The sequence below is a fragment of the Amycolatopsis sp. NPDC114503 genome, from assembly GCF_055633655.1.
On the sequence record NZ_JBVKDT010000004.1, the window covers coordinates 184770 to 241331 of the forward strand.

At 69.1% G+C, this 56562-nt stretch carries 52 protein-coding genes and 1 pseudogene (1 of these 53 cut by a window edge); 22 read left to right on the top strand and 31 right to left on the bottom strand.

The window, feature by feature from the left end; genetic code table 11:
• Nucleotides 1-423 carry the 3' portion of a hypothetical protein gene (locus ACZ7OI_RS18050; protein WP_470265342.1) on the top strand. 2355 nt of this gene lie to the left of the window's left edge, so the window shows 423 of its 2778 coding nt (coding positions 2356-2778); its start codon lies beyond the left edge, outside the window; it ends in the stop codon at nt 421-423.
• 309 nt (nt 424-732) lie between these two features.
• Here ACZ7OI_RS18050 and ACZ7OI_RS18055 read toward each other — a convergent pair whose 3' ends face one another.
• Both ACZ7OI_RS18055 and ACZ7OI_RS18060 read right to left on the bottom strand, forming a co-directional pair.
• A complete protein-coding gene (locus tag ACZ7OI_RS18055; RefSeq protein ID WP_470265343.1) occupies nt 733-1812 on the bottom strand; it encodes a YeiH family protein in 1080 nt (359 codons plus the stop codon).
• A complete protein-coding gene (locus ACZ7OI_RS18060; protein WP_470265344.1) occupies nt 1809-1940 on the bottom strand; it encodes a hypothetical protein in 132 nt (43 codons plus the stop codon). Before ACZ7OI_RS18060 ends, ACZ7OI_RS18055 begins: the two co-directional genes overlap by 4 nt.
• A 179-nt stretch (nt 1941-2119) precedes the next feature.
• On the opposite strand from ACZ7OI_RS18060, the gene ACZ7OI_RS18065 reads away from it, so the two are divergent.
• From ACZ7OI_RS18065 to ACZ7OI_RS18080, 4 genes are all read left to right on the top strand, one after another.
• The gene (locus ACZ7OI_RS18065) at nt 2120-3079 is read left to right on the top strand and encodes an LLM class flavin-dependent oxidoreductase (RefSeq protein WP_470265345.1); all 960 of its coding nucleotides are present in this window, start codon (nt 2120-2122) and stop codon (nt 3077-3079) included.
• The gene (locus ACZ7OI_RS18070; RefSeq protein ID WP_470265346.1) at nt 3076-4341 is read left to right on the top strand and encodes an LLM class flavin-dependent oxidoreductase; all 1266 of its coding nucleotides are present in this window, start codon (nt 3076-3078) and stop codon (nt 4339-4341) included. The genes ACZ7OI_RS18065 and ACZ7OI_RS18070 overlap by 4 nt, the downstream gene beginning before the upstream one ends.
• Complete coding sequence (locus ACZ7OI_RS18075; RefSeq protein ID WP_470265347.1) at nt 4338-5396, top strand: LLM class flavin-dependent oxidoreductase; 1059 nt, start codon at nt 4338-4340, stop codon at nt 5394-5396. The genes ACZ7OI_RS18070 and ACZ7OI_RS18075 overlap by 4 nt, the downstream gene beginning before the upstream one ends.
• 271 nt (nt 5397-5667) lie before the next feature.
• Nucleotides 5668-6165: a GNAT family N-acetyltransferase gene (locus tag ACZ7OI_RS18080; protein WP_470265348.1), complete on the top strand. Its 498-nt coding sequence runs from the start codon at nt 5668-5670 to the stop codon at nt 6163-6165.
• Between the two features lie 156 nt (nt 6166-6321).
• Here ACZ7OI_RS18080 and ACZ7OI_RS18085 read toward each other — a convergent pair whose 3' ends face one another.
• Entirely contained in the window at nt 6322-7494 is a 1173-nt protein-coding gene (locus tag ACZ7OI_RS18085) for an MFS transporter (RefSeq protein ID WP_470265349.1), read from the bottom strand.
• A gap of 365 nt (nt 7495-7859) precedes the next feature.
• Here ACZ7OI_RS18085 and ACZ7OI_RS18090 point away from each other — a divergent pair, with 365 nt between their 5' ends.
• A complete protein-coding gene (locus ACZ7OI_RS18090) occupies nt 7860-10856 on the top strand; it encodes an AfsR/SARP family transcriptional regulator (RefSeq protein WP_470265350.1) in 2997 nt (998 codons plus the stop codon).
• Nucleotides 10853-11419 (top strand): GNAT family N-acetyltransferase, encoded by a 567-nt coding sequence (locus ACZ7OI_RS18095; protein WP_470265351.1) that lies wholly within the window; start codon nt 10853-10855, stop codon nt 11417-11419. Before ACZ7OI_RS18090 ends, ACZ7OI_RS18095 begins: the two co-directional genes overlap by 4 nt.
• Before the next feature lie 47 nt (nt 11420-11466).
• Here ACZ7OI_RS18095 and ACZ7OI_RS18100 read toward each other — a convergent pair whose 3' ends face one another.
• The 5 genes from ACZ7OI_RS18100 to ACZ7OI_RS18120 all read right to left on the bottom strand — a co-directional run bounded on the left by ACZ7OI_RS18100 (nt 11467) and on the right by ACZ7OI_RS18120 (nt 18393).
• Nucleotides 11467-12441 carry an NADPH:quinone oxidoreductase family protein gene (locus ACZ7OI_RS18100; protein ID WP_470265352.1) on the bottom strand — a complete coding sequence of 325 codons (975 nt, stop codon included), beginning with the start codon at nt 12439-12441 and terminating at the stop codon, nt 11467-11469.
• A gap of 14 nt (nt 12442-12455) precedes the next feature.
• Nucleotides 12456-13874: a Re/Si-specific NAD(P)(+) transhydrogenase subunit beta gene (pntB, locus tag ACZ7OI_RS18105; protein ID WP_470265353.1), complete on the bottom strand. Its 1419-nt coding sequence runs from the start codon at nt 13872-13874 to the stop codon at nt 12456-12458.
• A gap of 19 nt (nt 13875-13893) precedes the next feature.
• Entirely contained in the window at nt 13894-15420 is a 1527-nt protein-coding gene (locus tag ACZ7OI_RS18110) for a Re/Si-specific NAD(P)(+) transhydrogenase subunit alpha (RefSeq protein ID WP_470265354.1), read from the bottom strand.
• Between the two features lie 427 nt (nt 15421-15847).
• The gene (locus tag ACZ7OI_RS18115; protein ID WP_470265355.1) at nt 15848-16486 is read right to left on the bottom strand and encodes a TetR/AcrR family transcriptional regulator; all 639 of its coding nucleotides are present in this window, start codon (nt 16484-16486) and stop codon (nt 15848-15850) included.
• 323 nt (nt 16487-16809) lie between these two features.
• Nucleotides 16810-18393: an alkaline phosphatase family protein gene (locus ACZ7OI_RS18120; protein WP_470265974.1), complete on the bottom strand. Its 1584-nt coding sequence runs from the start codon at nt 18391-18393 to the stop codon at nt 16810-16812.
• A gap of 323 nt (nt 18394-18716) precedes the next feature.
• Here ACZ7OI_RS18120 and ACZ7OI_RS18125 point away from each other — a divergent pair, with 323 nt between their 5' ends.
• Both ACZ7OI_RS18125 and ACZ7OI_RS18130 read left to right on the top strand, forming a co-directional pair.
• Nucleotides 18717-19049 (top strand): VOC family protein, encoded by a 333-nt coding sequence (locus tag ACZ7OI_RS18125; RefSeq protein WP_470265356.1) that lies wholly within the window; start codon nt 18717-18719, stop codon nt 19047-19049.
• A gap of 532 nt (nt 19050-19581) precedes the next feature.
• Nucleotides 19582-20442 carry an alpha/beta fold hydrolase gene (locus ACZ7OI_RS18130; protein ID WP_470265357.1) on the top strand — a complete coding sequence of 287 codons (861 nt, stop codon included), beginning with the start codon at nt 19582-19584 and terminating at the stop codon, nt 20440-20442.
• Between the two features lie 67 nt (nt 20443-20509).
• Here the strand turns inward: ACZ7OI_RS18130 and ACZ7OI_RS18135 are convergent, their stop codons facing one another.
• Nucleotides 20510-21385: an oxidoreductase gene (locus ACZ7OI_RS18135; protein ID WP_470265358.1), complete on the bottom strand. Its 876-nt coding sequence runs from the start codon at nt 21383-21385 to the stop codon at nt 20510-20512.
• Between the two features lie 61 nt (nt 21386-21446).
• Between ACZ7OI_RS18135 and ACZ7OI_RS18140 the strand changes: the two genes are divergently transcribed.
• Nucleotides 21447-22043, top strand: a complete 597-nt coding sequence (locus tag ACZ7OI_RS18140; RefSeq protein WP_470265359.1) for a TetR/AcrR family transcriptional regulator — start codon at nt 21447-21449, stop codon at nt 22041-22043.
• Between the two features lie 52 nt (nt 22044-22095).
• Nucleotides 22096-22701, top strand: a complete 606-nt coding sequence (locus ACZ7OI_RS18145; RefSeq protein WP_470265360.1) for a TetR/AcrR family transcriptional regulator — start codon at nt 22096-22098, stop codon at nt 22699-22701.
• Here the strand turns inward: ACZ7OI_RS18145 and ACZ7OI_RS18150 are convergent, their stop codons facing one another.
• The 14 genes and pseudogenes from ACZ7OI_RS18150 to ACZ7OI_RS18215 all read right to left on the bottom strand — a co-directional run bounded on the left by ACZ7OI_RS18150 (nt 22702) and on the right by ACZ7OI_RS18215 (nt 37787).
• A complete protein-coding gene (locus tag ACZ7OI_RS18150) occupies nt 22702-24372 on the bottom strand; it encodes an AMP-binding protein (RefSeq protein WP_470265361.1) in 1671 nt (556 codons plus the stop codon).
• An 11-nt stretch (nt 24373-24383) separates the two neighbouring features.
• On the bottom strand, nt 24384-25562 hold the full coding sequence (locus tag ACZ7OI_RS18155) for a lipid-transfer protein (RefSeq protein WP_470265362.1): 1179 nt from the start codon (nt 25560-25562) through the stop codon (nt 24384-24386).
• Nucleotides 25559-25942 (bottom strand): hotdog family protein, encoded by a 384-nt coding sequence (locus ACZ7OI_RS18160; RefSeq protein WP_470265363.1) that lies wholly within the window; start codon nt 25940-25942, stop codon nt 25559-25561. Before ACZ7OI_RS18160 ends, ACZ7OI_RS18155 begins: the two co-directional genes overlap by 4 nt.
• Nucleotides 25939-26364: a Zn-ribbon domain-containing OB-fold protein gene (locus ACZ7OI_RS18165; RefSeq protein ID WP_470265364.1), complete on the bottom strand. Its 426-nt coding sequence runs from the start codon at nt 26362-26364 to the stop codon at nt 25939-25941. Before ACZ7OI_RS18165 ends, ACZ7OI_RS18160 begins: the two co-directional genes overlap by 4 nt.
• Nucleotides 26364-26912 (bottom strand): FAS1-like dehydratase domain-containing protein, encoded by a 549-nt coding sequence (locus ACZ7OI_RS18170; protein WP_470265365.1) that lies wholly within the window; start codon nt 26910-26912, stop codon nt 26364-26366. The genes ACZ7OI_RS18165 and ACZ7OI_RS18170 overlap by 1 nt, the downstream gene beginning before the upstream one ends.
• Before the next feature lie 396 nt (nt 26913-27308).
• Nucleotides 27309-28925, bottom strand: coding sequence for a class I adenylate-forming enzyme family protein (locus ACZ7OI_RS18175; RefSeq protein ID WP_470265366.1), 1617 nt, complete (start codon nt 28923-28925; stop codon nt 27309-27311).
• 29 nt (nt 28926-28954) lie between these two features.
• Complete coding sequence (locus ACZ7OI_RS18180) at nt 28955-29776, bottom strand: SDR family NAD(P)-dependent oxidoreductase (protein ID WP_470265367.1); 822 nt, start codon at nt 29774-29776, stop codon at nt 28955-28957.
• Nucleotide 29777: 1 nt separating this feature from the next.
• Complete coding sequence (locus ACZ7OI_RS18185; RefSeq protein WP_470265975.1) at nt 29778-30899, bottom strand: steroid 3-ketoacyl-CoA thiolase; 1122 nt, start codon at nt 30897-30899, stop codon at nt 29778-29780.
• The gene (locus ACZ7OI_RS18190; protein WP_470265368.1) at nt 30899-31753 is read right to left on the bottom strand and encodes a MaoC/PaaZ C-terminal domain-containing protein; all 855 of its coding nucleotides are present in this window, start codon (nt 31751-31753) and stop codon (nt 30899-30901) included. Before ACZ7OI_RS18190 ends, ACZ7OI_RS18185 begins: the two co-directional genes overlap by 1 nt.
• Nucleotides 31754-31762: 9 nt before the next feature.
• Nucleotides 31763-32866, bottom strand: a complete 1104-nt coding sequence (locus tag ACZ7OI_RS18195) for an acyl-CoA dehydrogenase family protein (protein WP_470265369.1) — start codon at nt 32864-32866, stop codon at nt 31763-31765.
• A gap of 1 nt (nt 32867) precedes the next feature.
• Nucleotides 32868-34067, bottom strand: coding sequence for an acyl-CoA dehydrogenase family protein (locus ACZ7OI_RS18200; RefSeq protein ID WP_470265370.1), 1200 nt, complete (start codon nt 34065-34067; stop codon nt 32868-32870).
• A gap of 81 nt (nt 34068-34148) precedes the next feature.
• Nucleotides 34149-35780 carry an acyl-CoA dehydrogenase family protein gene (locus ACZ7OI_RS18205; protein WP_470265976.1) on the bottom strand — a complete coding sequence of 544 codons (1632 nt, stop codon included), beginning with the start codon at nt 35778-35780 and terminating at the stop codon, nt 34149-34151.
• A 612-nt stretch (nt 35781-36392) separates the two neighbouring features.
• Nucleotides 36393-36647 (bottom strand): annotated as a pseudogene (locus ACZ7OI_RS18210) (acyl-CoA dehydrogenase family protein); the annotation flags it as partial.
• A 3-nt stretch (nt 36648-36650) separates the two neighbouring features.
• A complete protein-coding gene (locus tag ACZ7OI_RS18215) occupies nt 36651-37787 on the bottom strand; it encodes a steroid 3-ketoacyl-CoA thiolase (RefSeq protein ID WP_470265371.1) in 1137 nt (378 codons plus the stop codon).
• A 418-nt stretch (nt 37788-38205) separates the two neighbouring features.
• On the opposite strand from ACZ7OI_RS18215, the gene ACZ7OI_RS18220 reads away from it, so the two are divergent.
• Nucleotides 38206-39126 (top strand): 3-oxoacyl-ACP reductase, encoded by a 921-nt coding sequence (locus tag ACZ7OI_RS18220; protein WP_470265372.1) that lies wholly within the window; start codon nt 38206-38208, stop codon nt 39124-39126.
• Nucleotides 39127-39178: 52 nt separating this feature from the next.
• Here the strand turns inward: ACZ7OI_RS18220 and ACZ7OI_RS18225 are convergent, their stop codons facing one another.
• Genes ACZ7OI_RS18225 through ACZ7OI_RS18235 form a run of 3 tightly spaced genes read right to left on the bottom strand, consistent with a single transcriptional unit; the run spans nt 39179 to nt 41782 of the window.
• A complete protein-coding gene (locus ACZ7OI_RS18225; RefSeq protein WP_470265373.1) occupies nt 39179-40081 on the bottom strand; it encodes an NAD-dependent epimerase/dehydratase family protein in 903 nt (300 codons plus the stop codon).
• A gap of 10 nt (nt 40082-40091) precedes the next feature.
• Nucleotides 40092-40877: a MaoC/PaaZ C-terminal domain-containing protein gene (locus tag ACZ7OI_RS18230; RefSeq protein ID WP_470265374.1), complete on the bottom strand. Its 786-nt coding sequence runs from the start codon at nt 40875-40877 to the stop codon at nt 40092-40094.
• Nucleotides 40874-41782: an SDR family oxidoreductase gene (locus tag ACZ7OI_RS18235; protein ID WP_470265375.1), complete on the bottom strand. Its 909-nt coding sequence runs from the start codon at nt 41780-41782 to the stop codon at nt 40874-40876. Before ACZ7OI_RS18235 ends, ACZ7OI_RS18230 begins: the two co-directional genes overlap by 4 nt.
• Nucleotides 41783-41874: 92 nt before the next feature.
• Here ACZ7OI_RS18235 and ACZ7OI_RS18240 point away from each other — a divergent pair, with 92 nt between their 5' ends.
• Nucleotides 41875-42633, top strand: a complete 759-nt coding sequence (locus ACZ7OI_RS18240; RefSeq protein ID WP_470265376.1) for an enoyl-CoA hydratase family protein — start codon at nt 41875-41877, stop codon at nt 42631-42633.
• A 17-nt stretch (nt 42634-42650) separates the two neighbouring features.
• Nucleotides 42651-43709 (top strand): NAD(P)H-dependent flavin oxidoreductase, encoded by a 1059-nt coding sequence (locus tag ACZ7OI_RS18245; protein WP_470265377.1) that lies wholly within the window; start codon nt 42651-42653, stop codon nt 43707-43709.
• Between the two features lie 336 nt (nt 43710-44045).
• Here ACZ7OI_RS18245 and ACZ7OI_RS18250 read toward each other — a convergent pair whose 3' ends face one another.
• The 3 genes from ACZ7OI_RS18250 to ACZ7OI_RS18260 are packed head-to-tail and all read right to left on the bottom strand — an operon-like array spanning nt 44046 to nt 47186.
• Complete coding sequence (locus ACZ7OI_RS18250; protein ID WP_470265378.1) at nt 44046-45197, bottom strand: acetyl-CoA C-acetyltransferase; 1152 nt, start codon at nt 45195-45197, stop codon at nt 44046-44048.
• Between the two features lie 13 nt (nt 45198-45210).
• Nucleotides 45211-46011 carry an SDR family oxidoreductase gene (locus ACZ7OI_RS18255; protein ID WP_470265379.1) on the bottom strand — a complete coding sequence of 267 codons (801 nt, stop codon included), beginning with the start codon at nt 46009-46011 and terminating at the stop codon, nt 45211-45213.
• The gene (locus ACZ7OI_RS18260; RefSeq protein ID WP_470265380.1) at nt 46008-47186 is read right to left on the bottom strand and encodes an acyl-CoA dehydrogenase family protein; all 1179 of its coding nucleotides are present in this window, start codon (nt 47184-47186) and stop codon (nt 46008-46010) included. Before ACZ7OI_RS18260 ends, ACZ7OI_RS18255 begins: the two co-directional genes overlap by 4 nt.
• A 97-nt stretch (nt 47187-47283) precedes the next feature.
• On the opposite strand from ACZ7OI_RS18260, the gene ACZ7OI_RS18265 reads away from it, so the two are divergent.
• From ACZ7OI_RS18265 to ACZ7OI_RS18295, 7 genes are read left to right on the top strand one after another with little or no spacing between them, the layout of a single operon-like run.
• Nucleotides 47284-48162 (top strand): enoyl-CoA hydratase, encoded by an 879-nt coding sequence (locus ACZ7OI_RS18265; protein WP_470265381.1) that lies wholly within the window; start codon nt 47284-47286, stop codon nt 48160-48162.
• Entirely contained in the window at nt 48159-49334 is a 1176-nt protein-coding gene (locus tag ACZ7OI_RS18270; protein ID WP_470265382.1) for an acyl-CoA dehydrogenase family protein, read from the top strand. Before ACZ7OI_RS18265 ends, ACZ7OI_RS18270 begins: the two co-directional genes overlap by 4 nt.
• Nucleotides 49331-50284, top strand: a complete 954-nt coding sequence (locus ACZ7OI_RS18275; RefSeq protein ID WP_470265383.1) for an acyl-CoA dehydrogenase family protein — start codon at nt 49331-49333, stop codon at nt 50282-50284. The genes ACZ7OI_RS18270 and ACZ7OI_RS18275 overlap by 4 nt, the downstream gene beginning before the upstream one ends.
• The gene (locus ACZ7OI_RS18280) at nt 50284-51342 is read left to right on the top strand and encodes an acyl-CoA dehydrogenase family protein (protein ID WP_470265384.1); all 1059 of its coding nucleotides are present in this window, start codon (nt 50284-50286) and stop codon (nt 51340-51342) included. The genes ACZ7OI_RS18275 and ACZ7OI_RS18280 overlap by 1 nt, the downstream gene beginning before the upstream one ends.
• The gene (locus ACZ7OI_RS18285) at nt 51339-51770 is read left to right on the top strand and encodes a VOC family protein (RefSeq protein ID WP_470265385.1); all 432 of its coding nucleotides are present in this window, start codon (nt 51339-51341) and stop codon (nt 51768-51770) included. Before ACZ7OI_RS18280 ends, ACZ7OI_RS18285 begins: the two co-directional genes overlap by 4 nt.
• A 26-nt stretch (nt 51771-51796) precedes the next feature.
• A complete protein-coding gene (locus ACZ7OI_RS18290; protein ID WP_470265977.1) occupies nt 51797-52669 on the top strand; it encodes a CoA transferase subunit A in 873 nt (290 codons plus the stop codon).
• On the top strand, nt 52666-53436 hold the full coding sequence (locus ACZ7OI_RS18295; protein ID WP_470265386.1) for a CoA-transferase subunit beta: 771 nt from the start codon (nt 52666-52668) through the stop codon (nt 53434-53436). The genes ACZ7OI_RS18290 and ACZ7OI_RS18295 overlap by 4 nt, the downstream gene beginning before the upstream one ends.
• A gap of 5 nt (nt 53437-53441) precedes the next feature.
• Here the strand turns inward: ACZ7OI_RS18295 and ACZ7OI_RS18300 are convergent, their stop codons facing one another.
• A complete protein-coding gene (locus ACZ7OI_RS18300) occupies nt 53442-54053 on the bottom strand; it encodes a TetR/AcrR family transcriptional regulator (RefSeq protein WP_470265387.1) in 612 nt (203 codons plus the stop codon).
• Nucleotides 54054-54126: 73 nt separating this feature from the next.
• Between ACZ7OI_RS18300 and ACZ7OI_RS18305 the strand changes: the two genes are divergently transcribed.
• A complete protein-coding gene (locus tag ACZ7OI_RS18305) occupies nt 54127-55704 on the top strand; it encodes an AMP-binding protein (protein WP_470265388.1) in 1578 nt (525 codons plus the stop codon).
• Between the two features lie 50 nt (nt 55705-55754).
• On the opposite strand, the gene ACZ7OI_RS18310 is transcribed toward ACZ7OI_RS18305, so the two are convergent.
• Entirely contained in the window at nt 55755-56396 is a 642-nt protein-coding gene (locus tag ACZ7OI_RS18310) for a flavin reductase family protein (RefSeq protein WP_470265389.1), read from the bottom strand.
• Between the last annotated feature and the right edge of the window lie 166 nt (nt 56397-56562).

The following is a 56562-nucleotide window of genomic DNA, read 5'->3' on the forward strand; positions in this document are numbered from 1 at the left end:
TGGGCCGGCATGGTCGACGGCAGCGCCGTGAACCACACCCGCACCACCTCCGGCGGCGACATCACCAGCTCCGGCGCCGGCACGTCCGGCGTCGTGCAGGACGTGCCTACTTCCGAGGTGGCGCAAGTGTTCGGCGACTCCGCGGTGTGGGGCGGCGTCGCGAACGCCTACGGCGACAACGTCACGCACGGCAACTCCGGCGGCCACGTCGTCACGACCGGCCAGCACAACCAGACGCCGCTCGGCGCGGTCGGGCAGGTCTACGGGTTGAGCCCGGCGCTGCTCGGGCAGGCGACGTCCGTCGTGCCGGAGAACGTCACGCAGGTGACCGACGGGGACACTCCGGCGCAGCTGGATCTGCCGCTGAGCCCGTCAGCGTTGCCCGCCAACGGGATTCCGACCTTGCCCGGACTGCCTGGCTGAGCCACGCGGGGTGCCCGGGGAGCGCCGCCCCGGGCACCCCGCCTTCCCGGTCAGAAGCCGAACCGACGCCGCCAACCCTCGCGCGCGGTCGAACCAGCCGCAAGGCCCGTCAACGCGATCCTGAGCCCCGCGGGCATATGACAAGGGCCCGGGTATCGCGCCGTTCTGCTCGAAGCCAGACCGCAGCAACACCGGCCATCACCCCGCAGCTACCCGCCGACTCAACGCCGCCGGACTGCCGTTAGCGCAGCCCCACCAGAGCCAGGCGGGGCGCCCGGGAAGCCCCACCCGGGCACCCCGCCTGCCCCGTCAAAAACCGAACCACTGCGAACTCACCAGCACCAGCCCCAGCGAACACACCGCGACCACCACCAACCCCAGCGCCGCCACCACCAGCGGCCGCACCCCGCTGCGCGCCATCTGCCGCAGGTCGAAGTTCAGCCCAACCCCCGCGAAGCACAGCAGAAACGCCCACTTGGACAGATTCCCCAGGTTCGCGACCTCCGCCTTGGTGAACACGTGCGCAGTCGCCAGCGCGGAAACCGCGATGAACCCCAGCACGAACTTCGGGAACGTGCGCCACACAAACCCAGCACGACCCCTCACTCCTCCGGCGACCGCCTTGCCGCCGCGAGTCGACCAGTACGCCGCGTACCCGAGCACAACAAGACCGATCAACGCGTTCCGCGTGCTCTTCACCGCCACCGCGACGTCCTGCGCATGCGGCGAGTACGCCGCGCCGGTCGCGGTCGTCTCCGCGGTGTTGTCCACCGCGAGTCCGGCCCACAGCCCGAATTCAGTGTCGCTCAGGTTCAGCGCTTGCCCGATCGCCGGGAAGGTGAACAGCGCGACCGCACCCAGCGCGAGAATCGCCGCGATGGCGTAGCCGGAATCCTCGTCGTCGGCGTCGATCGAGCCGCGCCCGGCGATGATGGCCGACACGCCACAGATCGAGGTGCCGATCGCCAGCAGCGACGAGAGCTTCCCGCCAAGACCGAAAGCCTTGCCCACCACCAGGATCACCGTGGTCGCCACGGCCATGTCGACCAGGATGAGCCCCAGGCTGAACCCGCCGAGCTTGGCCAGGTCGCCCAGCACGAACCGGGCGCCCAGCAGGACGATGCCGGTCTTCAGCCAGAACTCGTAGGTCCCGACCCCGGGCCGGAACAGCGCGGGGATGCCGATCGTATTGCGGATGACGAGTCCGAGGACGATCGCCCACAGCACGTACTCGATGTCCGGCAGCGCGGTCCCGGTCGCGTGGCCGAGGCTGCGCACGCCGTTCTGCGCCAGTGTTCCGACAACTCCGACCGCTGCTAATAACAGAAGGCCCGGCAGATATCTCACGACCGCGGGCACCGTGCGGCGGCCTTCCAGCGCGGCGGTCACTTGACGAGGAACGGGATCGTCGGCAGCACGCCGAACGCGGCCAGCGCCACCAGAACTGCCGCGACCAGCACCGCGGCCCAGTCGGCGCTGATCCGCGCAGCGCCTTTCGGCTTCGAATCGGGACTCATGACCGCAGGACTGTAGACGGGCCGGCCGCGCCAGTCCGCCCCGTCCATCAACTGAGAAAAGTCCTTTGTGGACACCAGCGGAACAACACCGGCCAGCCGCCCACATCCTGAGCAGCGGTGCGGCGCACCCCGAATCGCGACTACCTCTGGCACAAACGAATCGAGGGGGCCGTGCCCGCATGAGTTCACCGAAAACCTTGCACCTCGCCGTCGAACTCGACAGCGCCGGAGCATCTCCAGGAGCCGATCCGCACGCGCTGGCGGACGTCGTCGCCGACGCCGAGCGGGCCGGGTTCACGTTCGCCACCTTCGACGACGCGCCCGTCCCGCCCGCCGGCGGATTCCGGGTCGAGGCCACGGTCCGCGCGGCCTATTCCGCCACCTTGACGTCCCGGATCGGGCTGGCCCCGACGTCGCATGTGTTGACCGCCGAACCGTTCCACCTGGCCGCCCAGCTGGCGAGTCTCGACCACGCCACGCACGGCCGCGCCGCCTGGATCGTCGGCACCGCCGCCGCTCCCGAAGCGCTCGCGACGGTCGGCCGCACGCGCCCGGACGATCTCCGCCAGGAGGTGGCCGACGTCGTCGAAACGGTCCAGCGGCTGTGGGACTCGTGGGAGGACGACGCGGTCGTCAAAGACCTCGCCACCGGCCGTTATCTCGACCCGGACAAGGTCCACCACGTGGACTTCGCCGGGGAAACGTTCTCCGTCAAAGGCCCGCTGATCACCCCGCGACCGCCGCAGGGCAGCCTCGTCGTGCTGGCCGCCGAGGAGTTCGCCGACGTCGTCCGGCCGGACATCGTGCTCACCGACGACCTCCGCCGCCGGCCTGCCGCTCCCCTGACGTTCGGCGAGCTGGAAGTCCGCTTCGATTCCGCCGAGCCGTCGCCGAACGGCCGCACCCGCTACACCGGTTCCCCCGCCGGGCTGGTCACGTTGCTGGAGCAGCTCGATCTCGACGGCGTGCGCCTGCACCCCGGCGCGAAGGATCTGCCGCTGCTGAGCCGAGAAGTACTCCCGGAATTGCGCAGGCGAGGCCTGCACACTCCGCCGGAACCGGGCGCGACGCTCCGCACGACGCTGGGCCTCCCGCGTCCCGAAAACCGATTCGCCGTGTCGTCGAAGGGAATCGCATGACCGCGCAGCTGCACCTCGGGGTCTTCTACACCGGCGTCGGGCCGCAGTTCCTGTGGGACGACCCGTCGAACGCGCCGCACACCGAGATCGAAACGTACGTGTCGGTCGCCCGGACCATGGAACGCGGGCTCTTCGACGCGTTCTTCCTCGGCGAAGGCTTGCGGGTCCGGGAGAACCGCGGCCGCGTGCACGCCCTCGACGTCGCCGGCCGTCCGGACGCGATCACCCAGCTCAGCGCGCTCGCCGGGGCCACCGCGAAAATCGGGCTGGTCGCCACGCAGAACACCACCTACAACTACCCGGCCGATCTCGCCCGCCGCCTCGCCTCGCTCGATTACGTTTCGGGCGGGCGGGCCGGGTGGAACATCGTCACCACCGACAATGCCTGGACCGGAGCCAACTTCCGCCACGGCGGCTGGCTGGCGCACGAGCGCCGCTACGAACGCGCGACCCAGTTCGTCGAGGCCGCGAAAGCCTTGTGGACCGGGCCGGTCGAGGCGGACACCGATCTGGTGCGGCTGCGCGCCGAACCGACAGTCCCGCCGAGCCCGCAGGGTCGTCCGGTTTTGTTCCAGGCCGGCGACTCCCCCGGCGGCCGGGAACTGGCCGCACGCCACGCCGACGTCGTCTTCTCCGCGAACACCGCGTACGACAAGGCGGCGGCGTACGCGGCAGACCTACGCGCGCGATTGGCACGCCACGGCAGGCCCGCTGACGCGGTACGAATCCTGCCTGGCGCGTCAATCGTCCTCGGTGATACGCCAACCGACGCCGCTGAACGCGCAGAGGAAATCCGCCGCCGCCAGATCAACCCGCAGCGCGCCATCGCGTTCCTCGAACAGTATTGGGGCCAGGACCTTTCGGCGTTCGATCCGCACGGGCCGCTGCCCGACATCGAACCGGCCGAGGGGGAGCTGGACCCGTCGCGCGGCACGATCTCGATCGAGCACCGCACCGGGAAACTCGAACGCATCCGGCAATGGCGCGAACTCGCCGAGGCGAAGAACCTGTCGATCCACGAACTGGTGCAGGAGGTCGAACCGCGGCACCACTCGTTCGTCGGAACGCCGGGCCAGGTCGCCGACGAATGGGCCCGCTACGCGGCCGACCGGGTGGTCGACGGGTTCAACCTCACGCCGCACCTCGTCCCCGGAACGATCGACGAGGTGGTCGACCGGCTCGTGCCGGAGCTGCAGGACCGCGGCGTCTACCGCACCGAGTACGCCGGCGCCACTCTGCGCGAACACCTGGAGCTGCCGTGAGGTTCCTGCTGATCACCCTGATCACGCACACCCCCGACCCCGTCACCGGGGAACTGGCCGCGCCCGACGCCCGGCTGCGCGAGGTCGTCGAGAACGCCGAACTCGCCGAGGAACTGGGCTTCGACGGCTACGGCGTCGGCGAACGGCACGAGCGGCCGTTCCTGTCGTCGTCCCCGCCGGTGGTGCTCAGCCACATCGCGGCCCGGACGCGCCGGATCCGGCTGTTCACCGCCGTCACGACGCTCAGCCTGCTCGACCCGGTGCGCGCGTTCGAGGACTATTCGATGCTGGACAACCTTTCCGGCGGCCGGCTCGAACTCATCATCGGCAAGGGCAACGGCTCCGCCCAGCGCGAGCTGTTCGACGTCACGCCCGAGGACCAGTGGGACCGCAACGCCGAGGGCTACGAGCTGTTCCGCAAGCTGTGGCAGGCCGACCGGGTCACGTGGTCCGGGCGGTTCCGGCCGCCGCTCACCGCCGCGGAAGTGTGGCCGCGTCCGCTGCAGCAGCCGATCCGGATCTGGCACGGGAGCGCGACCAGCCGCGAATCCGTCGAACTGGCGGCGAAACACGGGGATCCGCTGTTCTCCGCGAACGTCACCAACCCGATCGGACCGTACGCCGAGCTGATCCGGCACTACCGGCAACGCTGGACCTTCCACGGCCGCGACCCGGCCGACGCCGTGGTCGGCGCGGGCACGGCCGGGTTCCATCTGGCGAGCCGGTCGCAGGACGCTCTGGAGGCGTACCGGCCGATCTTCGAGTCCCGGCTGGCGCTTCAGCGCAAGCTCGGCCAGGAGCCGGTTTTCCCGACGCTGGAGGACTTCGCCGAGCGCAGCTCCGCGCTGATCGGCAGTCCTGCTCAGGTCACCGAGAAGGTGTTGAGATACCACGGACAGTTCGGTCACGGCGTGACGCACCTGTCCGCCGACCGCGACGGCCGCACACCGCGGGAACATCGCGCGGCGCTGGAGCTTTTCCAGGCCGAGGTGGCACCGGGCTTGCGGCGTGCGATACCAGGACCGCCCTGGCCGTCGAACAGCCGAGCAGACTGATATCTCTGCTCGTTGATATCTCTGTCTCCTGGTATCTCAGCCTTCTAGTATCTCAGTCCGCTGGTATCTCAGGCCCGTTGGTATCTCTGGGCCGGTTCGGGCAACAACACCGCCAACGCATCCGTGCACCTCTGCGCCTGCGAAAGGAACCACGGCAACCGATCGTCGGCCAGAGTGTCCAAAGCGGAGCGGCGCTCCTGGCCGAACTCGCACAACGGCGGCTCGGATATTCACTGGACAGGGTTCGTCGCGGCGCGCAAGATCAAGAGACGTGACCGATTTCGCCGCTTTGCCGCTCGCCGATGCCCAGCTGTCCGAAGCCCAAGCCTCCGACGCCGCCGAACTCCTGGTGCTGCAACGATGCTGCTGGGTCCCGCAGGCGATCGTCAACGACACCTTCGACGTGCCCGCACTGCACGAGGACCTGGACACCGTGCGCGGCTGGATCGCGTCCACTCGCGTGTGGACGGTCCGGATCGGCGGACGGCTCGTCGCCGCCGTGCGCGCCCATCTCGAAGAGGACCGCTGGGAGATCGGCCGGTTGATGGTCGCGCCCGATCTCGCCGGTCAGGGCGTCGGCCGGTGGCTGCTGCGCTACGCCGAGCAGCAGGCCCCGCCGCAGGCGACCAGCCTGGTGCTCTACACCGGGTCGGGCAGCGAACGGAACCTGACGATGTACCGGCGCGCCGGGTACCAGGTCGCCGAACCGCCCGCGGACACGCTCGGGAAACACATTCGCGGGGCGGTTTACCTGACGAAGAGCGTCTAGCGTCGCGCGGCGACCTCCTCCCGCCGAAGCCCGGCACCCTCCGCGGACCAGGCCGGTCCCGGCGGGGTGAAGTCGCATCCGTCGCAGGTGGCTTCCGAGGTCGGTGTTCACCGGCTCTGGCACGGTTCCGTCCAGGATTGCCCCGGGCGGCGCGAGTCATGCAGCCGGGAAACCGCGCCGTCGCGCCAGTACGACGACCGCCAGCACCGGTGCCATCAACACCAGCACGGTCCACGGGAACGAACCGCTGCCAGCGACGTCGAGCAGTACCCCGCCGACGACGCCACCGGCCGCCATCGCCGCGTTCCACAGCGTCACGAGCATCGCCTGGACCGTGTCCGCGGACTCGCCGCCCGCCTCCCCGGCCGCGGTCTGCAGCAAGGTCGGCACCCCGCCCCAGCCGAGACCCCACAGCGCGGCGGCGACGTAAACCAGCGCAGGTTCGGTCGCGAGCAGCGCCGCGGCGACCGCGACCAGCAGCGCGCTGACGACCATCAGCAACCGCAGCCGCCGGTGGATCTGCGCGCCGACGATCCAGATGCTCGCGATCGAGGCGAGGCCGAAGGTCAGCAGGACAAGGTCGGTGTCACCGCCCATGCCAAGGCCGGTGAGGAAGGTCGCGAGGTAGGCGTACAGGACGGTGTGCGCCAGCACGAACACCAGCGTGACGAACAGGACCGCCGCGACTCCGGGAATGCGCAGCGCGGGCAGCATCTTCGGGCGCTCTCCCCCAGGCTGGCCAGGGAAGTCAGGCACGGCCGCGCCGATCCAGGCCAGCAGCAGGACGGTGAGCACGGTCATGGCGAGGAACGCGGTACGCCAGCCGGTGAGCTGGCCGACGAACGTCCCGGCAGGCACGCCGAGGCACAGCGCGACTGGGATACCAGCCATGGCTATTGCAATGGCACGGCCTTGCAGAGCGGGCGCGACCAGACGTCGGGCGTAACCCGCCAGCAGCGCCCACGCGAGACCAGCCGCGACGCCTGCGACGAACCGCGCGACCATCGTCAGGCTGTACTCCGACGACACCGCGGTGACGGTGTTGGCCACGGCGAATCCGGCCATCGCAGTCAGGAGCAACCGTTTGCGTCGCCAGCCGGCGGTGACGGTGGACAGCGGGATGGCGGTGAGCACGGTGCCCAGCGCATAGACGGTGACGGTCTGGCCGGTCGCCGATTCGCTGACGCCGAGCGAGCCGCTCATCGCGGGCAGCAACCCGGCGGGCAGGGTTTCGGTGAGGCTGGTGATGAACACCGCGGTGGCGAGGGACAGCAGCGCGAAAAGCGGAAGCCGCTGAGTCGGCGCGACGGCGGCTGAGGTGGGGCTCATGCGCCCACTGTGCGGACTAGTCCTTCGGGAATGCTTACGATCGACTGACGGTGATCTGATGGTGCGACGGGGGGACGCGATGCGGTTCGGGGCGCTCGGTCCGTTTGCGGCGTGGGGCGGGACAGGCGTGCTTCGAGGCAAAGGCGCTGACAGCAAGCCGGGGGCGGTGGACTGATGGCACCACACAGGATCCCCGTCCCGCGCGCGGCATGGCACGAGGCAGACGCGCTGGTCGCCGCCCTTCAGGACAGAAGCGCTGGCGGCAAGCCGGGGCGGTGGCCCGATGGCACCACACAGGATTCCCGGCCTGCTCGCGGCATGGAACGAGGCAAAAGCACTGGCCGCAAGCCAGGACCAGTGACCTGATGGCACCCCAGCACCTCCGATTCGGAATCCTCGGCCCGCTCGCAGTTTGGGACGAGACAAACGCACCGATCACCGTGCCCGAAGCAAAAGTCCGGGCGCTGCTCGCAACGCTCCTGGCCCACGACGGCGGCCCGGTCACCGCCGATCGGCTCGTCCAGGACCTCTGGCGCGACCACCCGCCCGGCAAACCAGCCGGTGCGCTGCAGGCCAAGGTGTCGCAGCTGCGCCGGATCGTCGGACGGAACGGCGTCGAGCGGCAACCTGCGGGCTACCGGCTGCGGATCGAGCACTCCGACGCCGCGCAGTTCCGCGACCTCGTCGCCCAGGCTCGCGCGACGGCAGATCCCCGAGCCCGCGCGGAGCGATTCGCCGAGGCGCTGGGCCTGTGGCGGGGCGAGGCATTCGCCGACTTCGCCGACGAGGAGTTCGCACGGCCGGCCGCGCACCGGTTGGCCGAACTGCGGCTGGCCGTGGTGGAAGAGCGGGCAAAAGCCCAAGTCGAAGCAGGCGACTACGCCGTCGCGGACGATCTGGCGGAGGTCATCGCGCGGAACCCGCTCCGGGAAGGCTTGCGGGCAGCACAGATGCGCGCGCTGTACCTGGGCGGACGGCAGAGCGAAGCCCTTGCCTCCTATACAGATCTCCGCACCCGGCTCGCCGACGAGTTGGGCGTCGACCCGAGCCCGGAGCTGCGCGCGCTGTACGAATCGCTGCTCCGGCAGGACCCCGGGCTGGCCGCCGAACCGCGCGGCAACCTCCCCCGCCCGCTGACGCCGTTGATCGGCCGGGAGGAGGCGCTCGCGCAGTTGGCCGGGTTGCCGGCCCGGCTGGTGACGTTGACCGGGCCGGGCGGGGTCGGCAAGTCGCGGCTGGCCTTGGCCGCAGCAGGACTCAGTTCTCCGCGAAACGCACCAGACGGCGGATGGCTGGTCGAGTTCGCGGGCGTCCGCGGCTCCGCGGCCGACCTGGCCGAAGCAGTCGCCGCCGAACTCGGAATCCGCGACTCAGTCGACTCCGCCTCCCCGACGCAACGACTCGCCACAGCCCTGCGCGACCGGCGGATGCTGCTGGTTCTGGACAACTGCGAGCACGTCGTCGAAGCCGCCGCCGAACTCGTCGAATCGCTCCTCCGCGGTACCCGTGACCTGCGCATTCTCGCCACCAGCCAGGAACCGCTCGGCCTGCCTGGCGAGGCCGTGTTCGCGGTGGAACCACTGCCGCCCGCGGATGCCGTGCGGCTGTTCACCGAACGGGCCACCGCGTCCGCCCCGGGTTTCACGGGCGATCTCGACGCGATCACCGAAATCTGCCGCCGCCTGGACGGTCTTCCGCTCGCACTGGAACTCGCGGCGACTCGCGTGCGCGGCTTGGGCGTCCGGGAACTGGCGGCCCGGCTCACCGACCGGTTCGCCGTCCTGACCCGAGGGTCGCGCGGCGCTCCGGCGCGGCAGCAGACTCTGCGCGCGGTGCTGGACTGGAGCTGGGAACTGCTCAGCGAACCGGAGCGGAATGTCCTCAGCAGACTGGCCGTCCACCGCGACAGTTTCGACCTCGCCGCCGCCGAAGCCGTCTGCGCGGGAGAGGTGCTCGATCTCGTGCTCCGGCTGGTCGACCGGTCGCTGGTGACCGTCGCGAACGGACCGGCCGGGGTTCGGTACCGGCTGCTGGAATCCGTTGCCGCCTATGCCGTCGAACGGCTGGCGGATCCTGCCGCCACCCGCGCGCGACACCTGCGCCATTACCTGGAAATCGCCGAGAACGCCCGACTGCACGGTGCCGGGCAACGGACTTGGCTCGCCCGGCTGGACGTCGAGGCGGGAAACCTGCGCGCGGCCTTGGACGAGGCGATCTGCCGAGCGTCCACCGAAGCGGCGCGGCTCGCGAAAGCATTGTCCTGGTGGTGGCTTTTGCGAGGCAGAATGACCGAAGGCCGACGCATGCTTTCGGCCGTTTTACGTTTCACCGCAACGGATTCGGAGCTCACTGTCCTCAATGGATCGTTCGCCCTGCTGACCGGCGAACAAGCCCCGCCCGATTCCCCGGACAGCGCGCGTGCGTTGTGGTTGCGTGCCTACAGTTTGTTCAGCGTCGGCGACATCACCGCCAGCTACGAGATGAACGCGCGCGCCCTCGCGGCCGCCGGGGACGACGAATGGGGCATCGCCGCGGCACTCGGCCTGCGCGCCATGCTCAGCCTGGTCCGCGGGGATCTCGCCGCACTCGGCCGGGACGGCCTGCGCAGCGCCGAACTCTTCCGTCGCCTCGGCGACCGGTGGGGCGAGATGCAGACCATCCCGCCGCTGGCCGCGCTCGCCGAAATCAAGGGCGACTACGCCGAAGCCGCCCGCCGCCAGCACGAAGGACTCGCCATCGCGCGCGAACTGGACTTGCAGGCGGAAGTCTCGGCGAGACTGTCCGGCCTAGGCCGCCTCGCCCTGCTCGAACGCGAGTGGCCACGAGCCCGCGACCTGCACGAACAAGCCCTCCGCATCGCGGCCGACCACGGCTACACCTACGGACGGATCCACGCCGAAATGGGCCTCGCCCTGGGTGCCCGCCGCTCCGGCGACCTCGACGCCGCCGAACACCGCCTGACCCGCCTCCGCGACGAATACCGCGGCCTGTCCTCGACGGCGGGCGACCACCTGCTGTACGCGGAACTCGGTTTCGTCGCCGAACTCCGGGGGGATTTGGCGCAGGCGAAGAAGTATCACCTGCAGGGTTTGGAGTACGCGCGGATGCTTGACGAACCGCGTGCTTTCGCGCTGTCGTTGGAGGGGCTGGCGGGCACGGTGGATCCGCAGTCCGCCGCATTGCTGCTCGGAGCTGCCGATGCGGCGCGACGGAGTGTCGATGCTCCCCTGCCCGCCGCCGAGCGGGGTGATGTAGACCGGATTACCGAAGCGGCACAAGCAGTTCTCGGTCTCAAGTTTGCCAGCGCATTCGAGCACGGTGGCGGGTTGTCCGTCGAAGACGCGGTAAGAATGGTCTCATGAATGGGATGATTTCCGCGGCCCGGATCGAAGCGCCGAGGGTGGTGCTGCGCAAAGCACATGACTGTGACCGCGAGCGGCTCATCGACCTGCAAACCGACCCGGAAGTCTGGCGATACCTCGGGGGACCGCAGCGTCGGGAAGCTGTTGAGCAACGCCTCGAAGAGATCGGCGGCGTGGCGCGAGCGACTCGTCGGCCGGGGACTTTCGTCATCGCCGACCAGGCCACCGACCGCCTCCTCGGCACCATCGAACTGAAACGCCGTCCCGTCGAGGAACCCGGCCATATCACCGAAACCGGCGAGGAACTGGAACTCGGCTACTTGATGCACCGCGACGCTTGGGGCGCGGGACTGGCCTTCGAAGCCGCCGCCGCGGTGCTGCGCGCCGCCGCCGAAGAACTTCCGGACCAGCCGGTGCTCGTGGTGACGCAGACGGCCAACGAACGCTCGATGAACCTCGCCGTCCGGCTCGGTTTCGAGCCAGTCAGCACCTTCCGTCAGTACGACGCCGACCAAACCCTCGCCGCCGTCCTCCTGCACTCGTGTCTACACAGGACACTGTAGGCAAGCGACGGCCGTCACCAGGACGACCGCCGCGCCTAGACAGTCCACTACGGACGCACAGCCAGGATGAGCTTCCCCATCGCCTTCCGGTTCTCGATGGCCTCCAGCGCGTCCCGCACCTCCGCCAGCGGGTAACTCCCGCCCAGCGGCGGCACGATCGCCCCGGCCGCCAGCTTCGGCAGCAGTTCCGCCCACTGCCCCTGCAGGTACCCCGGCCGCGGCAGCGCGTACGCACCCCACCCGACGCCCACGACGTCCAAGTTGTTCAGCAGCAACCGGTTCACCTTCACCTCGGGGATCGAGCCGCCGGTGAATCCGATGACCAGCATCCGCCCGTCCGCGGCGAGGCAGCGCAGCGAATCGGTGAACCGGTCGCCGCCGACGACGTCCGCGATCACGTCGACACCGCGCCCTCCGGTCGACGCTTTCACCGCGTCCTTGAACCCGTCCGCCAGCACGTATTCGTCCGCCCCGGCCGCGACCGCCGCTTCGCCCTTCTCCGGCGTCGACACCACCCCGAGCACCTTGCCCGCGCCGAACGCCTTCGCGACCTGGATCACCGCCGTCCCGACGCCGCCGGCCGCGCCATGCACCAGCACGGTCTCCCCGGCCGCCATCCGGCCGCGCCGGCACAGCGCGAAATGCGCGGTCAGGTAGTTGAACGGAATCGCCGCCGCCTGCGCGAAGCCCAGGTCATCCGGAATCGGGAACACCGCGTCCGCCGCGCACGCGACCTGTTCGCCGAACCCGCCCAGGAACGGCAGCGCCGCCACCCGGTCGCCGGCCTTGACCGCCGTGCCCTCCGGGGCCTCCGCCACAACCCCGGCGACCTCGGCGCCTGGGATGAACGGCAGCTCCGGCTTCACCTGGTACAGCCCGCGCGTCTGCAGCACGTCCGGGAACGACACCCCGGCCGCGTGCACGTCGATCAGCACCTGATCAACAGCGCGCGCGGGCGCATCAACCTCGACGACGGAGACGGTCGACGGGCCTTCGAGATCCTTGATGTGTACGGCTTTCATGCGTTTCTCCTGGTTCACAGCGCGGAGAGGATGTCGTTGACCCGGTCCTTGGCGTCGCCGAAGAGCATCGCCGAGTTTTCCCGGAAGAACAGCGGGTTCTGCACGCCCGCGTAGCCCGAGGCCATGGAGCGCTTGAACACCACCACGTTCTCCGCTTCCCACACCGTCAGCACCGGCATGCCCGCGATCGGGCTGCCCGGGTCCTCGGCCGCCGCGGGGTTGACGGTGTCGTTCGCGCCGATCACCAAAACCACGTCGGTGTCGGCGAAATCGTCGTTGATCTCGTCCAGCTCCAGCACGATGTCATACGGGACCTTGGCTTCGGCCAGCAGCACGTTCATGTGCCCGGGAAGCCGCCCGGCGACGGGGTGGATGCCGAAGCGGACCTCGATGCCCTTGTCCCGCAGTTTCCGCGTCAGCTCCGCCACCCCGTACTGCGCCTGCGCGACCGCCATCCCGTACCCCGGCGTGATGATCACCCGCGACGCTCCGGTCAACAGTTCCGCCGCGCCCTCGGCGGTGATTTCCCGGTGCTCGCCGTAATCCTTGTCCCCGGACGGCCCCGCCTCGATCCCGAACCCGCCCGCGATCACGGAAATGAACGACCGGTTCATCGCCTTGCACATGATGTAAGACAGATACGCACCCGACGAGCCCACCAAAGCGCCAGTGATGATCAAAAGGTCGTTCTCCAGCAGGAACCCCGACGCCGCCGCGGCCCAGCCGGAATAGCTGTTCAGCATCGACACGACCACCGGCATGTCCCCGCCGCCGATCGACGCGACCAGATGCCACCCCAGCGCCAGCGCGAGAACCGTGACCACGACCAGCAGCCACAGCGCCGGGCTGACCACGAACCACGCGGTGAACGCCACGAACAACACCAAAGCGCCCAGGTTCAGGAAGTTCTTGCCGGGCAGCATCAACGGCGCGGACTTCATCTTCGCCGACAGCTTCAGGTTCGCCACGATCGACCCGGTGAACGTCACCGCCCCGATGAACACCCCGATGAACACCTCGGCGTGGTGAATCCCCAACGTCCCCAACGCATCCAAGTGCTGGGCTTCGCCGCCCGTGGGGTCGGATTCCACTTGCAGGTAGCCGTTCCAGCCCACCAGAACCGCGGCGAGACCGACGAACGAATGCAGCAGGGCGATCAGCTCGGGCATCCCGGTCATCTCGACCACCGCCGCCCGGCGCAACCCGATCCCCGCACCGATCACCATCGCGACGATCATCAACGCGATCGACGTCCCGGTGATCTCCCCCGACACCGCCTGCGCGATCGTCGCGATCAACGCGACGACCATCCCGGCCATGCCGAAATAATTTCCGACCCGCGCGGTCTCGTGCCGGGACAGCCCGGCCAGCGCGAGAATGAACAACAGCCCGGCCACGATGTAAGCGGCCTGGCTCGCAGTGTGCACAGTCATCTGAAGAAGGCCTCTCGGGTCAGCTGCGGGAGAACATGGCGAGCATCCGGCGCGTCACCGCGAACCCGCCGAAAATGTTGATCGTCGCCAGCAAGGTCGCCACCGCCGCCAGCACCACGACCACCGTGTTGCCGCTGACCAGATTCAGCAGAGCACCCACGACGATGATCCCGGAAATCGCGTTCGTCACCGACATCAACGGCGTGTGCAACGCGTGATGCACATGCCCGATCACGTAATACCCGATCACGATCGCCAGCGCGAACACCGTCAAATGCGGCAGCAACGCCGCCGGAGCCAACGCCGCCAGCAACAAGAACACCGCAGCCACGCCCAAAACGAGCCCGAGCCGTCGCCCCGAGGACATCGGCTCCTTCTTCGGCTCTTCCTTCTTCTCCGGAGCCGCCGCGGGTTTCTGCGGAGCCGCGGAGACTTGCACCGGCGGTGGCGGCCACGTCAGCTCGCCGCTGCGCACCACCGTGATCGACCGGACCACCACATCCTCGAAGTCGACCACCAGCTGGCCGTCCTTCTCCGGCGTCATCAACTTCATCAGGTTGACCAGGTTCGTCCCGTACAGCTGCGACGCCTGCGCCGGAAGCCGCCCCGCCAGATCCGTGTAGCCCAGAATCGTCACGCCGTTCTCGGTGACGATCTTCTCCCCCGCGACCGAACCCTCGACGTTGCCGCCGTTCGCCGCGGCCATGTCCACAATGACCGAACCGGCCTTCATCGACGCGACCATCTCCGCCGTGATGATCCGCGGCGCCGGACGGCCCGGGATCAGCGCCGTGGTGACGATGATGTCGACCTCGCGACACTGCGTCGCGTACAGCTCTTTCTCGCGCGCCTTGTAATCGTCGCCCATTTCCTTCGCGTAACCCGTCGCCGAAACCTCCGCGCTCGGGTCCTCGATGGACAGATACTCCCCGCCCAGGCTCTTCACCTGATCGGCCACTTCCGGCCGCGGGTCCGTCGCCCGCACGATCGCTCCCAGCGACCCCGCCGCGCCGATCGCCGCCAACCCGGCCACACCCGCGCCCACGACCAGGACCTTCGCCGGGTTGACCTTCCCCGCCGCCGTCACCTGCCCGGTGAAGAACCGCCCGAACGTGTGCGCCGCCTCCACCACCGCCCGGTATCCGGCGATGTTCGCCATCGAAGACAGCACGTCCAACGACTGCGCCCGGCTGATCCGCGGCACCGCGTCCATCGCCAACGCCGTGATCGGCCGCTTCGCCAGATCCTCCACCAGCTCCGGATGCAACGCCGGAGCCAGCAGACTCACCACCGCCGCCCCCGACTTCACCGCGTCCAGCTGCTGAGCGGACGGCGCGTTCACTCCGAACACGATGTCCGCCTCAGCGATCGCGCCCGACGTCGCCCCGGCCTCGGCGTAGGCCTCGTCGAAGAACCCCGAGGCCAGCCCGGCGCCCGGCTCCACCGTCACGTCATAGCCCAGCCCGCGCAGCTTGCCCACCGTCTCCGGAGTCGCCGCGACGCGCGTCTCCCCCGGTTGTGCCTCCTTGAGCACCCCGATCAGCATGCTGTCTCCTTCCCGCTCGTTCGCGGAAGATCCGCCGGCCGGGCCTGACGGCGTTTTGGGTCGCCACCTGGTCCGACTTCGCCCGCTTCAGGTACAGATGCGCTGGATACTCCCATGCCGCCGGGCCTCCGGCAGCCAACCGGAGGCGCTTTTTCGACGGCGAGTGCGACGAGATCACGGTCATAGCCCAGGGCCGTCTCAGCGACCGGGAAGAGCCGGACCGCCGCGCCGCGGCGGCCTCCGGACGCGGCCGAGCCGGGAAACCGCCGACGACCCGCCCGAACCGCTCTCCGCCCCTCCCGCCGGTTCCCGCCTTCGTCGCCCGCCGCCGCGTCCCGGCCGGGATCGCGGAATCGATCGCCTGATCGATCACGAAGTCCACAGTGATGTCCGCCACTTGACAACCGGCCCCGCCGCGTCCGCCGACTCAATGGCGCAACCCGCTGCTCCGCTCGGAGCCCGCCGTCACGTAACGGGTCAGCATGGCCACCAGCTCGTCCTCGAACGCGGCAAGATCGAGCGGCGCAGGCCCGGCGATCATCTTGTGCACGAGCAGATCCACCGTGTTCACCACGATCCGCGCCGCCATGTCCACATTGGACACGTTCGCTTCCGGCCTGAGCAGACCGCGCACAAAGGCAACCCGCGCCTCCTCGTACCGCGCGACCTGCTCCAGCAACTCCGCCGAACGCGGGGCTTGTTCGGCCATCACGCGCAGCAACCGCGGATCGTCGAGGTGGCTCTGGATCGCGACGTGCACCAGTTCGCGAAGCGCACCGTCCAGGGTGTCCGGCGGCCCAGCCGTTTCCCGGTGGCGGCGCAGGGTTTCCGCCCCGGCGTCGAGATGCTGAGATGCCAACGCGACGAGGATGGCATCTTTGTTCGGGTAGTACTGGTACAGCGACCCGATCGACACCCCCGCCCGCTCCGCGATCCGGTTCGTCGTGCCCGCGGCGTACCCCATCTCAGCGAATATCTGCGCGGCCGCCGCGAGGATGCGCTGGCGGGTCAGCTCGCCACGCACCTGGCGGGGCTCCTTGCGCGGCTGCAGTCGCTTTCCGGGCATCGGAGCCTCCTCCGGGGGTGAGCTTTTGCTCATAATAGGCCGGTGAGCAGGGCTGATGCGGGATCGTCGTGGTTGCGGCTCCCCTGCGCCGACCGGGCCAGGTTCGGTCGGTCCTGCCGACGCCGTGGATCCTCCGCCTCGCGTGAACCGGGCCAATCAGACTCCGCACCCCGCCCACTCGACCGGCACGTTCCGGCAAGCCAGATCCGCATCCCCCGCCCGGGCAGACTTTCCGGCGCCGTCGGCCGACCTCGGCCCGCTTCCCCCGCAGAGCGTCGGCCGACCTCGGCCCGCCTCTCCCGCAGAGCCGGGCCGAGATCCGATCAGCGGCCGAGGCCGGGCAGCGGAGCCGTCCCCTCCTCCCGCACCGCCGACAGCGCACGCGGGTCCAGGTTCAGCAGCCGCAGGATCGTCGGCGCGATCTGGGTCGTCTCGACCGCCGCCGGGATCCGCGCCCCGTGCCCGCCGCTGACCACCAGCGGGACCGCGCGATCGTCGGCCGCCGCGCCGCCGTGTTCGGCGATTTTCGAGTGGCCGCCGGTGTACACGACGCCGTGCTGGGCGATGCCGATCAGGTCCGGCACGCGCGGGTCGCCCGGGCGCACGTGGAAGTAGCGGGCAGCGTCGGCTCCGGCGTAGGCCGTCGTCAGGCCCGCGTGCGTGAACGGTTTCGGCGCGCCGGTGCTGCCGTTTCCGGTACCGGACTGGGCCAGCAGGTACTGCCGCGCGAACTCGGCGGCCGATGGCGAGTGGTCGGTGAACCACAGCAGCATCGCGTCGTCGTCGGTCGCTTGGGCGACCAGATCGGGCGCGCCGGGGTGCGCGGCCCGCCAGGCGGCGTTCAGGCCGGCGAGCAGCGGGGCGTCGTCGATGCGGGTCAGCGCGGACGGGTCGATCGGCGACTGGCCGTGCTTCGCCGAGAGGATCACGGTCGTCGAGCGGTCGAGGTGTCGGTTTCGCAGTTCGGCGGCGAACGCGCCCACCTGCCGGTCGACGAAGTCCAAAGCGGACTGCAGCACCGGGCCCGGCGTGCCGTCGGGACGGTATCCGCCAGGCTGGCCTCCGGAGAGCGGAAGCTTCTGCGCGGTCGAAACGGACTGGAAGTTCATTCCGAACACCCCGGGCGTACCCGCGCGAGTCTGTCCACTGTGGTCGAAGCCGTCGATCTCGTTCAGGACGGCTTTGGCTTTGTAGCCGTCATAACGCTGGGTCGCGGAGTTGTCCTTAGTCCAGTCGCTGGAGCTGGGGGCCTTGCTGTTGATCTCCGGGGCGAAGAGGTCGTCGATGCCGCTCCCGGACGGGCCGTTGAGCATTTCGTACGCCGGATGCTTGTCCGACCAAGCGGTGCGCAACCCGGCCTGCCGCGCGACCTCGAACACGGTGTTCGCTCGCAGATACTGGTGCGGGTAAACAGGTTTGCACGTCTTCGGGTCGACGGGCAACGCGGCCGGGTTGATCAGCGAACGCGGGTCGCCGGTCATCGCGAGCACGCCGTCGGGCAGGTTCGGCAGGCCCTGCCCAGCGTCGATGGCGTCCAGGTTGCGGTCGAGATCCTCGGTGTAGTCCACTGTGGACCCTGGCTTCGCGCCGGAGCAGGACGTCGTGCCCGCCGGGAGCAACGCCCGGTTGTAGGTGGCGTCGTAGTAGATCCCGGTGCTCGCGGGGTTGCCGCCGGTCACCTGCGCGACCATGCCGGGGAACGAATCCGACGGCACCGGCGTGCTCGCGTGCGCGTATTCGGTGCCGTGCACCGCGAGCGCGGCCAGCGCCGACCCGGGATGGGTGCGCGTGTACCAGTCCAGGTCCGACTGGTGGAGACCGTCGACCGACAGCAACAGCACGTGCTCGGTGCGCACCGGCGCGGCCAGCGCGGGCACGGCCGCCGCGACAGAACCGGCCGCGGCCATCGCCACCACGGCACGCCAACGAATTCTCGACACAGGAGTCCTCCTCTTCCCTGCCGCCCGACACGGCGACCGGCGTATTCCAGGCCGCGCACAAAGACAAGGGAAAACCGCCGGAGAAACAGGAGATGAACGCTGTTCCGGGGCAATGGCGCAGATTTCCGTGCCGGGGAGGAAACCGTTCTCGGGCACAGCGGGAGCAATTCGCCTGATTCGTTCATCGGAGCGGATACCCGGCGGACGCCCGCCTGAGTGCTTGCATCTTGCCAGCACTTGTGGTCTCCTGAAAGTGCTTGCAGATCGAAATCACTACGAAGGGACCCGTCATGATCCGCCGAGTGCTCGCCCAGTGCACCGTCTCCGACCTCGCACGGGCCGAGGTGTGGTACGCGGCCCTGTTCGACCGCGGCCCGGACTCCCGGCCGATGCCCGGCCTGCTCGAATGGCATCTCGGCGACACTTTCGGACTGCAGGTGTGGTCCGAACCCAGCCGGGCCGGACGATCGACAGTCGTGCTCGAGGAGACAGACCTCGACGCAGCCGCCGCCCACGCGACGAAGGCCGGAGCCGCCCACGACGGACCGCAACCCGGCGGCGGCGCGCGCATTCTGCCGCTCACCGATCCGGACGGAAACCGCGTGGTCTTCACCGGGAAGTGATCGATGACGGCGGACTATCTCGGCAATTCTCGCGAGAACACGGTCGTTCTGGCCGGAAACGGTAAATCCCGGCAGCGCGTCCGACGAAAGGCTCCGCGTATCGCTTGCCGGAGGCTCCCGCAGGGCGGTCACCGCAGCGGCGACAGGCCGGAATGACCGGCTGCCAAAGGTCCCGCACAACACCGCGCGCCGACAACGCGATCGCGGGGCAGCCGAAGGCCGCCTCCCCACGCCACACCGGGTCGGCCAGCCGCCGAATCCCGCGTGCCCGAGACCCGCGCGCCGAGCGATCATCCCGCGAATACCGCAATCCGGCACCGAGCCGGGTCGGCCAGCCGCCAACTCCGCGCGCCAGAGACCCACGCCGAGCGGCCATCCCACGAAGACCGCAATCCGGCACCGAGCCGGGTTGACCGGTCGTCAGACCCCGCGCGCCAGAGCCCGCTCCGAGCCGGGTTGACCGCCCGCCCCGGAGCGGCCTAGTCTCGCGACTAGAGCGATCACTCTAGTCGCGAGACCCGAGGGAGGGCCGATGCCGCGCGTGGAACTGTCCGCCGGGCCGATCGACTACACCGACACCGGCGGGACCGGCCCGGCACTCGTGTTCGGGCACGGGTTTCCGATGTCCGGCACGCAATGGCGCAAAGTCGTCCCGCTGCTCACCGGCTACCGATGCCTCCTGCCCACCTTGCCGCTCGGCGCCCACCTCGCACCGATGCGGCCCGACGCCGATCTCACGCAGTTCGGCCTCGCCCGGCTGCTCGGCGAATTCCTCGACGCACTCGACCTCCACGACGCGACAATCGTGCTCAACGACTGGGGCGGCGGCCAATTCCTCGTCGCCGACGGGATGGCACCAGCCGAGCACGTCGCCCGGGTCGGACGGCTCGCGCTCGTCGCCTGCGAGGCCTTCGACAACTTCCCGCCCAAACCCGCACGCCCGGCCGTCAAACTGCTCCGGCTCCCCGGCGGACCGTGGCTGCTCACCCGCATCAGCCGGACGTCGTTCTACCGGCACGCCAAAGCGGCCTACGGCGGGATGTGCGAAAGCCGCATCCCGGACGACATTCTCGACGGTTGGTTCACCCCGGCGTTGCGGGACAAGGAAATCCGCCGGGACCTGGTCAAATTCGCCACCGGAAGCCCGCCGCGACGGGAACTGCTCGCGATGACCGAACGGCTGCGGACATTCGACCGGCCCGTCCTGGTCGTCTGGGCGGGCCAGGACCGGATGATGCCCGCCGACCAGGGGCGGCGGCTCGCCGACCTTTTCCCGGACGGCCGACTGGTCGAAATCCCGGACAGCGGCACGCTGATCCCGGAGGACCAGCCGGAACGACTGGCCAAGGAACTGACCGCGTTCCTCACTGAAACCGGAGCCATGCCAGCATAAAACGCGGCAAGAACGGACACTGGCCCGCCGAATCGTTCCCGGACAGTTGAACGCGCGGAACAAAACCTCAAGCCGAAACAGTCAACGGAAACCGCACCCCGGTAAGCTCCTCAGACACTGTCCACAAGCGACGCGCAACCTCCCCGTCCCGCGCTTTCGCCGACCGCCCAACGAGTTTCGGCGCACCGCGGTTCTGCAGGAAACCGCGTGGCCCCGCATAGCTGTCCCCGGGAACATCCGCCAACGCAGCATAAAGCGTCGGCCGCGCTCCCTCCTCCGAAGTCTGCGCGAACAGCCGAGTACCGGCCTTCGCCAACAAGGACAGCACCGGCGTCTCCACCTTCAGCAGATTCGTCGCCGCCGTCCCAGGATGCGCCGCAGTCGCCAGCGCTGGCGAACCAACCTCAGTCAGCCGCCGCTGAAGCTCAGCAGTGAACAGCAAGTTCGCGAGCTTCGACTGCCCGTAAGCCGCCACCGCCCGGTACGGCTTGCGCTCCCAGTTCAGATCGGCGAAATCGATGGTGCCGACCCGGTGCCCGTTCGACGAAACCGTCACCACCCGGCCCCGGACCTGCGGCAAAAGCAGGTTCGTGAGCGCGAAATGCCCGAGATGATTGGTCCCGAACTGCGATTCGAACCCGTCCGCGGTGCGCGACAGCGGCGGGATCATGATGCCGGCGTTGTTGATCAGCAGGTCGATCGGCTCGGTGAATTCCGCGGCGAACGCGCGGACCGACGCGAGATCGGCGAGGTCGAGCTGCCGGACTTCGACGTCGCCGGACAGCTCCGCGGCAGCCTCGCGGCCACTGCGCAGATTGCGCACCGCCAGCACCACCCGCGCGCCCTTCGCCGCCAGCGCCGCCGCTGTCGCGCGCCCTAATCCGCTGTTCGCACCGGTGATCACGGCGGTGCGGCCGGTCTGGTCTTCCGCGATAAGGTCCATGCCCCCAAAGTAGGCACCGGCAACAATGTTGTCAACGGAAACATACTGCTAGACTGACCGGGTGCCCGACCAGTCCGACGACCGTCCCTACCACCACGGCAGCCTCCGCACCGCCCTGCTCGAAGCGGCCGAACGCGGCCTGCGCGCGCACGGAGCCGATCAGCTGTCGTTGCGCGACCTCGCCAGGGAGATCGGCGTCAGCCACGCCGCGCCGCGCCGGCATTTCCCGGATCGGCAGGCATTGCTCGACGCCCTCGCCGAAGCCGGATTCGCGCGCTTGGACAGCGCGTTGCGTTCGGCGCTGAAGACCGCGGACGACTTTCCAGGCCGCGTGCACGCGGCAGCCGCGGCGTACACCCGCTTCGCCACCGAGAACTCGGCGCTGCTCGAATTGATGTACACCAGCAAGCATCGCCCCGGCGCGTCCCGGATCGTGCAGGCCGCCGAGGCACCGTTCCGGCTGATGAACGACCTGATCGTCGAGGGTCAGGAGCAGGGCGCGTTGCAGGACGGGCCGCCGCAGCGGATCGGGGTCGTGTTGTTCGCGACGCTGCAAGGAATCGCGACCATCGGCAACGGCAACCTCGTTCCGCCGGAATTGCTCGACGGGCTCGTCGACACCGCCGTCGAACAGTTCCTGCGCGGCGCTCGTCCATAACAAAACCGGTCGGCCACGCGAATGCGGCGCCCGATTGGATACCGTGGGCAGCATGGCTGACCAACGACCGCTCGGCTTGCGAGAACGCAAGAAGCTCGACACGCGCAAAGCGCTGAGCGACGCCGCCGTGGCGCTGATGTACGAGAGAGGTCCAGACAACGTTGTCCGCGAGGACATCGCGGAGCGGGCCGGGGTGTCGCTGCGGACTTTCAGCAACTACTTCGCCACGAAATACGACGCGGTCGCCTACCGGCACGGGCACCGGATCCGCCTCAGCGCGGAACTTCTGCGGGAGCGTCCGGCGCACGAGCCGTTGTGGACCGCGCTCGCCGAAGCGCTCATCGAACCGTTGCGCGCCGACGGAGTGCCGTACGGCCAGCCGGCATCCGACCAGCTCAGCGCGGTGCAAGCGTGGAGCGCGACACCGGAGATGCGCACCGCGCTGGCGCGGGTGGAGACCGGCGAACTGGTCCGGGCGATCGCCGAGCGCACCGGGACGCGGGTCGGCGATCTGTATCCGCAACTGGTGTCCGACATCGCGATCGCGGCGATGACCACCGTGCTCAACCGGTTCCTGGACGAGAGTCTGGAGAAGACGGTGCCGACGACCTTGCGAGAGGCGTTCGCCTCGATTTCCCTGGGCCTCCCGCCACGGTGATCAGCGCCGCGACGCCGCGGGCAGCGAGTTTTCCCGGCCGTGCGCGAGGAATTCCGCCCGCAGCTCGCGGCGGTCCTCCGCGGTGAGCGGCCGGTACGGACTGGTCCGGCTCGGCGCGTACCAGACCCGGTCGTCCTCCCAGCCCTGCGCGCGCAACGGCGCTTTGTCGACCTTGCCGCTGCCGGTGACCGGAGCCTCGTCGATGATTCGGACGAAGGACGGTCGCCATTTCGTACCGAGATCCGGTTGCGCGGCAAGGAATTCGTCGAAATCTTCCGGATCGAACACGGCATCCTCAACGAGAATGACGGACGCCATCAGCAGGTCTCCGGTCTTCGGGTCAGGCACGCCGTAGCAGTGCGCCGCCGCGAACGCCGGGTAGCGGCCCAGAATCCGCTCGACCGGCGCGGTGCCGAAGTTCTCGCCGTCGACGCGGAGCCAGTCCGCGGCGCGGCCGGCAAAGTACAGGTAGCCGTCGCGGTCGCGGTAGCCGAGGTCGCCGGTCCAGAAGTCCTCGCCGCCGAATTTCAGCCTTTCGGCCATCGCGGCGGGGTGCTTGTAGTACCCCTCGAACGTTTTCCCACGACCCACCGCGACGATCTCGCCGGTCGCTTCCTCGGCGTTCAGCAGCAAGCCGTTCTCGTCGAATTCCGCGAGCGGGCATTCCCGGTTGTCCTGGTCGCGGATTTCCGCGCGCATTCCGGGCGCGGGACGACCCAGCGCGTTCGGCGGCGCGTCCGGTTCCGGCACGATGCGAAGTCCGCCCTCGCTGGAGCCGTAGCCTTCCCGCACTTCGCAGCCGAAACGACGGCGGAATTCGGCGGATTCGCCCGGTGCGGCTTCCGAGCCGAAGGCGATCTCCAGCCGGTTGTCGGCGTCGGTCGGCTGTTCCGGCTGCGCGACGACGTAGCTGAGCACCCGGCCGACGTAATTGAAGTAGGTCACGCCGTGCGCGCGGAGGTCCGGGATGAATTGCGACGCGGAGAATTTCCGTACCAGGACGATCGTCGCGCCGACCCTCGCCGCCGCGGCGAGGTTCATCATGATCGCATGGCCGTGAAACATCGGCAGGCACAGATACGTGACCGAATCGCGGTGCAGCGAGACGCGTTCGGCCAGCGCGTCGCTCAACCGGCCGAGGCGGCCGTTGCTGCAGATCACCGCCTTCGGCGTGCCGGTCGAGCCGGAGCTGAACAGCAGCAGGAAGATCGCCGCCGGGTCCGGCGGGCACGCGGGCATCTCCGCGTCGGCGTGCGCGGCCAGCAGCTTGTGGTACTCCGCCGACTCCACGTCGAGGACGTGGCGCACAGTCGGCAGGTCAAGGCCCGCGACTTCCTTGCCGTACAACGGTTCGGTAAGCAGCACGTCGACGTCCGTGTGGCTGATGTCCGCCGCAAGCTCCGCGCCGCGCCGGGTGGAGTTGATGCCGACCAGGACGTCACCGGTTACTGCGGCGGCGAGAATCCAGAACACGAAATCCGGCAGATTCTGCAGCAGCACCCCGATGTGCCGTTGCGTCCGACCGGGTCCTGGCTCGAAAGTGCGCAGCAGCGAAGCCCGCACCGCAGCCTCGCGAACGACCTCGTCCCACGTCCAGCTCCGGTTCTCGAACCGCAGCCCCTCGTGCGAGTCCCCGCACCGGGACCGGACTACTTCCGCGAACGTCTCCATCGGACCTCTCCTCAGCGGTCGGCCGCGAGCACGATCGCGGAGTGCGGCACCGGAGACCCGCCCGTGACGAGCACGTGCTCCAGGGATTTCGCGGGCTGGTTCACCGAACTGCCGCGAATCAGCCGGACGCCCTCGGCGATCCCGTTGACCCCGTGGAGGTATCCCTCCCCCAACTGGCCGCCGTGCGTGTTGACCGGCAGCTGTCCGTCGAGTTCGAGCGCGCCGCCGGCGATGAAGTCCTTCGCTTCGCCGCGGCCGCAGAATCCGTATTCCTCCAGCTGCAGCAACACCATCGGCGTGAAAGCGTCGTACAGAATCGCGGCGTCAATTCCTTCCGGACCCACGCCGGATTGCGCCCACAACTGCTCGGCGACCAGCTGCACCTCGGGCATTTCGTCGATGTCGTCCCGATAATAGCTGCTCATCGAAATCTGTTGCGGTCCAACGCCTTGCGCCGCCCCGGCGATCACCGCGGGCGGATGCGGCAGGTCGCGCGCCCGCTCCGCGCTCACGATCACCAGCGCTTGCCCGCCGTCGCTTTCCTGACAGCAGTCGAGCAAGCGCAACGGATCGGCGATCATCCGCGACGACTGATGGTCTTCGAGCGTGATCGGCCGTTCGTGGAACCAGGCTTGCGGATTCACGGCCGCGTGCTTGCGGGAAAGCACCGAAACGCGGCCGAAGTCCTCGCTGGTCGCCCCGTATTTGTGCATATACCGCCGCGCCAGAAAGGCTTCCTGCTGCGCGGGAGTGAGCAGGCCGTACGGATTGATCCAGTTCCGGTACTCCTGATCGGTGTTCGCGGCATAGGCGAACGGCGGCGGCCCGGCCCCGAAGCGATGGCCGGAACGCTCGTTGAACGCCCGGTACACCACGACGACGTCCGCGACCCCCGAGCTGACCGCGAGCGCTGCCTGCTGAACCGGCGCACACGCCCCGCCGCCGCCGTGCGGAATGCGGCTGAAGAACTTCAGTTGCGGGATCCCCAGCGCCCGGGCGACCGCGATCTCCGGATTGGTTTCCATCGTGAACAGCGCGAAGCCGTCGACTTCCTCGACCGGGATCCGCGCGTCGGCGAGCGCGGCGAGGACGCATTCGCAGGCGAGCTGCCATTCGCTGCGGCCGGAATTCTTGCTGAACTCGGTCGCGCCGATGCCGGCGATCGCGGCCTGCCGCGCGAACCCGCTCATGCCGCTACCGTCACGCGAGCCGTCACATGCACGCCGCGGTCGTGCCTTCCGACGACCTTCATCGTCGCCGCATCCTCGGTCACCTCGACGACCTCGCTGGCGAAAGTGAGCGTGTCGCCAGGGAACAACGGCAGCCCCAGCCGCAGCGACACCTTGCGGATCCGCGTCGCCGGGCCGCAGACGTCGGTGACGTAGCGGTCGATGAACCCGTTGGTGGCGTTGATGCTGATGAAGACGTCCGGCATCCCGCGCTCCCGCGCCTTGCCCGGATCGTGGTGCACGTCCTCGAAATCCTGCGACGCGATCGCGGTCGCGACGATCGCGGTGCGGTCGAACGGGATCGCCAGCTCCGGCAGCCGGTCCCCGAGAGCCAGGGTCATCGGGTGTGCTCCTTCGGGTCTCGCGGCCGCAGCTGCGGGAGGATTTCGCCGTGCGCGTGCTCGCTGAAGCCCACCTGCAGCGGCAAACCGGCTTCCAGCCGGTCGTGGTCGATTCCGGCGAGGTCGGCCACCAGCCGGATGCCCTCCTCCAGATCGGCGAGGCCGACGGCGAGCGGATAGTCGAACGCGGGATCCTTCGGGTGATATACCACCGTCCAGCTGTGCAATATCGCGCGACCGCTGGCGACGACCGTGTCCCACGCGAAGCTCCGGCAGACCGGGCACGCCGGACCGGGCGGATGCCGGAGAGCGCCGCAGCCGGTGCAGCGCTGGATCTCCAGCCGTCCCTCGCGGGCGGCGTCGAAGAAGAACTGGTTGTCCTGGGTGATCGTGAGCCGCGGGACCGCGGTGTGCTCCCCCATCATGCGCTCCGCTCGGCCGGGCGGAACCGCAGGATCCGGAAGCGTTCGTCGACGAGCAGCTCGCCCGCCTCGTCCAGGTAATGCTTGCGCAGCGTGACGAAATGCCCGTCGCCGAGCGCGGTCTGTTTGCACTCCGACACGGCTTCGATGGTGAAGTGGCAGGTCACGTGCGTGCCCGGGGTGATCTCGCGGACGTACTCCTGCTCGACGTCGGTGGCCACCACCGAGGTGTAGCCGGCCGCGTCGAGCACGCTCATCAGCCGCGAGTACGCGAAGTCCTCCACCGCGCCCTCGCGGCGCAGCTCCTGGATCTCGCGATAGCGCCGGTACCCGGCCATGATCCAGGTCGAGCACATCGCGGGCGGCGCAATCACGCCGGGGCGGCCGGTCGCCTTGGCCGCGGCGTCGTCGACGTACACCGGATTGCGGTCACCAACCGCCTCGACCCAGTTGCGGATCATCGCCTCGTTCACCGCGTACCGGGCCACCCGCGGCGGCTCGGCCTGCTGGCCGGTGAACTCGGCGAAGTCCGTCCGGAGACCGGTCATCACCCCTCCTTGAGCAAGCGTTTGGCAGGACGGTAGGAGTGCGAGGGAGGGCGGGCAAGCGAAAGTCCCGGTGGGCGGACGGATCGTGCGCGGTCAGCGCGGTTCTTGCTCGGCCAGCGCGGTTCTTGCTCGGCCAGCGCGGTTCTTGCTCGGCCAGCGCGATTCTCGCTCGGCCAGCGCGTTCTTGCCGGGATCGGCGCGGTCCTCGCCGGATCAGCGCAACCCTCGCCGGATCGGCGCGATTCTTGCCGGATCGGCGCGGTCCTCGCCGGGACCGGCGCACGCACGACTGCCGGTCCGCTGCCGCTTCGAAGCCGCCCCAACCGTCCACCCCCACCCGGCCCGATCCTCGCGGCGAGGCCTCGTTATCCCGGTTCTTACCGTGCTCACCAGGCCCTACTCCCACTGCACCAGCCGCCGGACCACCTTCCCAGTGGCGTTGCGCGGCAACGGATCCCGGGTCAGGAACCAGGCCGTCGGGACCTTGTACCGGGCAAGCCGGCCGGCGAGATAGCCGTGCAGGCCGTCAGCGTCCACTTCGGACCCTCCGCGCAGCACGACCTTCGCGGCGACGATCTGGCCGTAGTCCGGGTCCGGCAGCCCGGCCACGATGCATTCGGCGACACCGGGGTGTCCGGCGAGCTGTTCCTCCACCTCCGCCGGGTAGATGTTCTCCGCCCCGCGCAGGATCAGGTCGCTGCGCCTGCTCAACACCGTCAGCGCACCGTCGCGCACCTGGCCGAGGTCTCCGGTCCGGAACCAGCCGTCCTCGGTGAACGCGGCCTCGGTCGCCGCCGGATCGTTGAAGTAGCCGAGCATCACCTGCGGGCCGCGGAGGTGGATTTCGCCGTCGGTGCCGTCCGGGACCGGGCGGCCTTCGGTGTCCCGGATCTGCACTTCCATGTTCGGCACGGGCCGGCCCGCGGTGTCCGGGTCGGCGAGGAGTTCGGCGGGAGTCGCGAGGGTGGCGGCGGTGGACGATTCGGTGAGGCCGTAGTTGGTGCTCAGCGAGGCCGCCGCACCGGGCAACGCGTCGCGCAGCCGGTCTTTCAGCTCGGCGGTCGACGGCGCGCTGCTGACCGAGACCGTCTTGAGCGTACTGAGGTCGTAGCCGGAGAGATCAGCTTCGACGAGGCGGGACAGCATCGTCGGGACCGCGCCCCAGTTGGTGATCCGCTCGGTTTGCACGAGGTCCAGCACCCGGTGGAGGTCGAATTTCCCCTGGTGCAGCACCGCGGTGTCGCCGACCGCGAGCCGCACGACGGCGAGGTTGTGCAGGGCGGCGATGTGGAACAGCGGCGTGGCCAGCAGGAACCGGCGATCCCTTGCCGGACGGCCGAATTCCGCCGCGAGCGCGTCGTTGAACAGGTGGAACCACACCGCGGCGAGCACGTTGCGGTGCGAGTGCGTCGCACCCTTCGGATGCCCGGAAGTGCCGCTCGTGAAGAGGATGACGGCCGGATCGTCCTCGTCGACCGGCTCGGGTTTCAGCTCGGCGCCTTCGTGGCGGCCGAGGAGTTCCCGGTATTCGGGGCTGCCGAATTCCAGCGCCGGATACCGTTCCGAGACCAGCGGCTTCCGGGCCGCGTCGGTCAGCACGACCTTCGGCGTCGTCAGGTCGAGCCCGTGCGCGACCTCCGGCGCGGCCCACATCGAATTCATCCCGACCGCGATCGCGCCGAGCGAGACCGCCGCCCAGAATCCGACAATCCACTCCGGACAGTTCGCCGCGCACAACGCGACCCGGTCCCCGCGCCCGACCCCGTATTCGGTCCGCAACATCGCGGCCAACGCGGAAACCTGCTCGTAATGCCGGGAAAAAGTGAGCCGACTGTCCACAGTGACCAGATACTCGCGGTCGCCGAACTCGCGCGAAGCCTCCAGCAATTCGGTCAAGCTCCGATGCCGCCTCGCGAACACCTTCGCCGGACGGCCCGCGACCGGTTCCGCCCGGATCTCGAACTCCGCGCCCGGCGCGGTCAGCCGTGCGATGATGTCGTCCCGATCGGTCATCGGTCGCCTCCCGTAGTCGTCGGTGTCGGTCACCGGATCGTCAGCTGCCCGCCGTCGACGTTCCAGCACTGCCCGGTGACCCAGCCCGCCTCGGCGCTGGCCAGGAACACCGCGGCCGCCGCGATGTCGGCCGGCTCGCCGGCCCGGCGCAACGGCACCTGCGCGCGAACGTACTCGGCCCACGAATCCGGGTCCACGTCGTCCAGCCTGCCCGTGCCGACGACGCCGGGACAGAGCGCGTTCACCCGGATCCCGTGTTCGCCCAGCTCTTTGGCGGTCGAAGACGTCAGGGACTGCAGCGCGGCCTTGGACGCGGAGTAGGCCGCCGATCCGGCCCCGGACAGCTTCCCGCCGATCGAGGAGATGTTCACGAACACCCCGCCGCCGCCCTGCTCGACTATCCGCCTGCCGAACGCTCGGGTCATCAGGAACGGCCCGCGCAGGTTGACCGCGAGAACCCGGTCCCAGGTCTCGACCGCGAGATCCAGCACCGGCACGCGATCGGGGCCGCGCGCGGCGGCGGCGTTGTTGACGACGATGTCCACGCGGCCGAACGCGTCGAGGACCGTCTCCGCCAAGCGGTCGACCTGCGCCGGGTCGGCGACATCGCTCACCACCGGCAACGCCTGGCCGCCGAAATGCCGGATCTCGTCCGCCACGGACTCGATATCCCGCCAACCGGCCGCTTGCTCTTCCGGCGGGAACTGGTCGCGTGCGCGGCCGCTGCCGGTCACCACGACCGCGCATCCGGCCCGCGCCAGCTCGACCGCGATCGCCCGGCCGATGGACCGCATCCGGCCCGCACCGGTCACCACCGCGACCTTGCCGTCAAAACCGCTCAGCGGATACATCTCAGAGCCGTTCCACGATCGCCGCGGTCGCCTGGGCGCCGCCGGCGCAGATCGCCACCAGACCAAGCGTTTGGTCACGGCGCTCCAGTTCGTCGACGATCTCCGCCAGCAGCCGGATCCCGGTCGCGCCGACCGGATGGCCGATCGCGATGGCGCCGCCGTTGACGTTCAGCCGGTCCTCGTCGACGCCGATCGTGCGCGCGAACGACAGCGGAACCGACGCGAACGCCTCGTTGACCTCGAACAGATCGATGTCCGCGACGGTCATCCCGGCCCGGCCGAGCACCCGTTCGGCTGCGCGGATCGGTCCGTCCAGCAGGTACTTCGGCTCGGCGCCGACAATGGTCTGCGCGACCAGCCTCGCACGCGGGCGCAATCCGAAGGCCTGGTCGGCGTCAACCAGCAGCGCGGCCGACGCGCCGTCTGAGATCTGAGACGCCGTGCCTGCGGTGTGCAGACCGTTCGCCTCGATCGGGGCCAGTCCGGCGAGGGCTTCGGCACTGGTGTCGCGGAGGCCCTGGTCCCGGTCGAACAGGCCGTCGTCGAGCTGGACCGGCAGGATCGAACGGCCGAATCGGCCCTCGTCCCAGGCACGCCGGGCGCGTTGCTGCGAGCGGAGGCCGAACGCGTCCAGATCCGCGCGCGTGAGCCCGCGCCGGGCCGCGATCCGATCAGCGGCCTCGTACTGGGCGGGGAGGTCGACCGTCCAAGACTCCGGACGCGGACGGCCCGCGTCGCCGAGGTTGCTCAGCAGCGGCACCCGGCTCATCGACTCGACCCCGCACGCCATGCCGACGTCAACCAGCCCGGCCGCGATCTGCGCGGCGATGAGGTGCACGGCCTGTTGCGCGGACCCGCATTGCGCGTCGATCGTGGTGGTCGCGGTCTCGTCCGGCAGCCCTGCGTGCAGCCAGGCGAAGCGGCCGACATTGTTCGACTGCTCCCCGGCCTGCGTGACGCATCCGGCGACGACATCGGTAATAAGCCCGGGGTCGACGCCGGTGCGTTCGATGATTCCGCGCTGAACGTGGCCGAGGAGTTCGACCGCGTGGATGCCGGACAGCGCGCCGCGGCGCTTTCCGAACGGGGTCCGGATCGCGTCCACTATGACCGGAGTGCCCATCATTCACCTCCTGAAGTCGTGCGGGCCCAGGCGTCGGTGAGGACCGCCCGGTCGCCGCAGGTCGCCCGTAGCGAGAAGCCGTCTTCCTGCTGCCACAACGCAATTCGCAGGGTCTCGCCAGGAACGACTGGACCCGCGAAGCGCGCGCCCAGTTCGCGGATCCGCGAGGGACAGCCGTCGAGGAAGTGGTCGACGACGGCTTTGGCCACCAAGCCGTAGGACGCGAGCCCGTGCAGGATCGGCGCGGCGAATCCTGCTGCGGCGGCGAACTCCGGGTCGGCGTGGAGCGGGTTGAGGTCCCCGTTCAACCGGTAGAGCAGAGCCTGGTCGGGAGAGGTGGCGACGTCGACCACCTGCGTCGGGTCGCCTTCCGGCGGCTTCGGCCCGGCTGCGGTGCCTGGGTCTCCCCCGAAACCGCCTTCGCCGCGAGCCCAGACGGACATTGTGGACGTCCACAGTGGACCATCGGCATCCGCGACCTCGTGGACCAGCACGATGACCGCGGCCTTGCCCTTGTCCTGGACTTCGGCGATCCGCGTGGTTCGCTCCGCCGAGCCAGACGCCGGCAGCCGGTCCCGATGGAGCGTGACGACCTGGCCGGCGTGCAGCAGCCTCGCCAGGTCTACGTCCACTCCGGGCAGCGTCAAACCTTCCGCCGGATGGTCTCCGGCGGAAATGCCTTGTCCGGCAACGAGAGCGAAGGTCGGCAGGACTTCGAGGTCCCGCTCGTAGCCGTACCGGAGCGCGGTGCCGGAGCCCAGCGAAAGGTGGTACAGCAGCACATCCCGGGTGGTCCAGGCGAGCTGCTGGGTGCGCGGCGGGGCGTTGAGCGCCTTGTCGACATCGATGGGCACGTGAGTCTCCTAGGCCGGGGCGCCGATCGGGGGCGCGGACGGGAGCCGGTCCCCGAGTTCGGCGGCGAGTGCGTCGGCGGTGCCGAGGGTGAAGGCGACCTGGCGTCCCCAGAGGAAGTAGCGGTGGATCGGATAGTCGACGTCCGCGCCGATGCCGCCGTGCAGGTGCTGGGTCGCGTGCACGACCCGCAATCCCCCGCGCGACGCCCACCACTTGGCCACCAGCGCGGCGATCTCTGCCTCGTCCTCGCGACCCTCGTCCAGCAGCCAGGCAGCACGCTGGGTGCAGACACGGATCGCCTCGGTGTCGAGGTAGGCGTCCGCGGCCCGCACAGCGACGGCTTGATTTGTCGACAGTGGACGTCCGAATTGGACTCGCTCCGAGGTGTACTTCGCGGTGGTCTCCAACGCCTGGGCACATACGCCGACGCTGACCGCTGCCAGCGCGACCCGGAGCCTGCGGAGTGTCCACTGCAGAGCGTCCTCGCCGGAGACCAAAATGTCCGGTGCGGTAACCACTGCTTTGTCGAAGACGATTGACGCATGAGCTTCGCGGCTGGTGACTTCGACCGGTGTCACACGCAGGTCGACCGTCGGGACGAGTGCTAAATGGACCTGGTCGTTTTCCCTGACCGGCACCAGAACCAGGTCCGCCTGTGCCCCAGCGGGGACCGAGACGACCTCGCCGGTGAGTTCGAGTTCGTCTCCGCTCCGGGCCGCGGTCACCGAAACCGTGTCGTCGAACGCGCCGACCAGCAGCGTCGAACCGTCCAGCACGCGCGACAGGATCCGGTTCCGCTGGCCCTCAGTGCCGAACCGCGCGACCGGCAGCAAGCCTCCTGCGATCACATTCCACAACGGAACCGGCGCGACGTGCCGGCCCGCTTCTTCGAGCAGCACCGCCAAGCCGGACATCCCCAGCCCAGCGCCACCGTCCCGTTCGGACAGGCAGATACCGAGGAGGTCCGCTTCGGCGAGCACCCGCCAGAGGTCGGCGTCGAAGCCGCCCTGCTTCTCGACGGCCGCCACCCGGTCGACTGTCGCGCGGTCGGCGAAGATCTTGGCGGCCAGCCCCCGAACCGCGCCCAGGTCGTCGTTGAGGTCGAAATCCATGTCAGCTCCTGGCCTTTTCCGGGCGACGGCGTGCGGACAGCGTCATGCCGAGGGTTTTCGCCGCGACGATCTCGCGCAGCACTTCGTTGGTGCCGCCGCCGAAGGTGTTGTTCTGCGCACGCCGGGCGAGCGTCTCGACGCGCCCGTTCACCGCAGCACCGGGCGAATCGGGCCGCAGCAGACCGCGAGCGCCGAGCACCTCCTGGAGCCGGCTGTAGGCGGTCACCACCGCTTCCGTGCCGAACACCTTGGCAGCAGCGGAATCCCCGCCGCCGAGGGTGCCCGCGGCGACGTCCGCGACCAAGCGCAGGTTGATCAAGTCCGTCGCGCTGAGCAGCGCGTACACCTCGGCCAGCGTGTGCCGGACCCACGGCAGGTCGTACACCGTTCCCGGACCGAACGGCTCCTCTTGCGCCCATTCGAGGACCGCGTCGTACATCTGGTTCGCGATCCCGCCGCGCGAGGCGAGAGCGACGCGTTCGTGGTTGAGCTGGCTGGTGATGAGCCGCCAGCCGTCGTTCAGCTCTCCGACCACATGGGACAGTGGAATTCGGACGTCCTCATAGTACGTCGCCGACGTGCTGATCCCGCCCACCGTACGGATTTCGGTGGCGGAAAAGCCTGGGGTATCGGTCGGCACGAGCACGACGGAGATGCCGCGATGCGGGGGCGCGTCCGGATCGGTCCGCACGGCAAGCCAGATCCAGTCCGCGAAGATGCCCGCGCTGGTGAAGATCTTGCTGCCGTTGACGACAAGCGAATCGCCGTCGATCTTCGCCCGGGTCTGCAGCGACGCCAGGTCGGTGCCCGCGCCGGGTTCGGTGTAGCCGATGGCGAACATCAGCTCGCCGCGCAGGATCGGCGGCAGGAAGAACGCCTTCTGTTCCTCGGTGCCGTGACGCATCAGCGCCGGCGCGACCGTGTTCAGCGTGACCAGCGACAACGGGGCGCCGGCGCGCAATACCTCGTCGTAGAACACGAAGAGCGCTTCCGGATCCTCGCCGCGGCCGCCGTACTCCTCCGGCCAGCCGAGACCGAGCCAGCCGTCCGCCCCCATCCGGCGCAGGATCCGGTCGAACACCGGACCGCCCTCGGTCTGCTCGACCAGCGCGCGGCGGTCGTCCTCGTCGATGATGCGGGCGAAGTACTCGCGCAACTGCGCGCGGAGCCTTCGCGAGCGCTCCGACAGCTCCGGATGCATGTCTCTCCTCAGGGATCGGGCTCAGCGGGCCGAGCGATGACAGTGCTTTCTCCGCCCGGACAGGGCCGGCCCGGTCGCGGATCACCGGGGCAGCCCCAAGACTCGCTGGGCGATCACGGTGAGCTGAATTTCGACCGTTCCGCCGCCGAACAGCACCGCGGGCAGGCCGAGATGGTCGATGACGTGCCCGTCCTCCGCGCTCGCAGAACCCGGGCCGAGCAGGGCGATCACCTCGCGCGAACCCTCCTGCTGGGCGAGCGCGCTGAACACCTTCTGCACGCTGACCTCGGCACCGAGGTCCAACCCTGCGAGCCGCGCCAGCACACTCCGGAGGCCGAGCGTGGCGAGCGTGAGTTCCCGCGACGCGCACCGGCCGAGCGCGGACAGAGCGTCGGGATCATCCGGATCATCGCGGAGCAACTGGCGGATCCGGTCCGACGAACCATGCGCGAGCGTCGCGCCCATGTTGTGCCGCTCGTTGGCCAGCGTGGTCGTCGCGAGCCGCCAGCCGCTGTTCGGCTCGCCGACGAGATCGCGGTCCGGGACGAACACGTCGTCGAGAAAAACCTCGTTGAACTCCGAGCGTCCGGTGGCCTGCCGGATCGGCCGGACCGTGACGCCTTCCGCCGCCAGGTCGACAAGGAAATACGAGATTCCCCGGTGCCGCGGCGCATCCGGGTCGGTCCGGGCGAGACAGACGCCCCAATGCGCTTCGTGCGCGAGCGACGTCCAGACCTTCTGGCCGGAGATCCGCCAGCCACCGTCCACTTTGGTCGCCCGGGTGGTCAGCGAGGCCAAATCCGAACCCGCGCCCGGTTCGCTGAACAACTGACACCAGCGGATCTCACCGCGCAGAGTCGGCATGACGAACCGGTCGCGTTGCTCCGAAGAGCCGTGCACGAGCAGAGTCGGCAGCACCCATTCGCCGATCACCGTGGTGGGCTGGGGAATTCCGCGCCGCTCGAACTCCTCGGCGATGACGGCTTGCTCGAGCGGTCCGGCATCCAGCCCGTACGGTTTCGGGTAGTGCGGCGCGGCGAGACCAGCGTCGGCGAGCACGCGGGCCGACGGTTCAGCAGCTATCTGGTCGAGGACGGGCGCGATCCGGCGGCGCAATTCGGGGCAGTCGTCCGGGCTGGCGAGGGTCAGGTCGCGGGCCGTGGTCCGGGCGCGTTCGCCGAGGGTCCGGGCGACTGATCGGCCGAGGGATCCGGACAACGCGACGGCGCGGCGCCAGTAGAGGTGCGCGTCGTGCTCCCAGGTGAAGCCGATCGCACCGAGAAGACGGACGCAGCTGAGGGACGCGTCCACCGCAGCGGGAAGCGCAGCATGCCGAGCCTGCGCGGCGGCAAGTGCTTGCTGCGCAAGGGAATGCTGCTCGGCGCGGGCCGCGTCCCAGGCAGCGGCCGTGGCGATCTCGCGCTGCAGGAGGATGCCCGCCGCCTGATGTTGGACCGCTTGGAAAGAGCCGATCGGACGACCGAACTGGACGCGGGTGCGGACGTGCTCGACAGCGCAGTCCAGAGCCCAGCCGCACAGCCCCGCCGCCTCCGCCGCCGCCGGAACCGCGAGGGCCAGCTCCGCGCGTTCCGGCCGGATCTCAAGGAGGTTGTGTTGAGATACCAGGAAGTTCTCCAGCTTGAGCCGCGCCGCGGATCTGGTCAGATCAACGTCTTCGACTGGGATCAGCTGGCTGGGCTCTGGTCGGATCACAAACCAGATCTGGTGAACGCGGACCACCGCGATCTCCGCGTCCGCGAGGCCGAGCGACGGACAACTCGTGCCGTTGATATACCAACCGTCCGCGGTGGTGGTGGCACGGAGGCCTTCAAGTACGACGGCTCCGGTCGCCCCGGCGGCGAATGCGCGCAGCTCTTCCGTCGGGGCGGGTGGGGCGGTTGGTCCGGTCGGGGCGGGCGGTTCCGCCGGGGCAGTCGGTCCGGTCGACCCGGTTAGTCCAGTCGGGACAGTCGGCTCCGTCGAGGCGGTCGAGGCGGTCGGTCCAGTCGGGACAGTTGACCCGGTTGGTCCAGTCGGGGCGATCGGTTCCGTCGGGGCGGGCGGGGCGGCCGGTCCAGTCGAAGCGGCCGGTTCCGTCGGGGCGGTCGAGGCGGCCGGTCCAGACGGGGCGGCCGGTCCAGACGGTCCAGACGGGGCGGCCGGTCCGGTCGGGACAGTCGGCTCCGCTGGGGCGGCCGGGGCGGCCGGTCCCGCCGAAGCAGTCGGTCCAGTCGACCCGGTTGGTCCGCTCGGGGCGGTCGGCTTCGCCGGTCCAGTCGAGGCAGCTGGGGCGCTCGGTTCAGCAGCGGCGAGAACGGCGCTGGCGGTAACGGTCGGCAAGAACGCCCCAGGCACCAGATGACGGCCGAACTGCTCGGTCACCACGGCGAGTTCGAGCAGCCCAGCGCCTTGCCCTCCGACGGACTCCGGCAGGTGCAGGGAGTGCCATCCTTGTTCAGTGAGGGCTTTCCAGAAGTCCCGCCGTCCCGCACGAGTCTCGGCAATCGGCGCGTGCCGCATGGCCCACCCGGCGGCGGAGGCGGCCAGGTCGCGGTGTTCCTCGGACAGGGCAATGGGCATGGCTCAGATCCGTTCGACGAGCACGCAACTGGTGGCGGCCGCGGCGCAGATCGCGATCATCGCGAGACTGGCGTCGCGTCGTTCGAGTTCCTCGACCGCCGTCGCGAGAAGGCGGATGCCGGTCGCTCCCGCCGGGTGGCCGAGCGCGATCGCGCCGCCGAGGACGTTGAGCTTGTCCTCCGGGACCTCGTGCGCCTGCGCAAAGGACAGCGGAACGGCGGCGAACGCCTCATTGACTTCGAAAAGGTCGATGTCGCCGATCGTCAAGCCGGTGCGGTCGAGGAGTTTCCGCGCCGCGGCGACCGGTCCGTCGAGGAGGTATTCCAGGTCTCCGCCGATGACGCACTGAGCGAGCAGTCGCGCTCGCGGGCGGAGGCCCAGTTCGTCGGCGCGGCTTCGGGACAGGAAGAGCGCGGCACTCGCACCGTCGGAGACCTGGGACGAGGTGCCTGCGGTGTGCAGACCGTCCGGCACGGTGGTGCGGAGCCCGGCGAGCGCTTCCGTCGAGGTCTCGCGAAGTCCCTGATCGCGGGTGACCGTTTCACCGTCCGGCAGCTCCAGCGGGAGGACTTGACGGTCGAAAAGCCCGGCGTCCCAAGCCTTTCGCGCGTTGTGCTGGGAGCGGAGGCCGAACGCGTCGAGGTCCGCCCGGGTCAATCCGCGCTTCCGGGCGAGGCGGTCCGCCGCGGTGTACTGGTCGGGGGTGTTGAGATACCAGTCAGCCGGTCTCGGTGTACCAGTTCCCGTCCCCTGCTTCGGGGTGAGCGGTACGCGGGACATCAGCTCGACGCCGCACGCGATACCCGCGTCGACTGTCCCGTTCGCGATCTGCCCGGCGAGCAGGAAAGACGCCTGCATCGACGTGCTGCATTGAGCGTCGACGGTGGTCGCGCCGGTCGCGGTCGGGAGGCCGGCGTAGAGCCACGCGGTGCGGACGACGTGGCCGTACTGCTCGCCCAGCGGCGTGACGCAACCGCCGATCACCTGGTCGACCGCGTGCGGCTCGAGACCGGTGCGCTCGAGGACGCTCCGCTGGACGCGGCTGAGCAACTGGACGGCGTGCAGGGCGGAAACCCATCCGTCGCGTTTGCCGAACGGCGTGCGGACCGCGTCGGCGAGGACTGGCGTCGTGTCTTTCAAGCCCGGATCTCCTTCTCGCGGGGAAGGCCGGACCGGCCCCTGGCCATCGAGGTAATCGAGCAAGCGTTTGGTTGGAGGTTAGCTTCGGCCCGGTGGGCGGGACAAGCGCGCGTACTGGTGAGCGGGAGTGGCCCGGTCGGTGCGCGGGAACGGCGGGCTCAACGCTGGTGCGGCCGACGTGGTCCACGACGCGACGCGGGCGGCACCTGCCTCGGGCGCGGGAGCCCAGCGCTCGCGCACCGGACGCCACCCGGCCAACCAACGCGCAAGCAGTACCAGCCGCTGGCGCGAGGAGTGGTTAGCGTGCAACGCCTCTCCCCGGCCAAGAATCGCCGATGCCACTCACCGGGAGCGGCCCCACGCCACCAGGGCCGCCGTCGGCACCATGACGACATCCCTTCCCGGCATTGGAGGCCCCGTGTCCCACCCCAGCACCGCCCTGTCCGGCCGCACCGCCATCGTCACCGGGGCCGGAGCCGGGCTCGGTCGGGCCGAAGCGCTCGCGCTCGCTGCGGAGGGGGCGAACGTCGTGGTCAACGATGTGAGCGACGCCGGGGGCAAGGTGGTCGCCGAGATCGAAGCGCGGGGCGGCCGGGCGCTGGCCGTTCCGGGCGACATCGGCGACTGGCAGTACGCCGAAGACCTCGTCACCGCGGCGACCGAGCATTTCGGGTCGCTCGACGTCGTCGTCAACAACGCCGGCATCACCCGCGACGCGATGCTCTTCAACCTCGACGAGAAATCCTGGGACGACGTCATCCGCGTCCACCTCAAGGGCCACGCGGCACTGTCCCGCGCGGCGGCGCGACACTGGCGGCAGATCAGCAAAAGCACGGGCAAGCCCACCTACGGACGCCTGATCAATACGTCGTCGGAGGCGTTCCTCCTCGGCGGCGCAGGCCAGCCGAACTATGCGGCGGCGAAGGCGGGGATCGCGGCGTTGACGTTGTCGTGCGCGCGAGGGTTGAGCCGCTACGGCGTCCGCGCGAACGCGATCTGCCCGCGCGCCCGAACGGCGATGACGGACGGGATCTTCGCGGCGGGACGCAGCGCGGGCGGGTTGGACATCCTCGCGCCGGAGCGGGTCGCGGCGTTTGTCGCGTACCTCGGTTCCCCGGCGGCGGAGGCGGTGAACGGGCAGGTGTTCGTGGTGTACGGAGACATGGTCGCGCTGCTCGCCCCGCCGACGGTCGAGCAGCGGTTCGTGTCCGCGCAGGGCGCGTTCGATCCGGCGGAGCTGGAGCGGACTATCACGCCTTACTTCGCTGACCGCGACCCGCGGAAAACGTTTGCGGCCAGCGACATCGTGGGGCTCGACGACACCGGGACGACCGTGTAGCCAAGGGACCTCGCGATTCCTGTTGGAGCAGGATCGCCGCTCGCGACCCTGCTCACCGCACCGCCGCGGCCATCTCCTCCAGCATCGGCCGGACGTCCCGGCGGCGGTAACCCAGCAGTTCGGTCTCGCGGGCGTCCGGTTCGTACGAGATCGTCGCGCCGCGGCCCGGGACCAGGACCCGGTCCGGCAGGAACGGGTGTTCCTCGTCGCGTTCTTCCAGAGTCCGGCCGGAGCCGGAGACGTCGAAAACCAGCTGGAAGTAGTCCCGGAAGCTGAGGTTTTCGTCCCCGACCAGGTACGCCGCGCCGGATTCCCCGCGCAGCAGGGCACCCTCGACGGCCTCTGCCAGGCTCCGCACGGACAGGTAGTTCGTGCCGCCCACCGGTGCGAAGTCCGGTACCTTCCCGACCAATTCCCCAGCCGCCCAGGCCAGCATTTTCGCGAACTGACGCGTCGACCGGCCCGGGGCCATCCCGACGATCGACGGCGGGTTCAGCGTGCACACCGCGAACCCGTCCCCGGCCAGGGCGCGCGCTCCTTCGTCGGCCAGGCGACGGGCGTTGACGTACGGGTTCGTTTCCGCGAGATCTGGCCGGATCTGGTGGTAATAGCTGCCGATCTGCACGAAACGGCCGACGCCCGCCCGTTTCGCCCGCGCGGCGATCGAGGTCACGCCGTCGATTTGGTACGTCCGCCAGAATTCCTCGTCGCCCCAGCCGGAGACGTGCCGGATGTCTTGCCCGGCCGCGAAAACGACGGCGTCGAACGGGGCGAGTACGACCTCGTCGAAACCGTCGTGCGCGTAGTCGCCCAGCAGCACCGGCAGGCCCGCCACGAGAGAATCGGCGTCGGGTTCGTGTCGTCCGGCGACTGTCACGGCATGACCGGCACCGCTCAAGTGCGCCGCGGTGTTCGCGCCGATCATGCCGGTGCCGCCGATGACCAAGACCTTCATGCGCATTCCTCTATCCGAAGTGGACATGTCCGCCGTCGACGACCGGGCCTCGTTCCGACGTGATCCGCAGGCCGCCGTCGGACCAGCCTTCGACCCGCAGTTCCTCGCCAGGGAAGACCGGCGCGGCGAAGCGTCCTTCCAGCGACGTCAGGTCCGCCGGGTGTGCGCCGATCTGGCGGGCCGCGACCAGCGCGCCCGCGCCGAGGGTGGCCAATCCGTGCAGGATCGGGCGCGGCTGGCCGATTCCGGCTGCTGCCGCAGGGTCTACGTGGATATGGTGACGGTCCCCCAACAGCCGGTAGAGCAATGCCTGGTTGTCCGCAGTGGACAGCGAGGCAGTCCAATCCGGACTGTCCAAGGCAGACGGACGGCCGGGGCCGCGTTCGCCGCCGAAACCGCCGATGCCGGGGCAGAACAACGACCATGTCGCGACGAAGTAGTCGGATTCCACGGCCACTTCGTAAACCGCCGCGCTGCCTTTGTCCCAGACCTCCGGAACGCGAGCCTGCATGGAAATCTCACCCGCGCGCGGCAACGGTTTCAAGACTTGCAGCCGTTGCGAGCCGTGCACCGCGTTGCCGACCTCGAACGCCCCGGCCGAGCCGAGGACGTCCGGAGCCCACTGGGCGAGCGTGAGCGCGAAAGGCGGCAGCACCCGGAGCCGGTCCTCGAACACCAAGTCGAGTTCGTCCGGCCGCGCGCCGATGGCGAGCGCGTAGAGGATCGGGTCGCGGTCGGTGTAGGCGACGGTCCGCTCGCCGAGGACGCGACCCTTCCAGTCCTCGGGGCTGGTCACTGCGCACCGTAAACCGGTTCAGGCACGGGCGCTTCCTTCAGCAGCTCACGCACGGCCGGGCCGGCTTCGGCGGCGGTCCAGCGCCGGTCCAGTTCGCGGGACGGGCCGTGGCTCCAGCCGTTTTCCACGCAGATCCGGCCGCCTTCGACCTCGATCACGCGGCCGGTGACGTCCGCGGCGTCCTCGCTGGCGAGCCACGCGACGATCGGCGACACGTTGCCCGGATGCATCGCGTCGAACCCGTCGTCCGGCGCGGCCATCTGGGCCGCGAACGGGCCCTCGGTCATCCGGGTGCGCGCGGCCGGGGCCAGCGCGTTCACCGTGATGCCGTACCGGCCGAGTTCGGCGGCCCCGACCAGCGTCAACGCGGCGATCCCGGCCTTGGCGGCGCTGTAGCTGCCCTGGCCGACGCTGCCCTGCAGACCCGCGCCGGAGGTGGTGTTGATGATCCGCGCCGCCCGCGTACGCCCCGCTTTCGCCTCCGCGCGCCAGTAACCCGCGGCGTGGTGCATCAGCGCGAAATGCCCCTTGAGGTGCACCGCGACGACCGCGTCCCACTCCTGTTCGCTGGTGGTCACGAGCATCCGGTCGCGCACGAACCCAGCGTTGTTGACGACGATGTCCAGACCGCCGAACTCCTCGACCGCCTGCCGCACCAACGCTTCCGTCGCCGCGAAGTTCGCGACGTCGGCGCCGTTGGCCACCGCCTCGCCGCCCAGCGCGCGGATCGCTTCGACCACCTCGCCGGCCGGGCCGTCGGACGCCCCCTCGCCCGCACCCGACGTGCCGAGGTCGTTCACCACGACGCGCGCGCCCTGGCGGGCGAGTTCCAGCGCGTGCTCGCGGCCGAGTCCGCGGCCGGCCCCGGTCACGATCGCGACCCGGCCCTCCAAGATCCCGCTCACATCTTCTCCGTTCGTCTTCCGGTCGGCGATGCGGTTCCCCGTGAACCAAGCAAGTGTTAGGCTACCAAGCAATCGCTAGGTTAGGAACGCACGTGACGATTTCCACGCAGCTCCACGACAACGGCACCTTCGTGGTCACCATGGACTACCCGCCGGTGAACGCCCTGCCGGTCGCCGGATGGTTCCGCCTCGCCGAAACCGTGCGGGAGGCGGGCGAGGACCCGGCGGTGCACGTCGTCCTGCTCCGCGCCGAGGGCCGCGGCTTCAACGCCGGCGTCGACATCAAGGAAATGCAGCGCACCACCGGTTTCGACGCCCTCGTCGGCGCGAACCGCGGCTGTTACCTGGCATTCAAGGCGATCTACGAATGCGCCGTGCCAGTCATCGCCGCGGTGAACGGCTTCTGCCTGGGCGGCGGCGTCGGCCTGGTCGGCAACTGCGACACGATCATCGCTGCCGACGACGCATACTTCGGCGTCCCCGAGGTAGACCGCGGCGCCCTGGGCGCAGCAACCCACCTCGCGCGCCTGGTCCCGCAGCACCTGATGCGCACGCTGTACTTCACCAGCCGCACCATCGCGGCGAAGGACCTGGTACAGCACGGTTCGGTACTGGAAACCGTGCCCGCTGCCGAGCTGCACGACGCCGCGCTCGCCCTGGCCGCCGAGGTAGCCGCGAAGGACCCGCGCGTCATCCGGGCCGCGAAAGCCGCGCTGAACGGCATCGACCCGATCGACGTCAACCGCAGCTACCGTTACGAACAGGGCTACACCTTCGAACTCAACCTCATCGGAGCCGCCGACGAACACCGCGACGCCTTCGTCGCCACCGGCCGCCCGACGAACGACTGACCCTCTCGAGGAGACCCGTGCCTCTCCGCACTCCGCTCACCGAGCTGACCGGCGTCACCCACCCCATCGTGCAAACCGGCATGGGCTGGGTCGCCGGCCCGCGCCTGGTGTCCGCGACCGCCAACGCCGGCGCCTTGGGCATCCTCGCCTCCGCGACGATGACCTACGACGAGCTCGACCACGCCATCAAGGAAGTCAAGCAGCGCACGGGCAAACCCTTCGGCGTAAACCTGCGCGCCGACGCCGGCGACGCCACCGAACGCGCAGAACTGCTGATACACCACGGCGTCAAGGTGGCATCTTTCGCCCTGGCCCCCAAAAAAGACCTGATCGCCCGCCTGAAAGACCACGGCCTGGTCGTAATGCCCACCGTCGGCGCCGCCCGCCACGCCGAAAAAGTCGCCTCGTGGGGCGCAGACCTGGTGATGATGCAAGGCGGCGAAGGCGGCGGCCACACCGGTCCCACCGCCACCACCCTGCTGCTGCCATCTGTACTGGACGCAGTTGATATCCCAGTAGTCGCCGCCGGAGGCTTCTTCGACGGTCGTGGCCTAGCCGCCGCTTTGTCTTATGGCGCGGCTGGAATCGGCATGGGCACGCGCTTCCTGCTCACCAGCGACAGCGCAGTGCCAGACGAAATCAAGCGCACCTACCTAGGCTTCGGCCTAGACGGCACTGTCGTCACCACCAAGGCCGACGGCATGCCACACCGCCTCCTGCGCACCCCCTTCATCGAGGGCCTCACGAAGGAAGGCTTCGTGCAGCGAATGGCCCGAACCCTACGCCGCACCAAGGACTTCAAACGCCTGAGCGGCCAGTCCTGGCCCTCCCTGATCAACGACGGCCTGCGCATGAAACGCGGAAGCGACCGCTCGTGGACGCAAACCATGCTGGCCGCGAATACCCCCATGCTGCTCAAAGCCGGTCTGGTAGAAGGCGATACGCGAGCAGGAATGCTGGCCGCCGGACAGGTAGTCGGCGTGATCGAGGATCTGCCGAGCTGCGCGGAACTGGTGACCCGGATCGTAGACAGCGCGCAAGAACGCCTGAATTCCACCGCCGCCCTGCTGGACTGAGCCCACGTCCAGCCCACGTCCGTGAGGGGACCCCTGAGGGAATCTGATTCCCTCAGGGGTCCCCTCACAGCCCTAAACCCGCACCCGCGAACCCCACCGCACCAACGCACCCGAGCTGCGCGCACCCACCACCCAACCGCAGCCCGCGCACACAAACCCACCAGCGCGCCCACACCACCCCCGCACCCCGATACGAAGCCAAAAATGCGGACGGCGGGTGCTTGTCAAGGCATCTTTCCCGCCTTGACAAGCACCCGCCGTCCGTCATCACAATGAGCTTCGGGGTGCCTCTCAACCCCCCGGCGCAATGTCGCCGCCAGGCGACGAGCCGCCCCCCTAAAGAAGCTCCAGAACAGTCACATTAGCCTGCCCCCCACCCTCACACATCACCTGCAGCCCATACCGCCCCCCAGTCCGCTCCAACTCATGCAACAACGTAGTCATCAACCGAACCCCAGTAGCCCCAATAGGATGCCCCAACGCAATCCCACCCCCATTCACATTAACCTTCTCATGCGGCACCCCAATCTCCCGCATCCAAGCCAAAACCACCGGCGCAAACGCCTCATTGCACTCAAACAGATCGATATCCCCCACAGACATCCCAGCCTTCTCCAACGCCCGCTGAGTAGCCGGAATAGGCGCAGTCAACATCCACACCGGATCCGCCCCATACACGCTGATGTGATGCACCCGAGCCCGCGGCGTCAGCCCATGCTCCGCCACCGCCCTCTCCGAAGCGATCAACAAAGCCCCCGCCCCATCGCTGATCTGCGACGCCACCGCAGCCGTAATCGGACTGCCTTCCTCCAACGGCTTGAGCCCAGCCATCTTCTCCAACGTCGTATCCCTACGCGGACCCTCGTCCACAGAAAACGACCCCACCGGCGAAATCTCCCGCGAGAACCGCCCAGCATCGATAGCCGCCAACGCCCGCCGATGACTCTCCAGAGCGAACTCCTCAAGAGCAAGCCGAGAAATCCCCCACTTCTCCGCAATCATCCGCGCAGAACGAAACTGCGACACCTCCTGGTCACCGTACCGAGCGACCCACCCAGGCGACTCCGCGAACGGCGTACTGAACCCGAACTCCCGCCCCGCCACCATCGCCGAAGAAATCGGAATAGCAGACATATTCTGCACTCCCCCGGCGACAATCAAATCCGCGGTCCCGGACATCACGCCCTGTGCCGCGAAATGCACCGCCTGCTGACTAGACCCGCACTGCCGGTCGATAGTCACCCCAGGCACATGCTCCGGCAGCCCAGCCACCAGCCAAGCAGTCCGAGCAACATCCCCGGCCTGCGACCCGATCGTGTCGCAACACCCGAACACGACATCGTCGACCGCGCCCGGGTCGATGCCGGTCCGCTGGACGAGCGCGCTGATCGCATGCGCCCCCAAATCAGCCGAATGCACCCCGGCAAGCGACCCGCCACGCCGCCCCACCGGAGTGCGAACCGCATCAACCACATATGCCTCAGGCACGAATCCTCCAGAATCAGGGATGCTGACTGCTCACCGAGACGACTTCCCCGGTGAGATAAGACGAATAAGCACTAGCGAGAAACACCATCACATTGGCGACTTCCCAAGGCTCCGCAGCCCGCCCGAACGCCTCGCGCCCCTTCAGCTCAGTCAACAGCTCAGCACTGGTGACCTTCTCCAGGAACGGATGCATCGCAAGACTGGGCGACACCGCGTTGACCCGAATCCCGGAAGGCGCGAGATCCATCGCCGCAGACCGAGTCAACGCCATCACCCCGGCCTTAGCCGCCGCGTAATGCGCCTGTCCCTCCTGCGCCCGCCACCCGATCACCGAAGCGTTGTTGACGATCACCCCTCGAGTACCCCGCGCGATCATCCGCCGAGAAGCCGCCCGAATACACCGGAAAGTCCCAGTCAAAGTCACGTCCAGCACCAACGACCACTGTTCGTCAGTCATCTCGGTGATCGAAGCCGTACCGCCAAGGCCGGCGTTGTTGACCATGATCTCGACCCCGCCGAACGGCTCAGCAGCGTCAAGCAAAGAAGCGACCTGCTCCTCCTTGGTCACATCACAAACCACCGACACCACCCGCGAGGCGCCGAACTCCGCCCCCAGTTTGGAAGCCGCCTCGCCAAGCCGCCGCTCATGCGTATCCCCGATAACGACCGCCCGAGCGCCCTCCTCCAGACACCGCCGAGCCACCGCGGTGCCGATGCCCGCACCAGCAGCCGCGGTCACCACGACCACGCGCTCGGCGAGCAACCCATGCCCCGGCACGTAATCCGGCGCGGGCTGTTCCGGTTTGACACTCACGGTCGCGGCTCCTTAGGCAAGCCAAGCACCCGCTCGGCAATGATATTTCGCTGAATTTCGTCCGACCCGCCGTAAATCGTGTCGGCCCGGCTGAACAAGAAAAGCGTCTGCTGCGCATCGAGATCGTAAGAACCAGCCGCAGTCAACGCAGAACCCCCGCGGACGTCCATCGCCAGTTCCCCCAGCTCCCGATGCCACCGAGCCCACAACAGCTTCGACACCGAAGCCTCCGGCCCCTGCGACCCGGCCTCGTACGCACTGAGTGTCCGCAACGCATGCACCCGCAACACTTCGAGGCCCACAGATGCCTGGGCAAGCCGATCCCGCACCACCGGATCGTCATACCGCCCGTTCGACTTGGCAGTCGCCACAATCCCGGCCAGCTCCCGGGCAAAACCGACCTGCTGCCCGATCGTCGACACCCCGCGCTCGAACCCGAGCGTCGCCATCGCGACCCGCCACCCGTCCCCAGGCGCGCCGACGACCAGCGATTCCTCAGTCCGCGCGCCGTCGAAGAAGACCTCGTTGAACTCGCTGGTCCCGGTCAGCTGCCGGATCGGCCGCACCTCGACCCCGGGCTGATCCATCGGCACCAGCAAATACGACAGTCCAGCGTGCCGCCGAGACCCGGCCTCGGTCCGCACCACCGCGAAACACCACTGCGCGTGCTGAGCGAGCGACGTCCAGATCTTCTGCCCGTCGATCACCCACTCGCCGCTGTCCAGCCGCGCCCGCGTGCGCACCCCGGCCAGGTCGGACCCCGCGCCTGGTTCGGAATAGCCCTGACACCACAGCTCGGTGACGCCGACAATCCCCGGCAGGAACCGTCGCCGCTGCTCATCCGTGCCGTGCGCGATCAACGTCGGCCCGAGCAGCTCCTCGCCGAGGTGATTGACCCGAGCCGGCGCAGCAGAGCGGGCGTACTCCTCGTGGAAGATCACCTGCCGCAACAGGCTCAGCCCGCGCCCTCCGTACTCGACCGGCCAGCCGAGACACGTCCAGCCGTGCGCCGCCAGGTGCTGGTTCCACGCCTGACGCTCTTCCGGCGCTTCGTGCTCGCGCCCGGATCCGCCGAGGCCCTTCAGCGCGGCGAATTCGCCGGCGAGGTGGTCGCCGAGCCACGCGCGCACGTCGGCGCGGAACTGCTCGTCCTCGGGGGTGTAGCGAAGATCCACCCGTCCTCCTGGTCCGCCGGTGCCCGGTCCCGCCACGCTACCAAACCAAGCACTTGTTTGGTAGCATCGCCGCCGAACCGAGAAGGAGTGATGCGCGTTGAGCGGAACCGAAGAAAGCACCGACGAGCAGGTCGTGACGTACGAGGTGCGCGGTCCGGTCGCGGTCGTCACGCTGAACCGGCCGCAGTACCGCAACGCCCAGAACTCGAAGATGACCTACGCGCTGGACGCCGCGTTCACGAAGGCGGTGGACGATCCGGACGTCAAGGCGATCGTGCTGGCGGGCAACGGCAAGCACTTCTGCGCCGGGCACGACATCGGCACCCCCGGCCGCGACGTCGACCAGAGTTTCGAGCGCAAAGCGGTCATCTGGTGGGACCACACCGACCGGGCGGGCGTCGATTCGCGCTTCGCCCGCGAGTCGGAGGTCTACCTCGGCATGTGCCGGCGCTGGCGGGAGATCCCGAAGCCGGTGATCGCGATGGTGCAGGGCGCGTGCATCGCGGGCGGCCTGATGCTCGCGTGGTCGTGCGACTTCATCGTGGCCTCCGACGACGCGTTCTTCTCCGACCCGGTCGTGCGGATGGGCATCCCGGGCGTCGAGTACTTCGCGCATCCGTGGGTGATGAACCCGCGCGCGGCGAAGGAGTTCCTCTACACCGGCGACCGGTTCGGCGCGGAACGCGCGCAGGCGCTCGGCATGGTCAACCACGTGGTGCCGCGCGCCGAGCTCGAAGAGGCGACGTTCGCGATCGCCGAGCGGATCGCGCAGATGCCGCAGCTGGGTCTGGCGCTCACGAAGAAGGCCGTCAACCAGGCCGAAGACCTGATGGGCATGCGGTCCGGAATGGACTCGGTGTTCGGTCTGCACCACGCCGCGCACGCGCACAACGCCGAGCTGGACACCGATTCGCTCGCCGGGCTCGACGCGCGGTCGATGGCGAAGGCCAACAAGAAAGCCGCGGGAGAGTCATGAGCCCGGAATTCACCGCCGCGGAGGAGGAATTCCGTGCGGAGGCCCGCGCCTGGCTGAAGAAGAACAGCCCCGGCCCGCTGCCGTCGATGGACACCGAAGACGGTGCCCGCGCGCACCGCGAGTGGGAAGCGAAGCTCGCCGAGGGCCGGTGGTCCGTGGTCACCTGGCCCGCCGAGTACGGCGGCCGTGACGCGACGCTGACCGAGTGGGTGCTGTTCGAGGAGGAGTACTACCTCAGCGGCGCGCCGACCCGGATCGCGCAGAACGGCATCTCGCTGCTGGCCCCGATCATCTTCGAACACGGCACCGACGACCAGCGCCAGCGACACCTTCCGTTGACCGCCAATGGCACCCGGATCTGGGCGCAGGCCTGGTCCGAACCCGAGGCAGGCAGCGACCTCGCCGGGATCCGCAGCACCGCCGTCCGCGACGACGAACGCGGCGGCTGGGTCCTCAACGGACAGAAGATCTGGAGCTCCCGCGCCCCGTTCGCGGACTGGGGTTTCGGCCTGTTCCGCTCCGATCCGGAAGCCGAACGGCACCGCGGTCTCACGTACTTCCTGTTCCCGCTCGATTCCGACGGCGTCACCGTCCGGCCGATCGCGCAGCTCGACGGCGACTGCGGATTCGCCGAGATCTTCTTCGACGACGTCTTCGTGCCTGATCAGGACGTACTCGGCGGGGTCGGCGACGGCTGGCGCGTCGCGATGAGCACGGCGGGCAACGAACGCGGCCTGTCGCTGCGTTCGCCGGGCCGGTTCCTCGCGGCGGCGGACCGGCTGCTGGACCTCTGGGCCGAGCGCGGCTCCGAGGCCCCGCACCTGCGGGACCGCGTGGCCGACGCCTGGATCAAGGCCGAGTCCTACCGGCTCTACACCTGGGACACCGTCGACCACGTCCAGAACGGCGGCGACGTCGGCGCGGCGGGCAGCGTGAACAAGCTCTTCTGGACCGGGCTCGACCTCGGCATCCAGGAAACGGCACTCGACCTCCTCGGCCCGGACCAGGAACTCCTCGGCCCCGGCGCGCCGGCGGACGGGCGCTGGATGGAGGACTACCTGTTCGCCCTCGGCGGCCCGATCTACGCCGGCACCAACGAAATCCAGCGCAACATCGTCGCGGAACGGCTGCTCGGCCTCCCCCGCGGCGACCGCAGGAAGGCACAGGCATGAAGTTCCGGCTGTCCGCCGAACAGCGCGCGTTCGCCGAAGCGCTGGACGCCCTGCTGGGCGCGGCCGACGTCCCCGGCGTGAACCGGTCCTGGGCGGCCAAACGGCCGGAATCCGGGCTGGTTCTGTGGAAGCAGCTGGCCGAACTGGGCGTCACCGCGCTCGGCGTGCCCGAGGAACACGGCGGTGTCGGCGGGACCCCGGTCGATCTGATCGTGGCCTTCGAGCGCCTCGGTTACCACGGGGTGCCGGGCCCGGTGATCGAGTCGATCGCCGCCGCACCCGCGCTGCTCACGGACGCTTCGTTGCTGTCCGCACTGGCTTCCGGGTACGCCATGGTGACCTTCGCGAGTGCGCCGGACACTCCGTACGCGCTGGATGCTGATGTCGCGACGGATGTGTTCGTGGTCGGGGATTCGTTGTCCCGCGCGGAGATCAGGCGCGAGCTGCAGTCGGTCGATCCTTCCCGGCACCTGTTCGAGGTGACCGCCGCTGCCGACGCTCAGCCGCTATCCCCCGCCGCAAAGACAACGGCGCTCGATCTCGCCAGCCTCGCCTGCGCGGCAGAATTGCTCGGCTGCGGCGAGCGAATGCTGGCCGACACCGTCGCCTATCTCGGCCAACGACGGCAATTCGGCCGCGTGATCGGCGAGTACCAAGCGCTCAAACACGCCGCCGCAGACGTCCGCGTGGCACTCGACTTCGCCCGGCCCCTGCTGCTCGGCGCGGCCCGCGAGCCCAGCGCCCGCGCTATCTCGGCGGCGAAGGTCGCGACGTCGGACGCGGCCCAGCTTGCCGCGCGCACCGGACTGCAGCTGCACGGCGCGATCGGCTACACGCTCGAATGCGATCTGAGCCTGTGGCTGCTGCGCGTCCGGGCGCTCGTGGGCTGCTGGGGCACGCCGGCCGTGCACCGCGCGCGGGTGCTGGAAAGCCTGATGAGGGGCCGCTGATGCACTTCGCGCTGACCGACGAGCAGCGGGAACTCGCCGCCGCCGTCCGCGGGCTGGTCCAGCGAAGAGCCGCGAAGACCGATCTGCGGGCGGCGATCGACTCGCCGACCGGATACGACACCGAGCTGTGGTCCGCGTTGTGCGAGCAGATCGGGGTTGCGGCGCTGGCCATCCCCGAGGAGTACGGCGGGGCCGGGTTCAGCCTGTTCGAAACGCACGTCGTACTGGAAGAGCTGGGCGCGAGCCTGACGCCGTCGCCGCTGTTGGGGTCTGGAGTGCTTGCCGCACAAGCATTGCTGGCCGCGGACGCGCCGGAGTTGCTTCCCGGGATCGCTGCGGGCGAGGTCGTCGCACTGGCCTGGGCTGATCGTGCCGGACGGCATCGAACCGACGGTTCGGACGTGGTCGCTTCGGCAGGGACCCTGAACGGCACCGCGACGTTGGTGCTGGACGGCGCGCAGGCATCTCACCTGCTCGTAGTTGCCATGGCAGACGGACGCCCCGCGCTGTTCCAAACCTCCGCGACGGCCGAGGCGACCCCGGCAGTCGACCAGACGCTCAGGTTCGCCAAGGTCGAATTCCGCGACACCCCGGCGACGTTGCTCGCGGAGGACTTCACCGAAACTCTCCCCCGGCTGCACGCCCTCGCCGCGATCGCTTGCACCGCACTGCAAGTCGGCGGAGCACAGTCCTGTTTGGACCGAACCGTCGCACACCTCAAGGAACGCGAGCAGTTCGGCCGTCCGCTCGGTTCGTTCCAGGCGTTGAAACACCGGGTCGCGGACATGCTGGTGCAAGTCGAAACCGCGCGCTCGATCTCGTGGGCGGCGGGGTTCGCGGCCGGCAACGGCGACGACCTCGTCCAGCAGGCGGCGTACGCGAAATCCTGGTGCAGCGAGGCTTTCACCGCGGTCGCGGCCGAAACCGTCCAGTTGCACGGCGGAATCGCGATCACCTGGGAGCACGACGCACAGCTGTACTTCAAACGCGCGCACGCACTGGCGCACCTCTTCGGCGACGCCCGCGAACACCGGGCTCAACTCCGGAGCGACGCATGATCCACCACGTCGGAATCACCGTGCACGACCTCGCCGCGTCGACCGAGTTCTACCGCGATCTGCTCGGCGGCAGCGTCGAAGGCCCGTTCGAGCGCAGCGGTCCGCGGATCGACGAGGTCACCGGATACCCGGGGGTGATTGTGCGCCAAAGCTTCGTGTCCGCCGACGACGGCGACACGGTGGTCGAGCTGCTGCAGTACGAAAACGGGTCGCCGACGCGGATCGACCCGGACCACGGGCAAGCGGGCGCGGCGCACGTCGCGATCACCGTCGACGACCTGGACGCGACGCTGGAGCGGCTGCGCGGACGCGGGGTCGCGACGGTGTCCGAGCCGATCGTCACCAGCCATCCGATGGCGGGATGCCGCGCGGTGTACGTGCTCGATCCGGACCAGGTCCGCGTCGAACTGGTGCAACTGCCCGCCTGAGCAGGAAGAGGACAATGGAGGAACGAATGGGCGGCAAGTCCATGACCCTGGACGGCGTCACCGAGTACGTCCGGTCCGGCATGACGGTCGGGATCGGCGGATGGGGGTCGCGGCGCAAGCCGATGGCGATGGTGCGCGAACTGCTGCGCAGCGACGTCGAAGACCTCACCCTGGTCACCTTCGGCGGCCCCGAGGTCGGGCTGCTGTGCGCGGCGGGCAAGGTGCGCCGGGTGATCTACGGGTTCGTCACGCTCGACACGATCCCGCTCGACCCGCATTTCCGCGCCGCGCGCGAGGGCGGCCGGGTCGAAATCACGGAGTACGACGAGGGCATGTTCGTCGCCGCGCTGCGAGCGGGCGCCAATCGGCTGTCGTTCCTGCCGACGCGCTCCGGGCTGGAGAGCGACGTCCTGCTGATGAACCCGGAGCTGCGGACCGTCGCGTCGCCCTATGACGACGACGTCTACATCGCGGTGCCCGCGGTGCGCCCGGACGTCTCGCTGCTGCACCTCAACCGCAGCGACACCCTCGGCAACGGCCAGTTCCTCGGCCCGGATCCGTATTTCGACGACCTGTTCGCGATGGCGTCGGACAAAACGCTGCTGAGCGTCGAGAAGATCGTGGACACCGAGGACCTCACCGCCACCGAACGGTCGACGTCGCTGCTGATCAGCCGGATGTTCGTGAACGGCGTGATCGAGGCCCCGAACGGCGCGCACTTCACCTCGTGCGACCCGGATTACGGCCGCGACGAGGCGTTCCAGCGGCACTACGCGCAATCGGCGCAGGACGAGGTCGCGTGGAAGCAGTTCCGCGAGACCTTCCTGACCGGCGACGAGGCCAGCTACCACGAAGCAGTGCGCGCCTTCCACCGCGCGACCGAGAAGGAGTCCGCATGACTGCCCCCGCTACCCGCGCCGAGGTCTGCATCGCCGCGTGCTCCGACGCGTGGCGCGGCTCCGGCGAGGTGCTGGCCCACGCGGTCGGCACGGTCCCAGCGATCAGCGCGCGACTGGCCCGGCTCACCCACTCCCCCGAACTGGTGCTGTCCGACGGCGAATGCCACTTCATGGCCGACCCGCCGCCGCTGGGCAAAACCGCCGCGGCGGGCGGCACCGTCGAAGCCTGGGCGCCGTTCGGCCGGATCTTCGACATCCTCAACACCGGGCGGCGGCATTCGATGATGGGCGCGAGCCAGATCGACCGGTTCGGCAACCAGAACATCTCGCTGATCGGCGACTGGCGGAAGCCGAAACGCCAGCTCATCGGCATGCGCGGCGCGCCGGGCAACACGGTCAACCACCGCACCGACTACTGGGTGAGCCGGCATTCGAGCCGGGTGTTCGTGGACCGGGTCGACATCGTGTCCGGCGTCGGCAACGACCGGGCCCGCGCGCACCCCTCGACGGCGCTGCGGTTTCACGACCTCGGCGTGGTGGTGACCGACCTGGCGGTGCTCGACTACGACGAGGACGGACGGCTGAAGGTGCGGTCGCTGCACCCGGGCGTCACCGAGGACGAGGTGCGCTCGAACACCGGCTTCGAGCTGGACTTCAGCGGGGCCGGGGTTTCCCGGGAGCCGGACGAGCACGAACTGGACCTGATCCGGACCGTGCTCGATCCGAAAGGCGCTCGGGACCGGGAGGTCAAGGTGTCCCGGCCCTGAACCGCTCAGCCGGCGAGCAAACCGCCGTACAGCATCGCGAGGTACTGCTCCGCCACGACGTCGTGGCGGAGCTTTCCGCGCGGGTTGTACCAGCGGACCGACGACCACACGGTGTCCCGGATGAACCGGTACACCAGGCTCACCTCGAGGTCGTCGCGGAATTCGCCGGTCTCGCGGCCCGACTGGAGCACGCCGAGCCACAGTTTTTCGATCTTCAGCGAGGTCTTCCCGACGAATTCGAAATCGGCGAGACTGCCGACGACGGCCGATTCGTTCTGGTAGAGCGCCACCGCGAACGGCCGCTCGTGAATGGTCGCGAAGGCGGTGTACACCAGCGCGTCGAACTGCTCGCGCGGCGTGCCGTCCTTCCCGGCGATCTCGGTGAACGCGGCCAGCAGGTCGTCCATGAACTCCTTGAGGATTTCGCGGAGCATGTCCTCTTTGGACGCGAAATGGTGGTACAGGCTCCCCGAAAGGATGCCCGCCTCGTCGGCGATGTCGCGGACAGTGGTCTGGGAGTAGCCCCGGGTCGCGAACAGCTGCGCGGCGATGCCCAGCAGCTCTCCGCGCCGGGTGCCGCCGTTTTTCGCCGGAGCCCGGCCGGTTCGCGGAGTCATCGCATGGATCCCTTCCTGCCCGCTGCTTTCCCTTATGCTACCGAACAAGCACTTGTTCAGTGAGGAGACCCGCGTGTCGACACCTCGCACGATTCCCGCGCTGCTCGACGAAGCCGCCCGCCGCCACGGCGACGCACCGGCCGTGGTCGACGGTACGACACAGCTGTCCTGGACGGAATTGCGGGAGCGGGTACGCACCGTTTCCCGCGCGTTGGCCGCGGTCGGCGTCCAGTCCGGCGACCGGGTCGCGGTGTGGTCGCCGAACCGCGTCGAGTTCATTCTGACGTTCCTGGGCGCGCAGTGCCTCGGCGCGGCGCTGGTGCCGATCAACACGCGGTACCGCGGCGAGGAAGCCCGCGTGGTGCTGGAGCGGTCCGGTGCTTCGGTGCTGGTGCTGTGCAACGGGTTTCTCGGCAATGACTATCTCGGGATGCTGACTGAGGCCGGGGCTCGTTCCGGTTCCGACGGTTCCGACGGTTCCGGGGTTGTGCCCGGGCTTCCGCGGCTGCACACCGTGATCGACCTCGGTTCGGACGGCGTCGCGTTGCCGTGGAACGAATTCCTCGCTGGCGCGGAGTCGGTTTCGACCGTCGATGAATCGTCGGTGACTCCTTCGACGGTGGCGGACATTCTGTACACCTCGGGCACCACTGGCGTGCCCAAGGGCGTGATGAGCACGCACGCCCAGACGATCGGCGTCGCGGACGTCTGGGCGAAGGGCGCGTCGCTCACCCCCGCCGACAACTACGCGATCGTGAATCCGTTCTTTCACTCCTTCGGCTACAAAGCCGGGGTGGTCGCGGCGATCACCGCGGGCACGACCATCTACCCGGTGCTGACCTTCGACCCGGTGGCGTTGATGGAACTAGTCCAGCGAGTTGGTATCTCAGTGCTGCCCGGTGCGCCTACCATCTTCACCACGCTGATCAACCACCCGCGCCGCACCGAGTTCGACCTGTCGTCGCTGCGCTTCGCGATCGCCGGCGCGGCTTCGGTGCCGGAGAACCTGTTCTCGGACATGCGGGAAATCCTCGGCTTCGAGCAGGTCGCGCAGGCGTACGGGCTCACCGAATGCGTGGTGGCGACCCAGTCGCGGCCGAACGAGGACCCGCGGCACGTCGCGCACACGACCGGCCCCGCAGTGCCCGGGCTGGAGATCCGGGCGGTCGACGGCGAGGGCAAGGACGTGCCGGCCGGCGCCGACGGCGAGATCCTCATCCGGGGCGAATTCGTGATGCTCGGCTACTTCGACGACCCGGACGCGACCGCCGCGGCGATCGATTCCGGCGGATGGCTGCACACCGGCGACGTCGGGCAGCTGGACGAGCACGGCTGCGTCAAGATCACCGGGCGGCTCAAGGACATGTTCACCGTGGGCGGGTTCAACGTGTACCCGGCCGAGGTGGAGAACGTGCTGAGCACGCATCCGGACGTCGTGGAGGCCGCGGTGGTCGGCGTGGACGACGAGCGGATGGGCTCGGTGGGCCGCGCTTACGTGACGCTGTGGGCGGGGGTCGAGCTGGATCCGGCGGCACTGCGGGAGTACTGCCGGGAGCGGCTGGCGAACTTCAAGGTGCCGAGGGAGTTCGTGGCGATCGAGGAACTGCCGAGGAATGCCAGCGGGAAGATCGTGAAGCGGGAACTGGGCTGACGTCGTGAGCGGCTGCGCCGGTTAGAACCGGCATGGCCGCTCACGAGCCGCTACGCCAGCCGCAGCGCCTCACCGGGCTCCGCCGAAGCGGACTCGGCCCAAGTGAGGCGGAATGTCCGGCCAAGCTCGGCCCCTCGGCCCACGTAATGCCGAAAGACATAGAACAGCGGCTCCCAAGCAGCGACCCGAATATGCCGGAGATCCGGTTCGGCGAGCGCGGGATGGACGTGCACCCGGAGCACCTCGGCCTCGACAATCCCGACATTGAGATCCTCGGGATGGCGCGCAGTGGTGACCCGGCATTCGACCTGGAGCGGGCATTCCGCGACCCGGTCCACCGCGACGAGGTCGGCGGGGACCGGGGTGAGGCGGGCGGCACCGAATTTGTCGCGTTCGGTCCGGAACTGGCCCGCCTTGTGCTCCGGCACCACGGGCGCGCCGGTCAGCCCGGCCAAGCGTTCGACCGCGGGCCACAGTTCCGCGCTCGGGTAGTTCAGCACGCAGTCCGGCCGCTCGCGCAGGTTGGCGAAGGTGTGCCCGGTGCTGCCGAAGCCGAGCACGGCGGTGCGGCCGAGCACCCAGGCCGACGACATCGGGGCCAGGTTGGTCGTCCCGTCGGCATTCGCGCTGGACAGCAACACGACGGGGGTGCCGGGGTAAAGCACCGGCGGGTCGATCACAACGGAATCCATGGCCGCATCCTGTCGGCGGGACGGTTCGGTGAGCGCCGAACCGTCCCGCTGGGGGAAGAGGCGGAGTGCCACAGAGGCCGGTTCAGGCGCGGTCTCGGTCCCTTCACGGCCTGCCCCGTCTCGGCCTCTTCACAGCCCCTTCAGCCTCGGCCTCGATCCGTCAAGA

What these genes read in the sequence shown, in the direction of transcription:
- ACZ7OI_RS18060 (WP_470265344.1), bottom strand. Translation starts at nt 1,940, where the DNA reads ATGAGTCCCGATTCGAAGCCGAAAGGCGCTGCGCGGATCAGCGCCGAC.
- ACZ7OI_RS18065 (WP_470265345.1), top strand. Translation starts at nt 2,120, where the DNA reads ATGAGTTCACCGAAAACCTTGCACCTCGCCGTCGAACTCGACAGCGCC.
- ACZ7OI_RS18070 (WP_470265346.1), top strand. Translation starts at nt 3,076, where the DNA reads ATGACCGCGCAGCTGCACCTCGGGGTCTTCTACACCGGCGTCGGGCCG.
- ACZ7OI_RS18085 (WP_470265349.1), bottom strand. Translation starts at nt 7,494, where the DNA reads ATGAGCCCCACCTCAGCCGCCGTCGCGCCGACTCAGCGGCTTCCGCTT.
- ACZ7OI_RS18090 (WP_470265350.1), top strand. Translation starts at nt 7,860, where the DNA reads ATGGCACCCCAGCACCTCCGATTCGGAATCCTCGGCCCGCTCGCAGTT.
- ACZ7OI_RS18095 (WP_470265351.1), top strand. Translation starts at nt 10,853, where the DNA reads ATGAATGGGATGATTTCCGCGGCCCGGATCGAAGCGCCGAGGGTGGTG.
- ACZ7OI_RS18100 (WP_470265352.1), bottom strand. Translation starts at nt 12,441, where the DNA reads ATGAAAGCCGTACACATCAAGGATCTCGAAGGCCCGTCGACCGTCTCC.
- pntB (WP_470265353.1), bottom strand. Translation starts at nt 13,874, where the DNA reads ATGACTGTGCACACTGCGAGCCAGGCCGCTTACATCGTGGCCGGGCTG.
- ACZ7OI_RS18110 (WP_470265354.1), bottom strand. Translation starts at nt 15,420, where the DNA reads ATGCTGATCGGGGTGCTCAAGGAGGCACAACCGGGGGAGACGCGCGTC.
- ACZ7OI_RS18115 (WP_470265355.1), bottom strand. Translation starts at nt 16,486, where the DNA reads ATGCCCGGAAAGCGACTGCAGCCGCGCAAGGAGCCCCGCCAGGTGCGT.
- ACZ7OI_RS18120 (WP_470265974.1), bottom strand. Translation starts at nt 18,393, where the DNA reads ATGGCCGCGGCCGGTTCTGTCGCGGCGGCCGTGCCCGCGCTGGCCGCG.
- ACZ7OI_RS18125 (WP_470265356.1), top strand. Translation starts at nt 18,717, where the DNA reads ATGATCCGCCGAGTGCTCGCCCAGTGCACCGTCTCCGACCTCGCACGG.
- ACZ7OI_RS18130 (WP_470265357.1), top strand. Translation starts at nt 19,582, where the DNA reads ATGCCGCGCGTGGAACTGTCCGCCGGGCCGATCGACTACACCGACACC.
- ACZ7OI_RS18135 (WP_470265358.1), bottom strand. Translation starts at nt 21,385, where the DNA reads ATGGACCTTATCGCGGAAGACCAGACCGGCCGCACCGCCGTGATCACC.
- ACZ7OI_RS18145 (WP_470265360.1), top strand. Translation starts at nt 22,096, where the DNA reads ATGGCTGACCAACGACCGCTCGGCTTGCGAGAACGCAAGAAGCTCGAC.
- ACZ7OI_RS18150 (WP_470265361.1), bottom strand. Translation starts at nt 24,372, where the DNA reads ATGGAGACGTTCGCGGAAGTAGTCCGGTCCCGGTGCGGGGACTCGCAC.
- ACZ7OI_RS18155 (WP_470265362.1), bottom strand. Translation starts at nt 25,562, where the DNA reads ATGAGCGGGTTCGCGCGGCAGGCCGCGATCGCCGGCATCGGCGCGACC.
- ACZ7OI_RS18160 (WP_470265363.1), bottom strand. Translation starts at nt 25,942, where the DNA reads ATGACCCTGGCTCTCGGGGACCGGCTGCCGGAGCTGGCGATCCCGTTC.
- ACZ7OI_RS18165 (WP_470265364.1), bottom strand. Translation starts at nt 26,364, where the DNA reads ATGGGGGAGCACACCGCGGTCCCGCGGCTCACGATCACCCAGGACAAC.
- ACZ7OI_RS18170 (WP_470265365.1), bottom strand. Translation starts at nt 26,912, where the DNA reads ATGACCGGTCTCCGGACGGACTTCGCCGAGTTCACCGGCCAGCAGGCC.
- ACZ7OI_RS18175 (WP_470265366.1), bottom strand. Translation starts at nt 28,925, where the DNA reads ATGACCGATCGGGACGACATCATCGCACGGCTGACCGCGCCGGGCGCG.
- ACZ7OI_RS18180 (WP_470265367.1), bottom strand. Translation starts at nt 29,776, where the DNA reads ATGTATCCGCTGAGCGGTTTTGACGGCAAGGTCGCGGTGGTGACCGGT.
- ACZ7OI_RS18185 (WP_470265975.1), bottom strand. Translation starts at nt 30,899, where the DNA reads ATGGGCACTCCGGTCATAGTGGACGCGATCCGGACCCCGTTCGGAAAG.
- ACZ7OI_RS18195 (WP_470265369.1), bottom strand. Translation starts at nt 32,866, where the DNA reads ATGGATTTCGACCTCAACGACGACCTGGGCGCGGTTCGGGGGCTGGCC.
- ACZ7OI_RS18200 (WP_470265370.1), bottom strand. Translation starts at nt 34,067, where the DNA reads ATGCATCCGGAGCTGTCGGAGCGCTCGCGAAGGCTCCGCGCGCAGTTG.
- ACZ7OI_RS18225 (WP_470265373.1), bottom strand. Translation starts at nt 40,081, where the DNA reads ATGAAGGTCTTGGTCATCGGCGGCACCGGCATGATCGGCGCGAACACC.
- ACZ7OI_RS18270 (WP_470265382.1), top strand. Translation starts at nt 48,159, where the DNA reads ATGAGCCCGGAATTCACCGCCGCGGAGGAGGAATTCCGTGCGGAGGCC.
- ACZ7OI_RS18275 (WP_470265383.1), top strand. Translation starts at nt 49,331, where the DNA reads ATGAAGTTCCGGCTGTCCGCCGAACAGCGCGCGTTCGCCGAAGCGCTG.
- ACZ7OI_RS18280 (WP_470265384.1), top strand. Translation starts at nt 50,284, where the DNA reads ATGCACTTCGCGCTGACCGACGAGCAGCGGGAACTCGCCGCCGCCGTC.
- ACZ7OI_RS18285 (WP_470265385.1), top strand. Translation starts at nt 51,339, where the DNA reads ATGATCCACCACGTCGGAATCACCGTGCACGACCTCGCCGCGTCGACC.
- ACZ7OI_RS18290 (WP_470265977.1), top strand. Translation starts at nt 51,797, where the DNA reads ATGGGCGGCAAGTCCATGACCCTGGACGGCGTCACCGAGTACGTCCGG.
- ACZ7OI_RS18295 (WP_470265386.1), top strand. Translation starts at nt 52,666, where the DNA reads ATGACTGCCCCCGCTACCCGCGCCGAGGTCTGCATCGCCGCGTGCTCC.
- ACZ7OI_RS18300 (WP_470265387.1), bottom strand. Translation starts at nt 54,053, where the DNA reads ATGACTCCGCGAACCGGCCGGGCTCCGGCGAAAAACGGCGGCACCCGG.
- ACZ7OI_RS18310 (WP_470265389.1), bottom strand. Translation starts at nt 56,396, where the DNA reads ATGGATTCCGTTGTGATCGACCCGCCGGTGCTTTACCCCGGCACCCCC.